The following is a 57671-nucleotide window of genomic DNA, read 5'->3' as shown; positions in this document are numbered from 1 at the left end:
CGTCATCTTCATCAAAATCTCCTCATGCATTCTGCCGAGAAAATTCTACTTCCACATCCCCTTAGTTTCGGGGGGGATTACCCCACCACCAGCGCTACCACGAGAGCCTGAACAACGTCAGGCCGCCTGGAGGTCTACTTCGGGCGTGACAAAGCCATTCCAAAACAAGGGGAAAGGAATGGTCGGGCGCCTGCAGGCCTGCAAATACACTCGATTTTGTGGTTAACCGAACGCGGAGCAAAACGGCTACAAATCCGGCCTCTACCGATGTTCTGCGGACACCAAAGTCTCAATAAACTTGGAAAACAACTCGCCCTGAGATCGTATTTGCAGTTTTGAGTACACGTTTCTTCGATGAATACGCACTGTTCCAGCTGTGATTTCGAGTATGCGCCCAACCGCATCCGCCGAATGTCCCTTCAGGGTAAACTCGACCACTTCACGCTCGCGCGGGGTCAAGACACCACCGCCGACATTGGTGAAGGCCAGCTCAACACTTTGATGGATGCTGGAATTTGTTGCGTTATCTTCATTTACCCCAAATTGTGTCGAGAGATCATGCCAGTGGCGCTGGCAACAGGCTCGCACGATTGGACAAAACTCGCCAATCTGGCGGAACTCCTTGGCTGAAAATGCCTTCTTCGCCCGCATAAGCGAGACCACAACAATTGCCTCACCGGGCATCTCAATGAAGAAACCAATTTCCTCTGCCAATCCGGTACGGGCGTAATAGTTGCGAAAATACTCACCCTGGAAAAAGCGGTCCGGGGCCAGGTCCCGAATCCGATACAGACCCGACTCCACATGATTGCCGCAGGCTAAATAAAAGGGATCCAGCAGGTATGGCCCTTCTTGGTAATCCTCTACAAAAATTTTGCGTTTTCCACGCGGAAAATCATCAAATAGATCCATGGGGCGTGCCGCCCCAAAATACCCAAAAATTACTGTATAGTCGAAGGGAACTATGCCTTTCAGCGCATCAGAGAGCGTCTGCGCAAACTGGTCAGTTCCGATCGTATCAATCAGCGTTCCCGTTGCTTTGATCAAATCCTTCATTCGAGAAACCTCTACACTCAGACTGGCATACCAAAAACGTGGTATATACAACGAAACTGGCTTTTCTTACAGTTTTCTCTAGATGAGTAGTATTCAGAAAATCCGAAAAAGATAGGTTAAAATGGAAATCACGGGGTATATCGGCGATGCTAGCCCGGTCAACAACAAGGTAATTGCTGAACTGCGTGGCGTCTCTAAACGTTTCGGGGATGTGCTGGCTGCAAGCGATCTAGACCTGTCCATTGCCGAGGGTGAATTCCTATCGTTCCTTGGCCCGTCGGGATGCGGAAAGACGACAGCCTTGCGCATGTTGGCAGGGTTTGAGGTTCCCACTGAAGGCGAGGTTTTGCTGGACGGCAAAGTTGTGAATGACCTTGATGCTTACCACCGTCCGGTCAACATGGTGTTCCAGCAATATGCCCTTTTCCCACATATGACTGTGGCGCAAAACATCGGCTATGGACTGCGCCAAGTTCGTCCACGACTGCCCAAAGCCCATATTGCCGAGAAAGTGAGCAAGGCGCTCGACGTTGTGCAGCTTAATGGCTTCGACGATCGGAAAATCTGGGAGATGTCCGGTGGCCAACAGCAACGCGTTGCGCTGGCCAGAGCAATTGTGAATGAACCCAAGCTGCTGTTGCTCGACGAACCGATGGCTGCCCTGGATCGGAAATTGCGCAAGGAAATGCAGATTGAGCTGCAAAACCTGCAACGTAAACTGGGCATTACCTTTGTTCTGGTCACCCATGATCAGGAAGAAGCCCTATCGATGAGTGACCGGATTTGCGTCATGAGGGATGGGCGCATTGTTCAAATCGGCAGTCCACAAGAGCTCTATGATCAGCCGAATTCGCGATATGTTGCGGGTTTTGTCGGAACTTCGAATTTCTTCGAGGGCAAGATCACCGACCAAGACGGGACACTCACCTCGGTTCTGTTGGACAACGGGTTGACCATGCAAGGCAAACCCGTTGGCCAGTTGGTTAAAAGCCAACAGGTTTGTGTCAGTGTCCGGCCAGAACAGATGAAATTGCGCCGCGAAGGCGAGGGCCTGAATGTCGTCGTGCGGAACCGGATCTTTCTTGGGGAGCACACCGAGTATCTGGTGATGCATGACTCTCTTGGCGAATTCCTGGTGCTTTCACCAAGGCAATCAGAACCGGACAACGGCCCGTTTAATGCAGGCGAAGATCTGCTTGTGAGCTGGGAGTCCAGCGCAGCACTCATTCTCGACAATACCTGACAACTTCGCAACCACAGGGAGAAAGACAGTGACCAAAGACAGCGACTATATCTCTAAGAGAAAATTCATGGAAGAACTGGGCCGGTACCGCAAGGGGTCGATCACCCGCCGCCATTTTCTGAATGTTACTGGGTTGGGTGCTGCGACCGCAGTCATGGGGGCAGCGATGCCTGGCCTGCGCCCCAGCCCTGCGTTTGCGGAAGGAAACATCGGTGATCGTGTCATCATTGCAACCTGGCCTAACTACCATGATCCATCCAATTTCGAAGCCTTTACCGAGGCAACCGGCGCCCATGTGCAGGTCAATGTGTTTGGCTCAAACGAAGAGATGCTGGCCAAATTGCAGGCCGGAGCCACCGGTTGGGATGTCTATGTGCCGACCAACTATACAATCTCCACTTATGTCGACGAAGGCCTGATAGAGCCGCTGGATACCTCCAAGCTATCAAACTATGACGCCTCCGCCTTTGATGCACGTTATGCCGAGGCTGGCTCGGTCGATGGTACGCTTTATGCAGTGCCCAAAAATTGGGGTTCAACCGGTATGGCCGTGAACACGGCGCAAAACGGCGGCAAGCCTATCTCATCCTGGAAAGAGTTCTTTGACATCTCGAGGGACAAATTCTCGGGACGTTCGATGGTGCATGACTATCAGCTGACAACAATTGGCAGTGCGCTGAATTATTTTGGGTATTCGTTCAACTCAGTAGACGAAGCTGAACTGGCGGATGCTGAAAAACTGCTGATCGACGTGAAACCGCATCTGTTTGCGATTACATCTGATTATCAGCCGTCGATGCGCAATGGCGATGCCTGGCTGACAATATGCTGGTCCGGCGATGGCAAGCAGCTCAACACCGACATGCCCGAAATTCACTATGTATTGGGCGCTGAGGGTGGCGAGATCTGGAGTGACTACTACGCCATTCCAAAAGGCGCGCCCCATACGGATGCGGCCTATGCGCTGATCAATTTCCTGATGGACCCGACAGTGAACACCAAAGAGGTTCTGGCGCATGGTTATCCGACAGCGGACGCAAAAACATTTGCGCTGCTGCCTGACGAACTGAAGAACGATCCGATCCTGTTCCCGGCTCAGGAACTCCTGAGCCCACTGGAATTTGGTGCGGCTGCAACTTTAACGGATCCAAACCGTGCCGAGTTGATGGCGCGTTTCAAGTCGGCCTGATCAGGATTGGAATGAGAACAACATGACGAAACGCACTCGCAATTGGTTGTTATTGGCACCCGCCGGAACCTGGTTTCTGGTGATGCTGATCATACCTTTATCTGTTGTTCTCATTTTCAGCTTTGGAGAGCGGGCGCCGGCCGGTGGCGTGGTGCCCGCTTTCACATTTGAACAATATGCCAACCTTCCGGCGCGTTGGGCTGCTTTCAAAAACACCATGACTTTGGCGCCAATTGGTACCTTATCGGCTTTGCTGATTGCCTACCCATTGGCCTATTTTCTTGCTGTCAAAGTAGACCCCAAATGGAGAACGATCCTGCTGGTACTGGTGATCGTTCCGTTCTGGACCTCGATCCTGATCCGCAGCTACGCTTGGATTTTCTTGCTGGGTGGCCGCGGCATACCTGCTCTTCTTGGTTGGTTCGGTATCGAAGGAGTGCGCCTGATCAACACCCCTTTTGCCGTCCTGATCGGCATCATCTACGGGTACCTTCCGCTAATGGTGTTTCCGATTTTTGTTAGCTTAGACAAGCTTGATAAACGGCTGCTAGAGGCCTCCTCGGATCTGGGGGCAAAACCCTGGAGAACCTTTCTTCAAATCACTCTGCCGCTATCAATTCCCGGTATCGCAACGGGTTGTATGCTCGTGTTTATTTTGCTGATGGGCGAATATCTGATCCCGGCGATGCTGGGCGGAGGCAAGGTCTTCTTTGTCGGCAACGCGCTGGTCGATCTGTTCCTGCAATCGCGCAACTGGGCCTATGGCTCTGCCGTGGCTGTCACCCTCGTTTTCGTGATGCTTATCACCGTCACGATCTACATGCGGCTCATCAATCGTCTCGGTGCGAACCGGGACGATGTATCGATAATGTGAGGTGATCTGATGAGACTCTATGCCGTTTGCGTTTATCTATTTCTCTATATCCCCATCGGGGTCATCGCGCTGTTCAGCTTTAACGCTGGTCGGCACGCCAGCCAGCTTCAGGGGTTTTCGACCAAATGGTATGGCAAGGTTCTGTCCAATCCGTTTGTCATGGATGCGCTGGAAACAAGCCTGATGGTTGCTTTCACCTCGGCCCTTTTAGCCAGCGTGTTTGGCACGATGGCGGCAGTGGCTTTACAGGGTATCAAAGGGCCGGTTCGCACGGCGTTTGATCTGCTGATCTACGTTGCCGTGATGATCCCCGGCATCGTGATTGGCATCGCGACTTTGATCGGATTGGTTACGGTATTTGACCAATTGAACCCGCTGATGGCGGCAATTTGGCCGGACGGATTTGTAGCGCCTAAACTTCATATGGGGATGGGATCTCTGATCGGGGCTCACACCATGTTCCTGATGGCGCTGGTGGTGATCATCGTACGTGCCAGACTGGCGGGCATGGACCGCGCCCTGACCGAGGCATCCTCGGATCTATACGCAACGCCGATGGGAACATTCAGGCAGGTGACGTTACCGTTGATATTCCCGGCAATTCTTGCCGGCTTTCTGCTCAGCTTCACCTTCAGTTTTGATGACTTCATCATCGCATTTTTTGTGGCAGGGTCTGAAACAACGCTGCCGATCTATGTGTTCTCTTCGATCCGTCGCGGGGTCACGCCGGAAATCAACGCAATTGGGACGATGGTTCTCGTGGTTTCCTTGATCGCGCTTGTCACTGCGCAATTGTTACTGCAACGCGGAGGCAAAAAAGCCAAATGACACTGCCTCAAGCGTCGGCAAGCCAACATGCCTATCCCCTGTTGCTGGGCAAAGTCGCACTGGTCACGGGTGCGGGCTCTGGTATCGGGCGCGCAGGTGCCATGGCAATGGCGCGGCATGGGGCGCAGGTTATTATTACCGACATCGACCCTGAAAAAGCCGCGCAGGTTGTCGCCGATTTGAACGCAGAGGATGTTAAGGCCACATCAGCCGGTCTTGATGTGACTGATGATCAGGCGATCAAAGCTTTGATTGATGAAACTGTTGATACATATGGGCGGCTGGATGTTCTTCATTCCCACGCCGGCTATCAAGTGGAAGGCAATCTGGAGCAAGTTCCGCTCGACGGCATGGAGATGTCGTGGAAGCTAAATGTGCGGGCGCATTTTATAGCGGCCCGCTCGGCAGTTGGACACATGCGAGCCCAAGGCGGTGGCAGCATCATCATCACCTCTTCCAACTCGGGCGTGCAGTATGATCGCGAAATGATTGCCTATGCCACCACCAAACATGCCGTGGTGGCGATGACCCGTCAAATGGCAGCCGATTATGCCCAACACAACATCCGCTGCAACACGCTGTGTCCCGGTTTTATCGATACCCCGTTTAATGCAGGTTTTGAGACGCAAATGGGGGGGCGCGACAAGCTGGAAAGCTATGTGTCCCGGACAATTCCAATGGGCCGCTGGGGGACCACTGATGAAATGGCGGATTCCATTTTGTTCCTGGCCTCGGACATGTCCACATTCATGACCGGCCACGCCCTGGTCATTGATGGTGGCGAATGCATTTGATCTACTCTCGGAGAAGCAATAAATGACCCAAACCACACAAAACTCAAATGGTCGCCTGGCGGGCAAAATTGCTGTCATCGCCGGCGGTGCTACTGGCATAGGTCGCTCGACGGCTCTGGCATTTGCACGTGAGGGCGCCAAAGTCAGCATCTTTGATATTCAGGACGATGAGGGCCAAAAAACAGTGGACATGATCCGCGAGATCGGTGCTGAGGCGGAATTTTTCCATGCGGATGTAACCAAGGTCAACGAAATTGACCGGGCGTTTGACGGCGCGATTGACGCGTTTGGACCTTACAACGTTCTGTTCAATCACGCCGGCACAATCATTGTAAAAGCGCTGCATGAAACAACCGAGGATGAATATGACCGGCTGATGGACATTAATGTCAAATCCGCGTTCCTGGTCTGCCGCCGCGCCGTCAAAGAAATGAGCGACAATGGCGGCGGATCTATTGTCATCACCTCTTCAATTGCGGCTGAGCGGGGCTATGCGCTGGAATCTGTCTACTGCATGTCCAAGGGGGCAGTGCTTCAACTGGCGCGCACCATTTCGACCGAATACCGGGATGCAGGTATTCGTTGCAATGCTGTGTGCCCCGGATTTGTCGAAACGGCTCATGGTCTGAAAGAGATCGCCGAGCTGGACGCCGCAGGGCAGGAATGGGAAGATTCAGGAATGGCCGCAACACAGGGCCGTATCTGTTACCCAGAAGAAGTGGCCGCAGCTGTGGTTTTCTTGGCGTCGGACGAGGCCAGTTTTGTCAACGGAACCGCCACCTATGTCGACAATGGCTGGTACGCCAAGGGCTGATGAACCAGTTGCGCCGTGGGCGAAGCCTGCGCCGCACTCTGCTTGCTCAGCTATGGAGCGCAGTTTTGGAGAAAAGTTGAATCACCACAATTCCAATCAGAATAAGGGTGATGCCAACAGCAGTTGGAAAAATGCACAACAACCTCTTTGATCTCTGGTCCGGCAACGTCAGTCGCGTTTTTCGTAAACGATAAAGGGTGTCTGCTCGGCGACTTGATCGTATAGCATTCGACCTATGTTGTTTGTTTCCTGCGTCAACCAATAGGTGCCCGGAATACCATTGGCTTTTGCTGCGCCGTGCACAGCCCCGATCAACGCGCGGCCTATTCCGCCGCCCCGTCGGCCGGGATCGACAAACAAATCCATCAGGTAACAGGTGTCCTCAATACTCCAGAGCGTCCGGTGAAACAGGAAATGAGCCAGCCCAACAAGTTGACCATCGGTTTCGGCGACAACGCCCTGAAACTCTCCGTTTCCTTTGGAGAGAAGCCGTTCAAACGCGGTCTGGTAGACCTCTTCGTCAACTGTTGTCTCGTAGAATTCCAGGTAGGCAGTCCATAGCCGCCGCCATTCGGGGTGGTCTTCAGCGGTAAGAGCGCGGATCGTCAGGTTGCTGTTAGGGTTGCTGCTCAGCATTTGATCCGCTCCATCTTGGGGTCAAACAATGGCCTGAGAGAGGCGGTTGCCAAATGGCGCTCACCGGCGACCTCCAGTTGCCAATTGCCAGTTCTGACAATCTCTGCCGTCAGTGGCCTATCCAGTTCGACAAAGCCTATCCCGACAGCTCCACCAAGCGTATGGCCATAGCCACCAACCTGCATGTAACCAACCTCCTGGCCGTCCAGATAGATCAGCTCATTGCCATAGAGAAGTGGCTCAGGGTCTTGCAGCAGGAACTGCAGCATCCGGGTGCTGGGCACGCCCTTTTCCTTGATTGCCGCCAAGGCATCGCGGCCGATAAAGCCGCCGGGTTTGTCCAGCTTCACTGCAAAGCCGAGGCCCGCCTCAATTGGGTTGTCAGTATTGTCTACGTCCAGCCCAAAATCGCGGTAAGCCTTCTCCAACCGCAGGCTGTTCAGCGTCTGCATACCCGCATCACGTAGGCCAAATTCCTTGCCTGCCTCTTTGAGCAGGTCATAGATCTGAACAGCTGCATAAGACGGCACCTGAAGCTCCCAGCCCAGTTCGCCGACAAAGGTGACGCGGAACGCCTTGACCATCCAGTAGCCCACGTCGATGTCCTGACAGGTCATAAAGGCGAACGCCTCGTTCGACATATCGGCGCTGGTCACTTTCTCCATTAGCTGTCGCGCCTTGGGACCGTGAATGTTGATCTGAGTGATCGCCGGGGTGAGATCGGTGATCACCACCACCTCAGCCTCCGATATATGCCGCTTCATCCGCATCAACGTGTGGCCGTGGCTGTTCTCACCGACCACGACCATGAAGCGATCATCGGCCAGTCGCGTCACCGTCAGGTCGGCCTCAAAACCGCCCTGTTCATTGACCCAGGCTGTGTAAATCAGACGACCTGCCTCCACATCCACATCGTTACAGCTGAGGCGGCTCATCAAAGCCAGCGCGTCGGGGCCCTCGACCTGAAATTTGGACATGGCGGACATGTCCATGATGATGACATCCTCACGTGCGGCGCGGTGTTCCTCGGCGTGCCAGTCAAACCAGTTCTGGCGATGCCAGCTGTATGTCTCGATCTTTGCCTGCTCAACGCTGGGCGCAAACCAGTCGGGCATTTCCCATCCGTGACCTTCACCGAAGTAAGCCCCCGAGGCCGCCAATCGGTCATGCAGCACCGAGCGTTTCAGGTCGCGCGCCGTCTCAAATCCCTCGTTGTGGTAGTGCTGGCCGAACAGTTTGCCCAGCAGCTCCGGCCCGCGATCCCGGCGGAATGCGCGGGTTGCCTCGTGACGGGTAAAGCGGTTGACGTTAATGCCTGTCACATCAATGGGTGGGTGCCCATCGACAATCCAATGGGCCAGCACATTGCCGGTCCCTGCCCCATTCAAAATGCCCAGACTGTTCATCCCACAAGCCACAAAACACTTGCGCAGCTCTGGCGTCTCACCCACCAGCGGCGCAAGGTCGGGGGTGAAGCTTTCGGGGCCGCAAAACAGCTTGCGCACACCAATATCCAGCGTTGACGGCACGCGGGAGTAGGCTTTTTCCAGATGCGCGCCAACCCGGTCCCAGTCGGGCTCAATCTCCCCAAACGAGAAATCCTCGGGGATACCGTCCAGTTTCCACGGCGCGGCACCGGGTTCAAACAGACCCAGCATCAGCCCGCCCACTTCCTCGCGGTAGTAGGTATAGGTTGAAGGATCTTCCAGCACTGGTAGATCGCGGCTGAGGCCGGGCACGTTTTCGGTGATCAGGTAGTAATGTTCAGCGGCTTGCAGCGGCAGGTTAATCCCAGCCTTGGCCCCCAGTTGGCGCGACCACATGCCGCCGCAGATGACCACATTTTCGGCGGTGATCGTTTGACCATCAGCGGTACGGACTCCCGTAGCGGTGCCGTTCGATGCGATGATTTCGCAGACCGTGACACCTTCAAATATCTTCGCCCCGCCCATCCGCGCGCCCTTGGCCAGCGACATAGTGAGGTCCACCGGATTGGCCCGGCCGTCCTCTGGGATGTAGAAACCTGCCATAACGTCTGACAGATCCCCAATCGGAAACAGGTCAGCGGATTCCTGTGGCGAGACCTCATGGATGTTGATCCCATGGCGACGCATAAACGGCGCCAGCCTGCGCATCTCGTGCACCCGCTCTGCGTTGTTGGCAATCTGCAGGTAACCCACATCACGAAAGCCGGTTGGCACACCGGTTTCCTGTTCCAGACTGGCATAGAGATCGCGTCCATGGGTGTAGATCTCGCATTCTGCCTCGGTCTTCAGAAGCCCCGCCACGATCAGGCCTGCGGCATGCCAGGTGGTGCCGCTGGTCAGCTGGTTGCGCTCAAGCACCACAACATCACTCATGCCCAATTTGGTCAGATGATAGGCGGTGTTACAGCCAATGGAACCGCCGCCAATGATTACGGTCTGCGCATGAGTGGGAAGAGATGTCATCGAAGTCGTCCTTGTATTCGTCTACTGGTCAGCACTTGCCCAGCGCAACGTTTCTTAAATCTTGGTGGTTACATCGCCCAACCGCACGTCGCCATCTTTTACGATGCTGCATAAACAAAGTTCTGACTTGACTCGACTCAGAAAGCAACCCACTCATTGAATGAACATTCAATTGATAGAAGGCCGAATTGCACTCACAACAGTAATCCGGGTGTAAACAAGAAAAGCGGTTTAGACCGTTTTTTTGAAGCTCATGGAGATAACGCCTCGCTTGGAGGTGTGCGACATCAGGGAGACTGCAGAATGGATGTAATTGATCAACTCGGCTCACTCAAAGAAGGTAAATTGAGTCGCCGAAAATTCACCACATCGCTCATGGCGGCAGGCATTGGGGTGATGACCACGCCGCTGGCTACCCGCAAGGCAACGGCGGCGGCAGCCGACCAGGGCACCTTCTTCACCTGGGGGGGCTACGACATACCAGAGTTGTTTGTACCCTATAAGGAAAAGCATGGTGAGTTGCCGAACTTTGCCATCTTTGGTGGCGCCGAAGAGGCGCTGACTAAAATGCTCGGAGGCTACGTCGTTGATGTATCGCACCCCTGCAACGCCGGCATTCCACGCTGGATTGCCTCGGGTCTGTTCCAGCCAATTGATACATCGCGGCTGTCGAACTGGGCTGATGTGATGCCCGAACTATATGATCTCAAGGGCAACATCGTTGACGGAAGACCCTATTTGGCACCGTTTGATTGGGGCCAGACTTCAATTACTTATCGCACCGACATGTTCGAGGTCGAGGGCGAGGAATCCTGGGATATGCTCTGGGATGAACGTTACAAGGGGCGGCTTGGTAGCCTCGCCTCAGGCGGGGATGCCTGGTGGTGTGGCGCGATCAAGGCTGGTGTGCCACTCACGGAAATAGATACGCCAGACGCCTTTGAAAAAATCGCGGCCGTGATGCGCGCCCAGCGCCCGCTGATCCGGCTTTATACCGATGACACCACCACTCTCGAACAGGCGCTTGCCTCGGGTGAACTGATAGCGGCGATGACCTGGAACAGCTCAGCGACCCTGCTGCAAGCCGATGGGGTTCCAGTGCGTTTTGCCAAGCCCAAAGAAGGCGCGCTGACCTGGGTTTGCGGCTTAATGATCCATAAGGATGCGCCCAACCTGGATCTTGCCTACGACATTATCGACTCGTTGCTGAGTGTTGAGTCCGGCAAGTTCATGATCAGCGATTACGGCTATGGCCACTCCAACATCAAAGCATTCGACGCGTTTGACGACGAAACGCTACAGGGCCTTGGCCTCAGTAAGACACCCGCCGATATCCTGGCAGGCGGTCATTTCCAGATCCCACAATCCCAGCAATGGGAAACCAAGATGAATACTCTCTTCGAGGAAATCAAATCAGGTTTCTGATGCTCTTGGTTCCGTGCCTGAAGGGGACAGTTGTGCCGGATGGCGCGGAACATGAGATCAGATCTAAGTTTTGCCGCCAGTCCTGTTTTGCCGCCAGTCCTGTTTTAGAGCCAGTCCTGTTTTGGAGCCCCCTGACATGAGCATAACAAACGGCCCCATGTCGGACGACGCGACAGGCTTGCCGAAAACCAGTCGACTCGGAGCGCTGCTACAGCGGTCTGAGGCAGCGCGTGGGTTCTCTCTGCTGTCGCCGACGCTATTCATCATGACGGTCGGTATTCTGGTGCCAATTGGAATTCTGGTCGTCATGAGTTTCTGGACGCAGGTGGGGTTTGGCTTTGACACCACCGCCACCACCGCGAATTACCAAATGGCAGCAGAGCGCCCGATTTACGGCGCGCTGCTTCGACGCTCTCTGTGGATGTCGGGCATGGCCACCATGGCCACCGTAATTCTCTCTTACCCGATGGCCTACTTTGTCGCGTTCCATGTCCACCGCAACAAGATGATGTGGATCGTGCTGATAACCCTGCCGTTCTGGACCAGCTATCTATTGCGCGTGTTCGCCTGGAAAGTGGTGTTGGGGTACCAGGGTGTGATCAATTCAGCCCTGATGAACCTGGGCCTGATTGAGGCTCCGCTCGAGTTTCTGCTTTACAGCCAGTCAGCCGTTGTCATCACTCTGGCTCATGCCTGGGCAGCCTTCGCCATCTTGCCAATGTACGTGTCGTTGGAAAAAATCGACAAATCGCTGTTGGAGGCTGCAACTGATCTTGGCGATGGCCCTATCGCACGTTTCCTGCGGATTACCCTACCTTTGTCACTGCCAGGGGTCATATCCGCCAGCTTGCTAATTTTCATCCCCACCACCGGAGACTACATCACCCCTACCCTTCTTGGCGGCCCGGACGGAGCGATGATCGGCAACCTGATCCAGAAACAGTTTGGCGCCGTCAACAACTGGCCCATGGGGGCCACCCTGTCGATCATTCTCATGCTATCAATAGGGGCGATTGCACTCAGTTTCATGCTGATTGCCAATTTCGTCAGAAAGCGCATTTCATGAGCGGGCATTCCTATATCAAACGGCCAAACCGACCGCTTCAGTTCTACGCCGCGCTGTTTCTGGTTGTTCTCTATCTGCCGATCCTGTTTTTGCCGCTCTTTAGCTTCAACACTTCGATCTACGTCAAATTCCCGCTGACGGGTTTTACCTTCCGATGGTATGTCGAACTGATGGACCGCGAGCCGGTCTGGGCGGCCTTGATGAACAGTCTTCGGGTTGGCATCACCACCTCGATCATCTCGACCGGATTTGGGGTATTCGCAGCCAAGGCGATCACCCGATACAGATTGCCCGGAAAAGGCCCATTGATCGGGTTCATAATGCTACCGCTGGTGGTGCCTGGTATCATCTTTGGTGTCGCGCTTCTGGTTCTGATCAGCCGCATGGGCATTCAGTTGTCACTTGTCACAGTCACCGTTGGGCATGTAATCGTATGCCTGCCCTTTGCCATCGCCACCATGATCCCGCGCTTCGAAGGGTTTGATCCATCGGTAGAAGAGGCCTCGGCCGATCTGGGGGAAAACGCGTGGTGGACATTCTGGCGCGTCACTTTCCCGATGGTTTTTCCCGGCATTCTGGCCAGTCTGCTGCTGACCTTCACCGTATCCTTTGACGAATTCATCATGGCGTTCTTCCTCAGCGGCACCGATCCAACCTTGCCAATGTATATCTGGAGCCAGTTGCGCTTTCCCAAGGAATTTCCATCCATCCTTGCCCTCGCCTCGATCATCCTGGTCGTGTCCTTTGCCCTGGTGTTCCTCGGGCAGTGGCTCAACCGAGACGCGCAAGCCACAGATTTGAATAGTGAATGACCAGATGATGCAAAACGATGCCTTCATTTCAATCCAAAACGTCAATAAGTACTTTGGCAAGTTTCACGCTATCAATGATGTGTCCATCGACATCAAACATGGCGAGTTTTTCTCGCTGCTGGGATCATCAGGATGTGGCAAGACAACGCTTTTGCGAATGCTGGCAGGGTTCGAAAGCCCAACATCGGGTGAGATCTATATCGACGGCCAGCCCATGTCAGGCGTGCCGCCGCATCATAGGCCCGTTAACATGGTGTTTCAGAACTATGCGATTTTCCCGCATCTAAATGTGCGCGACAACATCGCCTATGGCCTGCGCAAACAAAAACTGCCCCGCGCCCAGCGCGACGCATTGGTTGACGAGATGCTCGATCTGATCAAACTTCCCGATTATGGCGACCGCAAAGCCAACCAACTGTCTGGTGGCCAACGGCAACGGATCGCACTGGCTCGCTCGCTGATCTTGCGGCCAAAGGTTCTGTTACTGGATGAACCGCTTGGTGCGCTCGACAAGCAATTGCGCGAACAGATGCAACTGGAATTGCGCGCCTTGCAGAAAACCGTGGGGATCACTTTTGTGTTCGTCACCCACGATCAGGAAGAGGCGCTGACCCTGTCTGATCGCATGGCCGTAATGTCAAATGGGCGTGACCTGCAGGTGGATACCCCAACACGGCTTTATGAAAGCCCGATCAACCGCGAGGTGGCCAGCTTTATCGGCACCATGAATTTCTTTGACGGCACGGTTAAGGCATTGACCAATGGCGGCGCAGAAATTGAGACCGTTGGACTAGGCAATGTGTACACAACCAACATTCCACCAAGTCTAACACCGGGCCAATCCGTCTGCGCCGCAATCCGACCCGAAAAACTGTCTCTGAGCAGAGAGTCGCAAAGTGGTTTCAATCAGGCCAAAGGCCGGTTGGACAACGCAGCCTACTTGGGCGAACGTAGCCACTATTATGTCAGTATCGAGGGTGTATCAAAGCCCGTTGCCGTCTCAGTTCAGAACCGGCAACGGGCCAATGGCAATGGCGAAAATCAATGCCCGGTTTGGTTATGCTGGGATGACAACGCATTTGTGGTTTTGGAGAACGGATAAATGGGGCATCACAGCTCAAATGCCCTAATTTTCGGTGGAACGATGAGTAGAGAAAAGATCGCACAGAACAATGGCAAGAAACCTCGAACCGCCTCGAAAGAGGTGCGCCGACAGCAATTGATTGATGCGACAATCGACAGTATCGCCAAGCACGGCATCGTCGGGACAACCATGACCACTGTCACACGCACGGCGGGGCTTTCCATCGGCTTGGCCAACTTTCATTTCTCGACCAAGCAGAATCTGTTTGAGGAAACCCTCCGCTTTCTTGCTGAAGAGCATCATCAGCAATGGAAGAAAAGTTATGAAAAGGCCAATCTCGCCCCCGAGGACAAGCTGTTGGCCATTGTCGCCGCGCATTTCCATCCAAAAATATGCAATCGTAAAAAAATCGCTGTCTGGTACAGCTTTTTTGGCGAGGCCGGCGGGCGGGCATCGTACCGCAAACTTGCTGATGATATCGACACCGAACGCCGCGATATATCGACCGAGTTGTGCCGCAAGATTATCGAAGATGGTGGCTATGACACCGTCGACGCAACCGACGTCACCTTAATGCTGGAAAGCATCTATGATGGTTTTTGGTTGAACATCCTGATGTATCCCGGCGAGTTTTCACTTGCTGATGCAAAGCGGCGAATAGAAGGCTACCTCTCTCAGGTTTTCCCTCGGCATTTTCAGCGGCCCGCGCCGCCAGACAGCACAGGATAGGTCGTGGCCCGAGACCCTCGCTATGACATTTTGTTTGAACCCGTTCAAATCGGCCCGGTGACGACCAAGAACAGGTTTTACCAAGTGCCGCATTGCAATGGAATGGGTCATCAGTACCCGTCCAGCTGGGTTGAGATGCGGCGGATCAAGGCCGAGGGTGGCTGGGGTGTCATCAATACCGAAGAAGTCGAAATAAGCCATACGTCAGAATTGAGCCCGACCCCTGAAGGGCGGTTATGGGATGACCGTGACATCCCCCTTTTGGCGCGGATGGCGGATGCGGTACACAACTACGGTGCGCTGGCCGGCATCGAACCTGCACACCTAGGGGGCGGGGCATCAAACAATTACAGCCGAGAGATACCAATGGGAGTGTCGGCCCGTCCGATTGATCTGCTAGAGCCAGTCCAGACGCGGGCGATGGACAAGGCCGACATCAAGGCGTTTCGCAAGATGCATGTGGATGCGGCGCGTCGCTGCAAACAGGCTGGATATGACATCGTCTATCTGTATTGCGGCCATGACATGACGACTTTTGCGCATTTCCTGTCCCGCCGGAATGATCGTACAGACGAATACGGCGGCAGTCTGGAAAACCGCGTGCGCCTGATCCGAGAGGTGTTGCAGGACACCAAAGAGGTCATAGGGGACACCTGCGCCGTCGCCATTCGGTTCGGCGTTGACGAGTTGAAGGGCCCGGCTGGTTTGACCAGTGGTGGTGAAGGCCGGGATGTTGTCGAACTGCTGGCCGACCTGCCCGATCTTTGGGATGTGAATATCAGCGACTGGTCCAAAGACAGCGCTACATCCCGGTTCGAACTCGAAGGGTTTCAAGACAGTTATGTCAAGTTTGTCAAACAGGTAACCCAGAAACCTGTTGTTGGCGTTGGCCGCTATACCTCTCCTGACGCGATGGTATCGCTGATCAAGAGCGGCCAGCTTGACCTGATAGGCGCAGCGCGACCGTCCATTGCCGACCCGTTCCTGCCCAACAAGATCGACGAGGGCCGGGTCGAAGACATCCGCGAATGCATTGGCTGTAATATTTGTGTTACCGGTGATTTTTTGGCGACACCGATGCGCTGCACTCAAAACCCAACGATGGGTGAAGAATGGCGCCGTGGCTGGCACCCCGAACGCATAGCCCCCAAAAAGCGGGACGAAAGCGTTCTGGTCATCGGCGCTGGCCCCTCTGGGCTCGAAGCCAGCCGCGCGCTGGCCCAACGTGGTCTTTCGGTCACCCTGGCGGAAGCAACGACGAAACTAGGCGGGCGGGTGGCCAACGAGAGCCAGTTGCCAGGTCTGTCGCAATGGAAGCGTGTGACTGATTATCGTGAATACCAGATCAGCCAGATGGCAAATGTGCAGGTGTTTTTTGACAGCAAGCTGACCGCTGAGGATGTGATGGAGGTTGGCGCCGATCATGTGGTGATCGCCACCGGATCGACCTGGGCACGCCACGGTATTGGGCGACACAATCACCTTCCAATCCCAGCCACGACAGGCAGCACTGTCTTGACCCCAGACGAGATCATGGCCGGCACGATCCCCGAGGGCCCAGTGATCGTGTTCGACGACGATCATTATTACATGGGCGGCATTCTGGCCGAGAAACTGCGGGGATACGGGTTGGACGTCACTTATGTCACCCCGGTGGCCGACGTGTCGCACTGGACCCATAACACAATGGAACAGGTTAGAATTCAGACTCGGCTCATGCAGCTGGGAGTGAAGATAGTCCCTCTGCACAACCTTGCCAAAATCCACTCCGACCATGTTGATTTGACATGCATCTATACCGAGCAGGTGAAAACCCTGCCCTGCTCCGCTGTTGTCATGGTGACCATGCGGGATGCGAAGGATGATCTTTACCACAGCCTGACTAGGCGGCTCGGCGGGCCTCTGGCATCCGTTACCCGCATCGGGGATTGCTATTCCCCAGGCACCATTGCTGCGGCCATCTATTCTGGCCACCGCTATGCCCGCGAGTTGGGTGAACCGATATGCGACGGCGTGCCGTTCCGGCGCGAACTTCCTGCACTCGCCACTGATTGACCCAAAAACCGGAGACCAAGATGGCCCGAGACCCTCGTTATGACATCCTGTTTGAGCCAGTGAAAATCGGCCCGGTCACCGCGCCAAACCGGTTCTATCAGGTGCCCCACTGCACCGGCATGGGCTGGCAACGCCCTCACACTCTGGCCGAAATGCGGGGTGTAAAGGCCGAGGGCGGTTGGGGTGTGGTTTGCACCGAGTATAACTCGATCCACCCCAGTTCTGATGATCTGCCCCACCCGTCTGCCTCGCTGTGGGATGACAGCGACGTGCGGGCGCATTCAGTGATGACCGACAAGGTCCACGCCCATGGCGCACTCGCCGGGGCCGAGCTGTGGTACGGCGGCATTCGGACTGCGAACATGATGACCCGTGAGGTCGCAATGGAGCTGGACAGCTTCCCCAACAGTGTGGGCCACCCGTTCCAGACCCGTGCAATGGACAAGAGTGACATCAAGACGTTTCGCCACTGGCATCGCCGCGCTGCATTGCGGGCCAAGGAGGCCGAGTTCGACATTGTCTATGTCTACGCAACCCATGGCTATTTGATCTCGAATTTCCTTAATCCACGAATGAATACGCGCGGCGACGAATATGGTGGTTCACTGGTAAACAGAACCCGGCTGGTGCGCGAACTGATAGAGGAGACCAAGGACGCGGTGGGTGACCGCTGTGCCGTCGCCGTGCGGTTTTCCGCAGACGAAGAGATCGGCGAAGACGGGGTCCCAATCTATGGCGAGCGCCGCGAGATGTTCGAAATGCTGTCCGAACTGCCGGACCTCTGGGATATCAATATTGCTGACTACTCTTTGGAAATGGGCGTATCGCGCTTTGTCAAAGAAGCGCCGCTGGAACCCTATATGAGTTTCGTCAAATCTGTGACTTCCAAACCCGTTGTTTCCGTTGGCCGCTTTACTTCGCCCGACACCATGGTCAGTCAGGTGAAACGCGGCATCGTCGATTTGATCGGTGCCGCGCGGCCCTCGATTGCGGATCCGTTTCTGCCCAACAAAATCAAAGAGGGACGCATCGATTCAATCCGTGAATGTATCGGCTGCAACGTCTGTTATTCTGGCGATTCAATTGGTGTGCCAATCCGCTGCACCCAGAACCCGACCATGGGCGAGGAATGGCGCAAGGGGTGGCACCCCGAGAAAATCGCCCCCAAGGAGTCAGACAGCCGGGTTCTGATTGTTGGTGCAGGCCCAACGGGACTGGAGGCCGCCCGCGCGTTGGGTGAACGTGGCTACGATGTGATGCTGGCCGAAGCGCGGCGCCAATTGGGCGGGCGGGTCACAGCTGAAAGCACCCTGCCGGGGATGAGCGAATATGCCCGTGTGCGCAATTACCGCGAGCAGGAACTGCAAGGTTTGCCGAATGTTGAGATCTACCGGGAAAGCCACCTGACGGCCGAAGACGTATTTGCGACCGAGCCGGATCACGTCGCCTTGGCAACGGGTGCCAGCTGGCGCCAAGAGCGTTTCGATGGCGAGACCTATGTGTCGGTTGCGGCACCTGGAACCTCACCTGAAATATTGACCCCAGATGACATCATGGGGGGGGCAATGCCATCGGGGCCGGTGCTGGTTTATGACGAAGACAGCTATTATCTGGGTGGCGTCATCGCCGAGCACTTGAAGTTGGCCGGGCACAAGGTTGCACTGGCCACGCCTGCCGACACCATCTCGGATTGGGCTGGCAAAACCTCTGAGCGCTGGCGGGTGCGTACGCATCTTATGAAACTCGGGGTCGAGACCATCGTCTCGCATAGTTTGGCCAGTTTTGATGGCAAGAAAGCCACCCTGAGATGCGCGTACTCGGGGGTTAAAAAACCGATAGCCGTGGCTTCGGTTGTCATGGTGACACAGCGCCGACCCAATGATGCGCTCTACCACGAGCTGCTTGCAAGCGTCGACGGGCAGATCGAGAAACTGCCGTTCACACTGAAACGTATCGGGGATTGCGAAGCACCCGCTATCATCGCCGCCGCCACCTATGCCGGCCACAAATATGCGCGCGAGTTGGACGCCTCTGTTGATCGCGACCAGCCGCTGAGACATGACCGCATTGATGTTGGTGCACCGTCTGCTTCAACGCCCGTCACAGGTGCAGTTTGAATGGCCGCCGCCCAGTCCGCCCAGTCCTTGTCGTAGCGGCTGGTGCAGTCACGCTGGCCTGCGCGTGGATCTATCTCACAGGGGATCCCAGCTCAGGTCAGCCCGATGTCACAGCAGCACCGGATACTTGCGATTCCTGCACGGCCCGCCACCAATCTTTGACACGCCTGCGCGCAGTGCTAAACGACGACGGGAGCAATGACTGATGACCGCGGCCTACCCCACCCTATTCACGCCTCTGTCCGTTGGACCGGTCGAACTGAAAAACCGGATCATATCAACCGGCCACATGACCGTCATGCTAAAGAACGGCTCCAAGCGACGCCCAGTGCACTGATCTGCGATGTCGTGGCGGGTTTGAAGCCGCTGCAGCACGCATTCGAAAAGCCGGGCTGGACGGGATCGAGGTTGTGACCTCGAACGGCTATCTGATCGCGCAATTCTTTAATCCGCGCGTCAATATCCGCACCGAGCCGACCTTAACTTCAATAGGATAGAATATTCACGGTTCAAAAGAAGTTTCAGGGCCAACAAAACTCAAACAGGCGGGGTCAAAAACGACGACGTGATTCAACTCAGGGCGTGACCGAGAAGAGTACAACATCGCTTGGGCCCCTGCATCTCGGGCAGTATCGGAGAACACCCAAGTCGGCGATCATAATGCATTTGCGCGAATATCTTGCCAAATCACAGATGCCGCTTTGTTGTCGCGTTCATCGACTACACGGTCAGATTTAAGCCACATGGGTACCAGCTTTCGCGCAACTCGATCACCAAGATAGCGCTGCATTGCCACACTTGCTCCCTCCGCACGGAGCGAAACATAGGCCGCGATCTGCCCCGAATGATGGAAACGTCCATCTGGCGCTCTTGCTGGTTTCGCAGGTGTGTCAACAAAGGTTTGGGGGAGAATGCGCCAGACCGGGCCGTCGAATGATCTCAATGATTGCATAATTGCACCCATAGTTATCAAAATACGCTTTGTCCCGCATTGGCGCCGGTGCTCCACGCCCTTCAAAATTCTCCCGCTGTGTGGCTGGGGAAATGATGAACCGTTGGTGAATTTGCGTCAAATGCAGTCATTTCAATTTGGTGTGAAATGGAGTGTGGCACATCATAGAGGCTCTGTTGCACAACTCAGCCTGAAGGCGTGCTGCCCCTTTCCCCGGACGGAGTTATCCTACGGGATGGGTTTGGGGAATGCCAAGCGCGGTGAAGCCGTTGAGCTCGGCGGCCCGAACTTGTAGCTCGGAGACCTGGCGATTGAACTCCCGCGCCATAATGCCCTCGCCCAGCAGTTTGACACAGCGCATTCACTGCCCGGCAGGGTTATGCGAAGCATGATCCCGAGAGGGTTGTCTCGACGAGGCTTCTGCGATGATAGCCACTCCATCTTCGCCAAATGGCCCGCCCGAGGTATTTGGTAGCTCTCAGGATTTCATTGCGCGCTTCCGCTCCTGGCGTTGTCCACTGCCCGCCAGTGGTTTGCTTGCAAACCATGACAGGGGGCTTCCATGGTTTGGCATTGCGGCGGGTGGGAATGACGGCATGGGCATCTCGGCTGGCGATCGCGTTATGACAAGCACGGGTGTCACAGCCCCCTCTCAGCGAATGTAACATTCGCCTGCCGGGCAATGGATATGTACTTTGCGCCACTGGCGCGGCTTGGATGGCCCGTGCTTGCGCGTGTGCCACTCCCCTTCGCCCTCCACTGTCCGGCAGGCGCATCCGCAGGATGCTGCCGAGAGGGGGCCTTAATGCCGGTACTGTCCGCTGCCCGGCAGGCGGCTTTGCCGCCGAAAGGGGATCAGCAGGTGCAACGGCCCTTTAGAGCCGCGATACGGGATCATCACTTTCAGGTCCTTCTGACGTCGGCTAAGCGTGCTGAAATCTGGTACCGGCCAATCCAGATTAGCCAGATTCAACAGGCTTTCAACGAGGCCAATCACCTGCCGAAGCGGCAACCGAAACAGCACCTTCAGCCCCTCTCGGTCATTGTTGCACAATAACCTGTCAGGCAATGGTCAAACAAGTCTGGATCGCGGCATCGCTGAATGTCGGCTGGCGCCCTGGCTTGCCAGTGGGGGTCGCGCGCCAATCCATTCCGGGATCGAACCAACCTCTCACACATGTAAACATGTGTTGCCGGTCAGTGGATCGGCAGCGATCCGCGTCTCTTCAGGGCAGCGTTATAGGATCGCCAGTTTGTGGTTTTGTATTTCTGCGGTAAGGGTTTGCTCATGCAGGATGGGTAACATCCTGGATTCCCGACGTGAATCCATCACGGCTATTTGTGCAACAAAGCCATCCTTGTACCATTATTGTTTTCAATAAGTTACAGCAATTCAGGTAACAAACTGTGTAACAAACGTTTTTGGGTTGCGCCTACCATACCCCCAATATAGACACCCGGTGACCGACAAGTGCGAGTATGGCGGAATCGGTAGACGCGTTGGATTCAAAATCCAATTTCTTAACGGAAGTGCCGGTTCAAGTCCGGCTACTCGTACCATTAAACTTTGTCGGTAGGGTGTTGTTTCACTAACAACCCCTACCCAAAGATCACCACCAAATACTATCTTTGTAGTCGTGAGGGATCAAACCCCCATCTTTTTTGCACTCTACGTCCAAATAAGTGGCGTTCATGTGGATTGAACAGCGACGCCATGTCAGCAGCCGTAAAAGCATGTGTCACGTTGTCAGCATCGATCCAGTCAAATGATGCACCAGAGGCAGAGAGTAGCTTAATTTACGCCAAATTCTGTCCAACTATTGGGAAGTAGCTTACCAGAGACAAAACCCCTTCAACGTACAACATTTTGACAGTTTTTCTGCCGCCCTTGTTGACCTGCCCCTGCCCGCGGTGTTCAACCTTTTGAACCCGGCAACAGGACATCTATTCACATGCTGCGCAGCATCTATAACTGGACCATGGCTCTGGCCGATCACCCACATGCCCTCTGGTGGTTGGCGGCAGTGGCTTTCATTGAGAGTTCGGTGTTCCCGATCCCGCCGGATGTTCTGATGATCCCGATGATTCTGGCCCGCCCCTCACGCGCCTGGCTGATTGCGCTGATCGCCCTTGTCGCCTCGGTTCTGGGCGGATTGCTGGGCTATGGTATCGGCGCTTTCTTCTACGACAGTATTGGTCAGCCAATTCTGGAGGCGATGGGAAAGGGAGACTCGATGGAGGCCTTTAACACCAAGTTCAACGATTTTGGTTTTTGGGCGGTGCTGGGCGCTGGCGTCACCCCGTTCCCCTTCAAGGTGATCACCATCATGTCGGGCTGGACCAGCATGCCACTGGGCACCTTTGTTGCGACGGCGATACTGGCGCGGGCAATGCGTTTTTTCCTTGTTGCTGCACTGCTTTGGAAGTTCGGCACACCAATTCGTGACTTCATTGAAAACCGTTTGGGGCTTGTCTTTACCGTCTTTGTCGTGCTGCTGTTCGGTGGATTTTTTGCACTTAGGTATCTCTGACCCATGCGTCGTATTCTAATTCTTGCCGCTGCCGGCGGCTCTGCAGCCCTGCTTTTGGGCGCCCTTGGTTTTCAATTCATCGGTGACATGCCGCCCTGCAAACTGTGTTACTGGCAACGCTATCCCCATGTCGCCGCCGCCGGTATCGGCGTGCTGGCGCTGCTGATCCCCGGCGCCATATTACCCTATCTGGGGGCGCTGGCAGCGTTGGCGACGGCGGCTATTGGCCTGTACCATTCCGGCGTCGAGCGGAGCTGGTGGGAAGGCCCCACCACCTGCACCTCGGGGCCGATCACAAACCTGTCGCCCGAGCAGCTGATGCAACAGATTATGGGGGCGCCGCTGGTGCGCTGTGACGAGATCCCCTGGGAGATGTTCACCCTGTCGATGGCCTCGTGGAATGCCATCGCGTCTTTGGTACTGGTTGGGTTCTGGATCGCGGCGGCAAAAAGCAGCCGCTGACCATCGCAGACCTGATGCCCCTGTCAAAGCGGCCTCAGGTCTCTTTCTTGGTCGATAGCAGCAGATTGGTTTCGCTGCTGACGATGCCGTCAAAGGTTCGGATTTTGGCCAGTGCGGTGTCCAGCGTTTCCAGCGTTTCGGTGCCCAGTTCAACGATCAGATCCCAGCGGCCATTGGTGGAATGGATCGCCCGCACTTCGGGAATGCCCTGCAATTGACGGGTAATCCGATTGGCCCCGCGCCCCTCGATGCCGATCAGCATCAGCCCGCGCACCGGATCGCGCAGCACATCCTCTTTGACCACCACAGTGAAGCCCAGAATGTCGCCGCGGCTCTGCAGCCGCTCAATCCGCGCCCGCACGGTGGTCCGCGACAGGTTCAGCTGCAACGCCAGATCCGACAGTGACGCCCGCGCATCATGGCGCAGGGCCGACACCAGGCGCTCATCCGTTTTGTCCATAAATCATTCCACTTCGACAATTCATTGGCCCTTATGCACAAAATCACCGCTGGCTTCCACCACAAAACGGAGATTAGTTGGGGCCAATCAAAGACAAAGCCAAGGAGGCCATTGTTGTGACCCCGCAAACCTGTATCCTCATCGGCGCCCCCGTCGACAGCGGCAAACGCCGGGCTGGCTGCCTGATGGGGCCGGATGCCCTGCGCACGGCCGGACTGGCCTCGGCCTTGACCGGACTGGGCCTTCAGGTCGAGGATTACGGCAATCTCTCGCCTGCCCCTTATCAATCAGACACTGCAGACGGCCCGCTGTTTGCCCCCAATGAAACGATCGGCTGGACCCAGAAACTGGCCGAGACCGCCGAACGGGCGATGGATTGTGGCCTACCGATTTTTCTGGGCGGCGATCACTCACTGTCGCTGGGCTCGGTTACCGGGGTGGCCAATTACGCCGCCAGCAAGGGTCGGCCTCAGTTCGTGTTATGGCTGGATGCGCACACCGATTTCCACACCCCCCGCACCACCGACAGCGGCAATCTGCACGGCACCCCGGTGGGGTATTTCACCGGCCGGGCCGATTTTGACGGCTTCCCCCCGGTGGCAAACCCGGTACCGCAGGAGAATGTCTGCATGATCGGGCTGCGCTCGGTGGACAGCCCGGAACGTCTGGCGCTCGAGGCCAGCTCGATCCGCCGCTTTGACATGCGCCAAATTGACGAAGGCGGCATTGCCGGGCCACTGTCCGCGTTTCTCGAGCACGTCGCCCGTCACAATGGCATGTTGCACGTGTCGCTCGACGTTGATTTCCTCGACCCCTCGGTGGCGCCGGCGGTGGGCACCACGGTGCCCGGCGGTGCCACCGTCCGCGAGGCCCATCTGGTTTGCGAAATGTTGCATGATTCCGGCCTGATGACCTCGCTTGATCTGGTTGAGCTGAACCCCTTCCTTGATGAACGCGGTCGCACCGCACATCTGATGGTCGACCTCTGCGCCTCGGCGCTTGGCCGCCGCGTATTTGACCGACCGACCCGGAGCTACCAATGACCCAACACACCCAACCCTCGGCTAAGGCCCTTGTCCCTTTTGTCAGTGTCGACAACATGATGCGGCTCATTCATCATGTTGGGCTCGAGCAGATGCTGCGCGATCTGGCGGGCTATGTCGAAGACGACTTTAAGCGCTGGGAACTGTTCGACAAGACCCCGCGGGTGGCCAGCCACTCGGATGTCGGAGTGATCGAGCTGATGCCTACCTCGGATGGCGAATCTTATGGCTTCAAATATGTCAACGGCCACCCCAAGAACACCTCGGAGGGGCTGCAAACCGTCACCGCCTTTGGTCTGCTGGCGGATGTCTATACCGGCTACCCGGTGCTACTGACCGAAATGACAATCCTGACCGCCCTGCGCACTGCCGCTACCTCGGCTATGGTGGCCAAATATCTGGCCCCCAAAGGGGCCACCACCATGGCAATGATCGGCAATGGCGCGCAGTCTGAATTCCAAAGTCTGGCGATGAAGGCGATCTGTGGCATCACGTCGGTGCGGCTTTACGACAAAGATCCCGCTGCAACCGCCAAATGTGCCGCCAATCTGGCGGGCACCGGTTTGAACGTGGTGATCTGCACCAGCCCGGAACAGGCTATTGAGGGCGCACAGATCCTAACCACCTGCACCGCCGACAAACAAAGCGCCACCATCCTTAGCGACAACATGGTTGGCGCCGGTGTCCACATCAACGCCATCGGCGGCGATTGTCCCGGCAAGACCGAACTGGCTGCCGGCATTCTGTCGCGCTCTGATGTCTTTGTCGAATTCCCGCCCCAGACCCGCGTTGAGGGCGAAATTCAGCAGATGCCCGAGGATTTCCCGGTCACTGAATTGTGGCAGGTGATAACCGGCGCCAAAACCGGCCGCAGCAGCGCCGAGCAGATTACCCTGTTCGACAGCGTTGGGTTTGCAATCGAGGATTTCTCAGCCCTGCGCTACGTCCGCGATCACATCAAGGGCAGCGATTTCTTCTTTGAGCTGGATATGCTGGCCGACCCGGATGACCCGCGCGACCTGTTTGGCATGGTCCAGCGCGCCGCCCGTTAACATGAGCAGCCCGGCGCATCTGTCGCCGGGCTGCCCAATATGATTTAGCTACGGCTGCGTTTTTCAAACCGCGGCAGCATCGCCGAGAAATCCATCCCCTGCCCGTCCTCATCCTCGACAAACTGGGCATAAAGTGCCTGTGCCAGCTGGCCCATCGGTGTATCCGCATCGGCGCTCTCAGCAGCCTGCTGTGACAGCCGCAGGTCCTTCAGCATCAGTTCTGCCGCAAACCCTGGCTGGTAGCCGTTATCCGCCGGCGATTGCGGGCCAACACCCGGCGCCGGACAATAGGCGTTCATGGTCCAGCTATAGCCCGATGAGGTCGAGACCACGTCAAACATTTTCTGCCGGTCCAGCCCCAGTTTATCCGCCAGCGCAAAGGCCTCGCAGGTGGCGACCATGGTGACGCCAAGGATCATGTTGTTGCAGATCTTGGCCGATTGCCCGGCACCAGCCTCGCCGCAATGCACCGCCTTCTGGCCCATCACCTCGAACAGCGGATCAGCCTTGGCAAAGGCCTCGGCGCTGCCACCGGCCATAAAGGTCAGCGTGCCGCCCGCCGCACCGCCAACCCCGCCGGATACCGGCGCATCGACGAACAACAGCCCCTTTTCTGCCGCCTGCCCGGCCACCGCACGGGCTGAATCCACGTCAACCGTGGAGCAATCCACCAGAGCCGCGCCCGCCGCCATCACCGGGATCACCTGATCAGCCACCGCCCGCAGGATCTGGCCGTTGGGCAGCATGGTGATCACCACCTCTGCCCCGGCAGCCGCCTCAGCGCCGGACGCCACCATCGAGACGCCGTCGATCGCCACATCCGCCATATCAAAGCCAGTAACCTGATGGCCTGCCTTGGCCAGATTGGCCGCCATCGGGCCGCCCATATTGCCTAGGCCAATAAATCCGATCTTCATGGGTTAACCCTCCTCAAATGTAAGTGCCTCGCCGCGCAGTGGCATCAGCATCTGGCTGACGGCACTGGCGGGAACGTTCATATCCGCAAATTTCCAACTCGGATTGCGGTCCTTGTCGATGATCAGGGCCCGAATGCCTTCCAGAAAATCCGCATTTTCCATGGCGCGGTGGGTGAACCGGTACTCCATCTCCAAGGCCCGGCGCAGCGTCAGCATAGACCCCCGCAGCCGGTGCAGCATCTCCACCGTACAGGCCATAGACAACGGCGCATTGCGACCCATGGATTTGAGCGTGGCCGTGGCGAAATCGCTATCCTCGCCCCGCAGGCTGGTCAGAATGTCGGCCAGCGTTTCGCCGCCAAAGTGGCGGTTTATGTCGTCCTGCATATCGCGCAGCTTCCCGGGCTCGGGTGTACTGGAGGCCGCCTGCAGGCAGATCGGATCGCCGTCGGTCTCTAACGCGGCGATCAATCCGGGCCATTCGCTCTGCGCTATGTAAAGATCGGCAAACCCCGCCAAAATCGCATCATCAGCGCCCATGCGGCTGTTGGTGACGCCAAGGTATTCGCCCAGCCGCTCCGGTGCCAGCGCCAGCAACAGGGTGCCGCCCACATCCGGCACCAGACCGATCGCCACCTCAGGCATCGAGATCTGGCTGCTCTCGCCGACAATACGTTGGGTGCCGTGGCAGCCGATGCCAACCCCGCCGCCCATGGTAAAGCCTTGCAGAAAACTGACCACCGGCTTGGGGTATTCAAAAATCCTGGCGTTCATCCGGTATTCGTCGCGCCAGAACTTGCGACCAAATTCATAGTCGCCACTGCTGCCGGTGCGATACATTTCGGCAATGTCGCCACCGGCGCAGAACGCCTTGTCACCCTCGGCGTCCAGCACAACCACCTGAACCCGGTCATCGCTGGCCCATGCCACCAGCGCGGCGTCAATCGCCATGCACATATCATAGGTCAGCGCGTTCAGAGCATCAGGTCTGGTCAGGGTAATACGGCCCGCCTTGCCCGAGATGCGGATATTGATGTCACTCATATATTTGGGTCCCTAGTGATTTTCGGCCAGCAGGTGCCGCGCCACGATCACTCGCATGATTTCATTGGTGCCCTCAAGGATCTGATGCACCCGCAGATCACGGACGATTTTCTCGATGCCATAATCCGCCAGATAGCCATAACCGCCGTGCAGCTGCAAACAGCCATTGGCCACCTCAAAGGCCACGTCGGTGACCATCAGCTTGGCCATGGCGCAGAACTTGCTGGCGTCCGGCGCGCCGGTGTCTAGCTTCCAGGCTGCCTGCCGCAAAAAGATCCGCGAGGCCTGCAATTTGGTCTCAAATTCAGCCAGCCGGAACTGCAATCCCTGGAACTGGTCGATGCTTTTGCCAAAGGCCTTGCGTTCGGACATATATTTCAGCGTCAGGTTCAGCGCCTGCTGGGCGCCGCCAAGGGCGCCGGCCGAGATGTTCAACCGACCACCATCCAAGCCAGCCATCGCATAAGAGAATCCCTTGCCCTCAACCCCGATCAGATTGTCGGCAGGGATTTTGCAGTCATCAAATTGCACCTGCGTGGTAGGTTGCGCCTTCCAGCCCATTTTGGCCTCAAGCGCGCCAAACGACAACCCATCGGCGCCGGCCTCGACCATCACGGCCGAGATCCCCTTGGGGCCGTCCTCGCCACTGCGCACCATGCAGAGATAGGCATCGGAATAGCCGCCGCCGGAAATGAACGCCTTGGTTCCGTTCAGGATGTAGCCGGTGCTGGTCTTCTCAGCCCGTGTCCTTAGCGCAGCGGCGTCAGACCCCGATCCCGGTTCGGTCAGACAGTACGAGAACACCTTGGACATCGAGCACAGATCCGGCAACCATTTCTGCTTGGTCTCGTTTGATCCAAACTTGTCGATCATGCCACCGCACATATTGTGGATCGACAAAAACGACCCCACGGCGGGGCAGGCCATCGCCAGCGCCTCAAACACCAGCGTCGCATCCAGCCGCGACAGACCAGATCCGCCATATTCATCAGAAACATAGAGCCCGCCAAACCCCAGCTCGCCGATCTGCGGCCACAGTGCCCGTGGCATGGTCCCCTCGGCTTCCCATTGCTGGGCATGCGGGGCAATCTGCTCTTGTCCAAATGCAAAGGCCATGTCGAAAATGGCGATCTGTTCCTCGGTTGGTGCAAAATCCATCTCGGGACCTCCAGTTGATCTGATTGCAGATATTATAACGCCTGCCGGCGGGAATTGAACAACTGTTTATTTCCTAATCCTTGCAAGAATCTTTCAACGGCGCAGGTCGAACCAGCAGGCTGTTTGTTGTTGTTGCTCTACAGAGATACCAGTGTTGTTCGACAGAGATACCTGCAGTGTCTGACGTCAGCGCCTATGGGTCCAAATAGCGTTATTTGATAAGAGAGTGTTTCTGGCTCATCGTAACCACTGAGGAGTGGAACATGAGACATACAACTGGAACAGGCAAAAGCCCTGGCGAGAAGATCGTCAAAGATATCAAGCGGGCCACCCCTGGACCTGTCACGGTATTGTTCCGCCCCTTTGAGAGCATATTCTGCCCCAAAGGAGATACACCATGGCACCACGACCATCCGAAGAATTCAAACGCGACGCAGTGCGGATCGCACTGACCAGCGGGCTGACCCGCCGACAGGCGTCCTCCGATCTTGGGGTTGGTATGTCCACCCTGTGCAAGTGGATCAGAACCTATCGTGACGCGGACGTTGTTTCGAAAGAGGATCAGGAACTGGCCAATGAGAACGAGCGCCTTCGCCGGGAAAACCGCCTTCTACGTGAGGAGAGGGAGCTGCTAAAAAAAGCAACAATCTTCTTTGCGGACCAAAGCAAATGAGGTTTTCATTTGTTGAAAAGCACCGCAATAGCATTCCCACAGAGCGACTTTGCCGGATTGTGGATGTCACCCCACGTGGCTACCGAGCCTGGCGCAAACGCCCTGCCTGCCAGCGTCAACGTGGGGATATGGTTCTGTTGGCCCACATCCGGGAGCAGCACCGCCTGAGTTTGCAGAGCTACGGCCGACCGAGAATGGTCGAAGAACTGAAAGAGCTTGGTCTGGATATTGGTCACCGCCGTGTCGGCCGATTGATGCGCCAGAACGGCATATCTGTTGTCAGAACCCGTAAGTACAAGGCCACAACGGACAGCAATCACAAGTTCAACATCACGCCAAACCTGCTGAACCGGAACTTCTCAGCAGATCGACCCAATCAAAAATGGGTTGTTGATATCAGCTACATCTGGACCCGCGAGGGCTGGCTCTATCTGGCCGTGGTTCTGGACCTGTACTCCAGGCGCGTGGTCGGTTGGGCTGTCAGCAACCGGATGAAGCGCGATCTGGCCATACGGGCGCTGAACATGGCCATAACCCTGCGCAGGCCGCCCAAAGGATGCATCCATCATTCTGATAGGGGCAGCCAATATTGCTCGCAGGATTACCAGAAAATCCTGCGCCGGTATGGCTTCAAGGTATCCATGAGCGGCAAGGGTAATTGCTATGATAACGCCGCAATGGAAACCTTCTTCAAAACCATCAAAGCGGAATTGATCTGGCGGCACTCTTGGCAAACCCGCAGGGCTGCTGAGATCGCCATCTTCGAGTACATTAATGGGTTCTATAATCCCCGCCGGAGACACTCGGCATTAGGCTGGAAAAGTCCCTTGGCTTTTGAAAAGATCGCCGCCTAAATGAGCACAAGGGGCGGAACGAAAGCGGGACAGGTCCAGCCCGCTCTTGAGCGATGAGAACGAAGAGATTACCGATCTGCTGGTTGGGCTGACGGCCGCACGGAAGACTTGGGGGTTTGGGCCATGTTTCCTGCATCTACGTAACGTGCAAGGTCATTCGTGGAACCACAAAAGGGTTTACCGGATTTACTGCGAACTGGAACTGAACTTGCGGATCAAACCTCGGAAACGGTTAAAGCGGGACAAACCCGATGCGCTGGCAGTGCCGGACGCCCCGAACATGACCTGGTCGATGGACTTCATGGCGGATCGCCTCGGGGATGGTCGGGCGTTTCGGCTCTTGAACGTGCTGGATGATTTTAACCGCGAGGGTTTGGGCATCGAGGTCGATTTTTCTTTGCCAGCCGAACGGGTTATTCGCAGCCTTAATCGGATCATTGAATGGCGTGGGAAACCAGGAACCATTCGGGTCGATAATGGGCCGGAGTACATCAGTGGTAAGCTGCTGGAATGGGCTGAGAAACAAGGTATTATCATCCAGTACATTCAACCCGGAAAGCCGCAGCAGAACGCTTACATCGAGCGCTATAATCGCACCGTCAGGCATGAATGGTTGGACCAACATATCATCGAAAACATAGAGGAGGCACAGGACTTTGCCACACAATGGCTATGGACTTACAATAATGACCGCCCGAATATGGGCCTCGGCGGCATCACACCCGCAATGAAACTGAAAATGGCCGCGTAAATTCTACGACCGCCCCCTGTTAAAAATGGGGGGATTACCCTGGGAGCTGCCGTTAGACGTGATTGGCACGAATGGCCGCTGATGGGCCGTTAACCCCTTACCCGCCTGTTTGCACCTGTTGCACGGTAGCCACGCTTCGAACTGGCTCCGCATGCTTCCACACGCGAAACCTAAACGCAAACAACCCCGCCGAAGCGGGGTGTAACGTGTTGTAATTTGTCTGTGTTATATTGGTTGCGGGAGTAGGATTTGAACCTACGACCTTCAGGTTATGAGCCTGACGAGCTACCGGGCTGCTCCATCCCGCGACAGTTTTGTTTGGGCTACCGCTTACGCTGCTTGAGCCCAGGTCAGTCTCTCTTGCGATGTGCGGCGAGACTGTGGTGCTTCAGGACGATGGTTTGTTCTGAAGGTATTGTTTGTTATCGTTGGGGATTTTTCTAGGTTTGGCGGTGCCCTACTCTCCCACACCTTAAGATGCAGTACCATCGGCGCAACAGTGCTTAACTTCCGGGTTCGGGATGGGACCGGGTGTTTCACTTGCGCTATGACCACCAAACCGAGGAAAATCCCCGCTTTGGAGAGATATACGGCGAGCTTGCAGAGCAAGCGCGCCGAGCAGGAGACAGTGTCTTTGCGAAGCAAAGGCGCGTTCCTGCATCAACTCCGGAGTGTTTGCCGACGGCAAGTCACTCCGTTTTGTCCAAGTCTTGTATAGTCTGATACGTGTCTTGCCGCCAGTTATGGCGACCTTAAGACACGGTTGGAATGTATGCTTTGATTGTCGTTCACAGAGTTTTTGTTATTGCTAACAGTCTGTCTATTACTGGATCAAATCAAGCCTATCGGGCAATTAGTACCAGTCAACTGAACGTGTTACCACGCTTACATCTCTGGCCTATCGACGAGGTGGTCTACCTCGGCCCTCAGGGATACCTTGTTTTGAGGGGGGCTTCCCGCTTAGATGCCTTCAGCGGTTATCCTGTCCGAACATAGCTACCCAGCACTGCCGTTGGCACGACAACTGGTCCACCAGTGGTTCGTTCACCCCGGTCCTCTCGTACTAGGGGCAACTCCTCTCAAGTATCCTACACCCACGGCAGATAGGGACCGAACTGTCTCACGACGTTCTAAACCCAGCTCACGTACCTCTTTAAACGGCGAACAGCCGTACCCTTGGGACCTGCTCCAGCCCCAGGATGAGATGAGCCGACATCGAGGTGCCAAACACTGCCGTCGATATGGACTCTTGGGCAGTATCAGCCTGTTATCCCCGGCGTACCTTTTATCCGTTGAGCGATGGCCCTTCCACTCGGGACCACCGGATCACTATGACCGACTTTCGTCTCTGCTCGACTTGTCAGTCTCGCAGTCAGGCTGGCTTCTGCCATTGCACTCAACGACCGATTTCCGACCGGTCTGAGCCAACCTTCGCGCGCCTCCGTTACGCTTTAGGAGGCGACCGCCCCAGTCAAACTACCCGCCACACAGGGTCCCGGATCCGGATAACGGACCGCGGTTAGACATCAAGCAGAGCAAGGGTGGTATCTCAAGGGAGGCTCCACCAAAACTAGCGTTTTGGTTTCGAAGCCCACCACCTATCCTGCACATGCTCGGCCTAATGCCAATGTGAAGCTGTAGTAAAGGTGCACGGGGTCTTTCCGTCTAACCGCGGGAAGCCTGCATCTTGACAGGCAATTCAATTTCGCTGAGTCTATGTTGGAGACAGCGGGGAAGTCGTTACGCCATTCGTGCAGGTCGGAACTTACCCGACAAGGAATTTCGCTACCTTAGGACCGTTATAGTTACGGCCGCCGTTTACCTGGGCTTCAATTCAGAGCTCTCACCCCTCCTTTTAACCTTCAGGCACCGGGCAGGCGTCAGACCCTATACGTCGTCTTACGACTTCGCAGAGCCCTGTGTTTTTAATAAACAGTCGCCACCCCCTGGTTTGTGCCCCCAGCTTCCACTTGCGTAGAAACCGGGCCTCCTTCTCGCGAACTTACGGAGGTATTTTGCCGAGTTCCTTCAACATAGTTCTCTCAAGCGCCTTGGTATTCTCTACCTATCCACCTGTGTCGGTTTAGGGTACGATCTCATGGAAGGGCTATTTCCAGGGACCTCTCAGCAGCCCATTCAATCCGATAAGGATGAACTACCTCTGAGATCCGTCACCACTTCCTGGCCCAGGAATATTAACCTGGTTCCCATCGACTACGCCTTTCGGCCTCGCCTTAGGGGTCGGCTTACCCTGCTCAGATTAGCTTTAAGCAGGAACCCTTGGATTTTCGGCGAGAGTGTCTCTCACACTCTTTGTCGCTACTCATGTCATCATTCTCACTAGTGATCTCTCCACCGGATGGCTTACGCCCCGGCTTCATCGAAAGATCCGGTCCTCCAAAATGCCCCGAAGGACACTAAAGAGGATAGGATCTATGTCACACTACGCTCTGCTACCATGCACTTACGTGCATCCTCGGCTTCGGCTCATGGCTTGAGCCCCGTTACATCTTCGCCGCAGGACAACTTATTTAGACCAGTGAGCTGTTACGCTATCTTTAAAGGATGGCTGCTTCTAAGCCAACCTCCTGGTTGTTTTGGTCGTCCCACCTGCTTTCCCACTTAGCCATGAATTAGGGGCCTTAGCCGGAGGTCAGGGTTGTTTCCCTCTTCACTACGGACGTTAGCATCCGCAGTGTGTCTGCCATCTAGTACTCCTCGGTATTCGGAGTTTGGTTAGGGTCAGTAAGGCTGTATGCCCCCATTGCCCATCCAGTGCTCTACCCCCGAGGGTATTCGGATGACGCTCTACCTAAATAGATTTCGCAGAGAACCAGCTATCTCCGAGTTTGATTGGCCTTTCACCCCTTGGCACAGCTCATCCCGATCTTTTTCAACAGATGTGGGTTCGGTCCTCCAGTGCATGTTACTGCACCTTCAACCTGGCCATGCCAAGATCACTCGGTTTCGGGTCTGATCCCACAAACTCATGCGCCCTATTAAGACTCGCTTTCGCTGCGCCTACACCTAACGGCTTAAGCTTGCTTGTGAGACCAAGTCGATGACCCATTATACAAAAGGTACGCTGTCAGGCCTCCGGATCCGAAGATCATTGGGGCCCTCCAACTGATTGTAGGCGTTCGGTTTCAGGTACTGTTTCACTCCCCTCGTCGGGGTGCTTTTCACCTTTCCCTCACGGTACTGGTTCACTATCGGTCAGTAAGGAGTACTTAGCCTTCGAAGGTGGTCCTCCGATCTTCAGACAGAATTTCACGTGTTCCGCCCTACTTAATACGTCCATCAGAGCTTAGAATACGGGACTATCACCCGCTATGGTCATGCTTCCCAACATGTTCTTCTCACTCATCTGGCTCGGCTGGTCCCCGTTCGCTCGCCGCTACTAGGGGAGTATCATATTGATTTCCTTTCCTCCGGGTACTTAGATGTTTCAGTTCCCCGGGTTTGCCTTTTTAACCCTATGTATTCAGGTTAAAAATACCTGGTTTACCAACTTATTTTGCCCTACCGCGCGGAGCGCTACTTGAGGGCGAACCCTTTCGTAGTCTCAACAAAGTAGTATAAATAAGAAAGTATCAGGTGGGTTGCCCCATTCAGAAATTCATGGATCAAAGCTTATTCTCAGCTCCCCATGACTTATCGCAGAGTATCACGTCTTTCATCGCCTCTTACTGCCAAGGCATTCACCAAACGCCCTTTTCGCGCTTGATTTGATCCAGAAATAGAAAGACTTGCGTCAATCAGAGAACAGAAGCTGGTAAGAAACTGTTCCCATATATCTCTGATATCAAAAGCATACTTTCCCGCTCGCACCATAGTAATGATGCGAACAATTTGAGCACGTCCCGTATGCAATCACCATCCGTGCGGGAGGTGACTGAAGAACGTACTCGGGTTAGTTTACTTGACTTGGACAACACCGTCGTTTCAGTCCGGCATACCCATAAACATCCGAGGAAACAGATGTCGTACAGGCTTGCATCACGCCCCCGAAGGGAAGATCAGCACCAATCTGAGGTCTCTCCCTTACTCGGGCGACCAACAGTATTGTTGATTATATCTCTCTAAACGATGTCAAGGCTTCTTGCGAAGCCACGTCCGATTGGACGTTCAAACATTCAAAGGAATGCTTGAAGATCTAATCAAAGTAAATTGGTGGAGCCTAGGAGGATCGAACTCCTGACCTCCTGAATGCAAATCAGGCGCTCTCCCAGCTGAGCTAAGGCCCCAGTTAATTTGCGCCGCAAATTGACTGGGCGTGCTGGCAGCCGACTTTCAGGGAAAGTCTGCGAGAAGCACTCAGTCATGTTCTGCGAGGCAGGGTGTAATCCTGAGACCCGCTGTCGGGACAGTCCACTGCGTAGACTACCCTGTCGCTTGTCACCAAGAGGACCTGTTATTCCCACTTGTCCGCGAAGCGGAAAGTGGGGTGGTGGGTCGAGGAGGACTTGAACCTCCGACCTCACGCTTATCAGGCGTGCGCTCTAACCACCTGAGCTACCGACCCGATTTTCATTCTGCATAAGCAAAACAAAACCAGTGTGCGAGCAGCACTCAGTGGTTATGTCACCGAACAGCTGCCGATAACGGCTGCTGCCGCGTGTTTCTGAAGAGATATGAGGACGGCCTGGCTCTGTCTGAGATCTTGCGATCCCAAACTGAGACTTGCGTCTCTATGATCATACACCCATTTCGGGCGCCGCTTCGTGAGAAGCGGAGATCTGCTAAGTGTTTCACGAGATCAGCAAGCTGATCTGGCTAGAAACATCCTTAGAAAGGAGGTGATCCAGCCGCAGGTTCCCCTACGGCTACCTTGTTACGACTTCACCCCAGTCGCTGAACCCACCGTGGTCCGCTGCCTCCTGTTGCCAGGTTGGCGCACGGCCTTCGGGTAGACCCAACTCCCATGGTGTGACGGGCGGTGTGTACAAGGCCCGGGAACGTATTCACCGCGTCATGCTGTTACGCGATTACTAGCGATTCCGACTTCATGGGGTCGAGTTGCAGACCCCAATCCGAACTGAGACAGTTTTTTGGGATTAACCCATTGTCACTGCCATTGTAGCACGTGTGTAGCCCAACCCGTAAGGGCCATGAGGACTTGACGTCATCCACACCTTCCTCCCGCTTATCACGGGCAGTTTCTCTAGAGTGCCCAGCTTAACCTGCTGGCAACTAAAGATGTGGGTTGCGCTCGTTGCCGGACTTAACCGAACATCTCACGACACGAGCTGACGACAGCCATGCAGCACCTGTCACTATGTCCCGAAGGAAGGCTCCATCTCTGGAGTTGTCATAGGATGTCAAGGGTTGGTAAGGTTCTGCGCGTTGCTTCGAATTAAACCACATGCTCCACCGCTTGTGCGGGCCCCCGTCAATTCCTTTGAGTTTTAATCTTGCGACCGTACTCCCCAGGCGGAATGCTTAATCCGTTAGGTGTGTCACCGAATAGCATGCTACCCGACGACTGGCATTCATCGTTTACGGTGTGGACTACCAGGGTATCTAATCCTGTTTGCTCCCCACACTTTCGTACCTCAGCGTCAGTATCGAGCCAGTGAGCCGCCTTCGCCACTGGTGTTCCTCCGAATATCTACGAATTTCACCTCTACACTCGGAATTCCACTCACCTCTCTCGAACTCTAGACCAGGAGTTTATGAGGCAGTTCCAGGGTTGAGCCCTGGGATTTCACCCCATACTTTCTGATCCGCCTACGTACGCTTTACGCCCAGTAATTCCGAACAACGCTAGTCCCCTCCGTATTACCGCGGCTGCTGGCACGGAGTTAGCCGGGACTTCTTTACTAGATACTGTCATTATCATCTCTAGCGAAAGTGCTTTACGACCCTAAGGCCTTCATCACACACGCGGCATGGCTGGATCAGGCTTGCGCCCATTGTCCAAGATTCCCCACTGCTGCCTCCCGTAGGAGTCTGGGCCGTGTCTCAGTCCCAGTGTTGCTGATCATCCTCTAAAACCAGCTAAAGATCGTAGACTTGGTAGGCCATTACCCCACCAACTATCTAATCTTACGCGGGCTGATCCTTCTCCGATAAATCTTTCCCCAAAAGGGCGTATACGGTATTACTCTCAGTTTCCCGAGGCTATTCCGTAGAGAAGGGTACATTCCCACGCGTTACTAACCCGTCCGCCGCTCGATCCCGAAGGATTGCGCTCGACTTGCATGTGTTAGGCCTGCCGCCAGCGTTCGTTCTGAGCCAGGATCAAACTCTCAAGTTGAAACGATCTTGCGATCGTGTCCTTGACGTCGAACCTCTGCACATATCGTCCCATTGTTCAAATGGGACAGTTTAACCGTTTGGTTGTGCTTCAGTTTCAAAAGAAACCGAAACCCTCCAAACAGTGAAGCTGACACTGGTCATCGGTTCGTATGCATATACGACCCTACCAGCGTTGATATATGCACAGGTTGATCCATCGAATGAACCAAACCGCCCACATATCTCTTCAGATATATAAATTTTCAAAGAGCAACAGACCAAAGGTCCTAGGCTCGTAAGCCCCAGAGACCAAAATCAAACCGATGCGCCAATCTCTCAGCACGCCCGCTTCAACCCCAATCTCCATCCCCCGTCTCTCCGAAGCGTCCCCGGTAGCACATCTGCGCCGCCGGTAGGGGGGTTCTAGGGTTATCGCACCCAGCCCGCAACAGCTAAATTACACAAATCGAAAGTTTCCTTAAAGAAAGCGGACAAACCTCGCAAAAACAACACCTTACGCCAAGATAAAGCCGCCCCCTGCCCCATTATCCCAGCACAAAACCAGCAGACCCGCCAAACCACAGCCCCCGGATCAACCATATAGACCTGAATGATGTCAGCGCCCGCAGGTTCGAATAGGGTGCAAAGGTGAGAAAGCGCTGTTGGCGCATCGGAGATGTGCAAATATACCATGGCGCTTCCAGGACCTGTTTGCCCCCTCACGGCGGCATGCTTTGCATGCGTCTGCCGGGCAATGGATGGTGGTCATGGGACACAGGGTCTCGGCAAAGACAGGGTCTCGGGGCAGTCGCCCTTCGGCTGACAGTACAAATACCAGCGTGCCAGGGACAACAGACTGCATTGTCGCCGCGCGCTGGAATTTGGCTGACTTCTTTTGGTGGCCTCAACAGGTGGCCTCAACACTTTACTCATTTTGCAAAGCTTGAGGTTGGTGACCACTGGAGACAGATTAACTTGGTGCCGAACTCAGTGATTTGGCTTTATGATCTACACCACGAGGAACTTATCTGGACACAGGCAACCAGCATAGCTCCAGAGCCTACCGCCAATATCCGCCTTAAAGTAGAGATGCACATTTGGGGGCACATCGACTCTGGTAACCCATATAAATAGGGGGTTTTTGGGTGAAATGGCGGTACTGTCAAACCAAGTCGAACGGACCGTTGCAGGGACAACATGACTGTCCATTATGCCGCGCCAAATTGGCGCCACTCAGCGAGAGCGGTGGTGCTGTTGGAATTGTAGCGTGAATATAGGTGACATTCCAGCCCTCTCAGGTATGTAAACATACCCTGTCGGGCAGCGATTGAAGTGATTGCAGACCGAGGCGTGGACCGAGACGGGTTTCTGCAGATTTCGCAAACGGTGGACGCGCAGCATGGCTCGTTCTCGGCGTCGACCCGGCCCCGTCTCGTGGCTTGCTAACAAACCACTGTCCGGCTGTGGCTGGGAATTCTCAGCCCGATTGTTCAGCCAACACCCGGTTTCTTGTCGGTCAGCAGTGCCGATGACCTTCATCGTGGTGGACCTGTCACGGTATTGTTCCGCCCCTTTGAGAGCATATTCTGCCCCAAAGGAGATACACCATGGCACCACGACCATCCGAAGAATTCAAACGCGACGCAGTGCGGATCGCACTGACCAGCGGGCTGACCCGCCGACAGGCGTCCTCCGATCTTGGGGTTGGTATGTCCACCCTGTGCAAGTGGATCGGAACCTATCGTGACGCGGACGTTGTTTCGAAAGAGGATCAGGAACTGGCCAATGAGAACGAGCGCCTTCGCCGGGAAAACCGCCTTCTACGTGAGGAGAGGGAGCTGCTAAAAAAAGCAACAATCTTCTTTGCGGACCAAAGCAAATGAGGTTTTCATTTGTTGAAAAGCACCGCAATAGCATTCCCACAGAGCGACTTTGCCGGATTGTGGATGTCACCCCACGTGGCTACCGAGCCTGGCGCAAACGCCCTGCCTGCCAGCGTCAACGTGGGGATATGGTTCTGTTGGCCCACATCCGGGAGCAGCACCGCCTGAGTTTGCAGAGCTACGGCCGACCGAGAATGGTCGAAGAACTGAAAGAGCTTGGTCTGGATATTGGTCACCGCCGTGTCGGCCGATTGATGCGCCAGAACGGCATATCTGTTGTCAGAACCCGTAAGTACAAGGCCACAACGGACAGCAATCACAAGTTCAACATCACGCCAAACCTGCTGAACCGGAACTTCTCAGCAGATCGACCCAATCAAAAATGGGTTGTTGATATCAGCCACATCTGGACCCGCGAGGGCTGGCTCTATCTGGCCGTGGTTCTGGACCTGTACTCCAGGCGCGTGGTCGGTTGGGCTGTCAGCAACCGGATGAAGCGCGATCTGGCCATACGGGCGCTGAACATGGCCATAGCCCTGCGCAGGCCGCCCAAAGGATGCATCCATCATTCTGATAGGGGCAGCCATACCGGCGCAGGATTACCAGAAAATCCTGCGCCGGTATGGCTTCAAGGTATCCATGAGCGGCAAGGGTAATTGCTATGATAACGCCGCAATGGAAACCTTCTTCAAAACCATCAAAGCGGAATTGATCTGGCGGCACTCTTGGCAAACCCGCAGGGCTGCTGAGATCGCCATCTTCGAGTACATTAATGGGTTCTATAATCCCCGCCGGAGACACTCGGCATTAGGCTGGAAAAGTCCCTTGGCTTTTGAAAAGATCGCCGCCTAAATGAGCACAAGGGGCGGAACGAAAGCGGGACAGGTCCATGGCGCCGTAAGACCGCAGCAGATCGGTCACGATGAAATGTGGGTTTCACCGTTGATTTTCACCAAAACCTGGTCCAGGTGACATTGCCAGTTGGAATGGGCGCGCATCTTCCGGATACGTTTTCTTCGGATCTCCGCGGCGAACAACGGCCCCAAGCGATTCCACCAGAAACGGCCCGTTTCGTGGCTGAGGTCGATGCCGCGCTCGTGCCGCAGATCCTCCACATTCCGGAGCGACAGTGGCAACCGAACGTACATCATTACCGCAAGCCAGATGATATTGGCACTGGTCTTGAAATATCAAATTGGGCTGTGTTTGGTCATGCCAAGAAGCCAAATCGCCGCCCTGCCCTTCACAACTGAGTTTCCTCTGACAAGACCGTGAAATGAGGTGTCATTTGTCATGGTCGAACGCTACGAAACTGCCCTGCCCGGCTCTAGGAAAACCGCTCTGATACTGCCCGGCAACATGTTCTCCCACACCAACTGACCCTCGATAAGAGGCCCAAACTCATGCCAAGTCGCGCTCAACCCTTAAACGCCATTGCGCAGCATATGCTACCATTTGCAAAGTAGTCTCTGGCGCTTCAATGCTCTTTGATTTTGAGGCTTCGATATCGGACACGAACAACAGCGCTGCCCCAATACTGGTTCCCGTGGAAGACAGGCTCTGAAGAACCGGGCGCCCGGTCGCAGCCTGCAACATAGCAAGGTACTGCGCATTATGGGCAAAGGGTCCTTCAACAATTATCGGCCCGTCCGCTCCTGTTAGTCGCAGGCAGGTGTCTGTCATCAAAGCCAAATAGTAAGAAAGCGCCACGGCACGAAAACCGGACCCTTCCGAGGGGTAAGCCCCATGCCACCGCATCTCCATTCCTTGATACGGGCCAGATAGGGGATCAACCGCAGGCAACAGCATGATCTCCTGATCCAAAACCCACTCAACATCCGCCGGGCTGATCTCAACCGGATGCCCTTTCTGGATCTGCTCAAACTCACGTCCGCCCATAAAGCGGCCTGACGGCACCGCCTCGCCCAGCGCATTCACATTGATCAACGTGTCCCGAGATGGGTCCAAGACGGTCTCGGTTCCGCCCATCGCCATCACCACCACCCATGTCCCTGTCGAAACCACAGAAAACGGCGTTTTCTGGGTCAAGACATGAGAATAGAGCGACGCGTTGGAATCGTGGATGCCGCAGATTACAGGCGTGCCCTTGGGCAGCCCGGTGGCCGTGGCGATTTTAGGCAGAACAGGCCCCAGAATATCTGTCGACTTGCGCACTGGCGCGATCTTGTCTGAGATATCGAGCGTCTCAACCAAATCAGAAAACTCTCCCTGAAGCGGCCGCCACAGGTCGGTATGACACCCCATTGAGGTAACGTCGTTGGCCACAACGCCGGTCAAACGATGGCTCCAGTACTGTGGGTAAGTCAGAATATGAGCCGTGCGGGCGTGCAACTCTGGATCAGCCTGAAACTGCCAATGCAATTGCGCGCCGACGTTCAGGCCATTGGCCAGACGTGGCGACCCTGTCTGCTCAAATGGGGGTCGGATCGCATCGTATTGCGCGGCCGTTTCTGCCAGTCCGTCATGCTCATAATCAAGGATCGGAGCCGCCAGGTCTCCGTTTTCATCCAGCAACACAATGCTGGCGCCGTGCGTCGTCACCGAAATGGCATCAATCCCGTAATCGCGGTGAAACTGCCCCAGGGCATCCAGCAAAAACGCCCAATGGCCTTCCGCATCGAAGTGCGGCCAAGGTGGGCCCGGACGAACTACATTTGGGCGCGTCACAACTGCAATTTCCGACACTGTCGTCAGATCAACCAGCGCCAGCTTGACGTTTGTCTTGCCAATATCAATGACCGCGATGTGGCGAGGAGACTTCATGGCATATGAAACAGGCTGGGCAAAGGCACCGCAACGGGCGCATTATCCGGCCCGACCTCCATCAGGTCGGCCATATGAGCCCACCATTTTTGCATGATCGGGTGATCTGCCAGAGTATCCATCCCATGATCCTTGGTCCGGATCAGCACGCCAATCAGCAACCCGGTTTCTTCGTCCAGGTGAATGCTGTAGTCACTGACACCTGCCTCGCCCAGTAGCCTCACCAGTTCAGGCCAGATCTCGTCATGGCGGCGTTGGTATTCGTCTGCCTTGCCGGGGGTCAGACGCATCCGAAAGACAAAACGGTCACTCATGTTGAGGGCCGCTTGGCTGCAATCATCGTCCAGAGCCGCGGCAGGGCGATCACCCCGATCAGCAGCAAGCCAATGAAGATCGACATCACGATGCCCGGAACGTTGAGCAGGCCCAGGCCAAAGGTGACCAGCCCCATGACAAAGGCAGCGATCACAACTCCAGGGATCGAGCCAGAGCCGCCGAGAATATTAATCCCGCCAAGCACCACCATGGTGACCACATTCAACTCCATACCTGTTGCGATGCTGGGACGGGTTGAGCCAAGGCGCGAGGTCAGGCAAATCGCTGCCACTCCGGACATCAATCCGGTCAGCAGGAACAGAATAAATTTGACCCGTTGCACCCGAATACCGCTGAACAGCGCGCCGGTGGAGTTGTTGCCAATGGCATAGACCGCACGGCCAAAATTGGTTTTGTGCAGTACCACACCATAGATCACGGCAATCACGGCAAATATGCCAATCTCGGCGGTGAACACCCAGTAGATATAGCCCTGCCCAAACCAGGCAAAACTGTCTGGATAGCCACCATACGCGCCATCACCCAGGATGATGTAACTGATGCCGCGAAACAGGCTCATGGTACCGATGGTCACCACAATGGAGGGCAGGCCCAGAACCGTGACAAAGAAGGCATTGAAGGCACCGCAGAGCAAACCGACGGTTAGACCGATCATCACCAGTTCCGGCGTCCCTGCCCCGTATTGCACCGCCAGTCCCATTGCCGTGCTGGCCAGCGCGATTATCGACGCTACGGAAAGATCGATCTCTCCTGAGATGATCAACAATGCCATGGCAAAGGCAATCATCCCCTTTTCAGTAAAGTTATACGTCGCATCGCTGAGGTTCCAGGCATTCAGGAAATAGGGTGACGCAAAACTGTTTAGCACAAAGATCCCAACGGCAACGACCAGCAACAGGGACTCCCAGCTGCGCAGAATGCGAGACGCGCGGCTGTTCAGGCGGTTGGGAACAAAACGCGCTGTCATGGTGGTATCACTCATACTGAACCTTCGGTTGATTTGAGAATGATACGGCCCTTGGTTCGGCCAGCGCGGGCGTTAAAGGCAACGGCAATCAAGATCGCGCTGCCGGAAATCGCCAGTTGCCAGAAGGGTGAAATATTCACCACGGGTAGCGCGTTCTTGACCACGCCCAGAAAGAGGGCCCCCAGCACCGCGCCGCCAACAGACCCGATGCCTCCGGCAATCGAGATGCCGCCAATGACGCAGGCCGCCACCACTTCAAGCTCAAAACCTCTAGCGATATCGACATAGGCAACGGCATAGCGAGCAACCCACAGATAGCCCGTCAGCCCCGCAAGGGCACCTGACAAGACAAAGGCCAGAAACTGCGTCTTGCCCACATTGATGCCAGTATAGACCGCCGCGTGGGGATTGCCGCCGACAGCAAATATTGACCGACCCAGCGCCGTGCGCGCCATCATCACGCCAAACACGATGACAGTCCCGACAGCGAACCAAGACAGCACTGGCAGGCCCAAAACTGATGCGCGAGAGAAACCGGTAAAGGCCGCGCTCATCTCGTGGGCGTTGACCCATTTGCCATCGGAAATCAAAAAGATGATGCCGCGAAAGATCGTCATGGTGCCCAGCGTCACCACGATAGGTGGTATTGCCAGTTTCCAGACCAGCAGTCCGTTGATCGCCCCCATCACTGCGCCGAGAAGGATGGCAATGGCAAGAATGACCGGGATCGGCAGGCCGGGCATGGCCACATTCAGCATGGCCACCACCATGCCGGTTAGCGCCAGATTTGCCGCCATTGAAAGATCAATGCAGCGGGTCAAAATGACCACCATCTGCCCCAGTGCCAAAATGATCAGCGGCGCCGTATCGTTGAACACATTGGCAAGGTTCGCCGGAGCGATGAAGCCAGAAAACCGAGTAGAAACCACCCCCAGCAGCACCAGGATAGCCGCGCCAAGGATCGCCTCACGGATTGGAATGTGTCGCAATACCATAGCCTAGGCCTCTTCCATTCGGGTGGCTGAAATGCCTGCAGCATGACGCACCAGAGTTTCGGGGCTCAACGCGTCGCCCTCCAGCTCGGCTTCAATCCGACCGTCTCGCATCACGATGACACGATCCGACATGCCGATCACCTCGGGAATTTCCGAGCTAACCATGATCACTGACAACCCCTGCGCCGCCAATTCGACCATGAACTCATGCACCGCAGCTTTGGAGCCGATGTCGATACCCTTGGTGGGCTCATCCAGAATGATCACCTGCGGCTGTGTCGCCAACCATTTGGCAATCACCACCTTTTGCTGGTTGCCGCCCGACAGATTGCCCACGTCCTGATCCAAAGAGGCTGCGCGCAGGTCCAGACGCTCGGAATACTCGCGCGCCAGTTTGAACTCTTCAGCCAGTCTCAGAAACCCGGATTTCGAAGTACGTCTCAGTGACGGCAGAGTGATGTTCTGAAAAATTGGAAGACCGATAATAGTCCCCTGCTTACCGCGATCCTCGGGCACATAAACGATGCCGTTGGCCACCGCATCCGCAGGTGAGCGAATGATCTTAATGCGACCATTGATCTTGCAGACGCCCTTGGATGGTTTGGTAATGCCAAACAGTGATTGCATGAACTCCGACCGGCCTGCCCCAACCAAGCCATAAAACCCAAGAATCTCACCGCGTTTGAGGGTGAAATTGATATCCGCGAACTCGGTCGGGTGGGCATAGCCGACCACCTGCAACACGTCCTCGGCCACATTGGGTGTTCGCTCAGGAAAGATGTGATCGATGGTGCGTCCAACCATCAATTTGATCAGTGCGTCCTGGTCCGTGTCAGCAATAGAGCCAGCCCCCACAAAAGCGCCATCTCTAAAGACAGTGTAGCGATCGGCAATGCGGAAAATCTCATCAAACTTGTGGCTGATGAACAGGATCGCCTTGCCCTGCGCTTTTAGCGTCTCAATCAACTCGTAGAGCTCTTCGATCTCTTTATGGGACAGTGCGGCGGTCGGCTCGTCCATAATAACAACGCGCGCATCAACGGACAGAGCACGAGCGATAGCAACCAAATGTTTGTTGGCAATGCCAAGGTCGCGTAGCCGGGTGCTGGGATGAAAAGTTGCGCCGATACTTTGCAGCAATTTGGACGCGCCGCGCTGCATTTCGACCTTGTCGATCAGGCCCCAACGCGTGCGTGGCGCGTGACCAATAAAGATGTTCTCGGAGACCGAGAGTTCGTCAAACAGCACCGTTTCCTGATGGATCGCGGTGATGCCTGCGTCGGCTGCCGCATTTGCGTTTGAGAAGTTGACCGGCTCTCCGTCTATGCGGATGGTGCCGCCGTCGGGGTAATATATCCCAGTCAGAATTTTGACGGTGGTGGATTTTCCAGCGCCGTTCTCTCCGACCAGAGCTGTCACTTGGCCCGCATAAAGATCTAGTTGGACTGCATCCAGTGCTTTGACACCGGGAAATATTTTGGTGATCGCGTCCATCGACACGACGGGCAGTGCGCTCTCGGTCATTTCAGCTCTTTTCGGCTAGGTCGCGGTCTGGGCGAGTAGTTTAGCCCGGCACCTTTACAGCGCCGGGCCAATCCATGATTGGTTTAGAAGATCGACTTGAACGCGTCGATATTACTGGCATCATAGACAAACGGGTCAGCCATTGCGCCTTCACTGTTGTCGTCTAACGCAACTTCGCCCATGCGGCCCATTGGGATGGACTTTCCGGCTTCTGCCGTTGCAGTGCCACTGGCCAGATTGAAGGCGATCATCGTTGCGGCATAGCCCAGATCGATCGGGTTCCAGATCGCGAAGGATTTGGAGGCGCCACTCTCGATGTGACCAGCCATTTCTGACGGCAGAGCCAAACCAGTTACATTGATCTCACCAATCTTACCCGCGTCTGTCACAGCTTGTGCAGCGGCAACGATACCCACGGTTGTAGGTGCAATGATGGCTTTCAGGTTCGGGTAGCTGGCCATAAGGCCTTGCGCTTCGCGGTAAGATTTGTCTGCCAAATCATCACCATAAACCGTCGCCACAACGCTGATGCCCGAATAGTTGCCCGTCACTTTGTTCATTTCGTCGATCCAGATATTCTGGTTCGTCGCAGTGGCCGAGGCGGACAGAACCGCAACATCACCACCATCCGGCAAGTGATCGGCGGCCAGTTTGATGATCATATTGCCAATCAGCGGGTTTGACGATGGGTTCAGGTGCATCTGACGACCCTCAGAGGCTACGCCACTGTCCCAACTGATCACGGTGATGCCTCGGCTCATGGCTTTTTTCAAAGCGGGCACCAGTGCGTCAGTGTCATTTGCTGAAATCGCGATGGCGTCAACGTTCTGAGCAATCAGCGCATTGATCACCTCGATCTGGCCTTCGGCAGTGGTGTCAGTTGGACCAGTATAGATGATCTCGACATTTCCCAACTCAGCTGCGGCCTCTTCGGCACCTTTTGCAGCAGCTTCAAAGAAGCCAATGCCCAATGCCTTGACGACAAGCGCGATGCGCACTTTTTCTTCAGCCATAACGGGGGCTGCGAACATCGTTGCCGCTATCGCCGCTGATGCCATTGCCTTCTTAAATACACTCATGGTTTCCTCCCTGGAGTGGTTGCGATTTTGGGGAACTTAAGACGCCGCCCCTTCTTTTTGTGCAGTGTTTGTCGGTGCAACGATGAGTTTCACATCCGCCGCCTCAAGCATCGCGGCTGTACGGTCGTCGATGCCGTCGTCAGTGATGATGGTCGTGATCCGGCTAAGCGGACACAGGATTAGGCTGGACCGGTTGGCGAACTTAGAGCTATCAACCAGCACCACCAGTTCCTCAGCCTGACCAATTAGCTTTGTCTCAGCTTGGATCAACAGCGGATCCTGCTCCATTAGGCCCAGCGGTCCAATGCCCTGCGCGCCCATGAACATGCGTTTTGCATAGAAATTTCGGGTCACATCGTTGTCAAAGGGCGATAGGATGATGTTCTGCTCGCGGTAGATCACCCCACCAGACAACAGCACCGTATTGCGCGTGTTTTTCAGCAGATGTTCGGCAATCGGGAATGAGTTGGTAAACACCTGCATCTGCAGCGATGCCAGTGGGTGCACCATCTGAAACGTCGTCGTGCCCCCGTTGATGATGATCGGGTCACCATCCGCACACAGCTCGACCGCAGCCTTGGCTATGGCCTGCTTTTCAGCACTATTGATTGACTCATTGTAAGAAAACGGCCGTCCTGCCAACCCAACAAAAGGTGCGGACATCAAAGCCTCAGCTCCACCGCGGACCCGACGCAATTCCCCCTGACTATCCAGCGTTCTGATGTCACGGCGCACAGTCGCCTCCGAGGCCCCGGTCAGCATACACAGATCAGCCACAGTCACGACAGACCTGTCTTGGACCGCTGATAAAATTACTCTGTGTCTGTCTTTCTCGTGCATCGACCAGTCTCCATTTTGGTGGCCTCAAGGTGGAGCGAGTCGCCACCTTGTGTCAATCATTAAATGTCACGTTCAGTCACTCTGCGTCGCAGCATGCTCAATATTGATCGTTTATGATTGACATATCATGGTCTGAGAGCCAGCCTAGCGACAAGAAAGCGCAACAATATTTGCCGTTGATGGAGACGATGATGCCCGACGCCACCCAGAGCCAACCTCTTGAAAACAAGTGGGATGAAGCCCGCGCCGAAGGCATGAGTGAGCCAGAAAAACTTCTCTATCGCTCCAACCTTCTGGGGTCAGACAAGCGAATCACGAACTATGGCGGCGGCAACACCTCGGCCAAAGTGATGCAAGATGATCCGCTGACCGGGGACGCCGTCGAGGTGCTCTGGGTTAAAGGCTCGGGCGGCGATGTGGGCTCCATCAAGATGGAAGGGTTCTCGACATTGTATATGGAGAAACTGAACGCCCTGCGCGGCATCTATCGTGGCGTGGAGTTTGAGGACGAAATGGTGGGATACCTGCCCCATTGCACCTTCAACCTGAACCCACGGACTGCATCCATCGACACGCCACTACACGCTTATGTACCGAAAAAGCATGTCGATCACATGCATCCCGACGCGATCATCGCCATTGCAGCAGCCAAAGACAGCTCGGCGCTAACTCAGCAGATCTTTGGCAACAGCATCGGTTGGTTACCATGGAAAAGGCCGGGCTATGAATTGGGCCGTTGGCTGTCAGATTTCTGTGCGGAAAATCCAGACGCCAAGGGCGTTGTACTGGAAAGCCACGGGTTGTTCACCTGGGACGATGATGCGCGGGTTTGCTATGATCTGACGCTAGAGATCATCCAGACCGCAATGGATTGGTTCGCAGTTCAGACCGAGGGCAAAGATGCCTTTGGCGGGGCCATTCACGCCAGCCTGCCCGCTGATGAACGCCGCGCAACCGCAGCCCGCCTGATGCCAGCCATTCGTGGCATGGTCTCAGGCGTTCAGCATATGGTTGGCCATTTCACCGACAGCGACACGGTTTTGGACTTCGTCAACGCCCAAGACATGAAACGTCTTGCGGCACTTGGCACCTCTTGCCCTGACCATTTTCTCCGCACCAAAATCTGCCCGCTGGTGGTCGATTTTGACCCCGCCAACCCGGACGTGGACGCTACGCTGGCCGGTCTGGGTGATGCCGTCGCCGAATACCGCGAGGGCTACAGGGCATATTACGACCGCTGCAAGAAAGACGACAGCCCCGCCATCCGCGACCCCAACGCCGTGGTCTATCTGATCCCTGGAGTTGGGATGCTCACCTTTGCCAAGGACAAGGCAACCGCGCGGATCTCTGGCGAGTTCTATGTTAATGCGATCAACGTGATGCGCGGTGCCGATGCAGTTTCCGAGTATAAAGGCCTGCCCGAGCAAGAGGCCTTTGATATCGAATACTGGCTGTTGGAAGACGCCAAATTGCAGCAGATGCCCAAGCCCAGATCTCTGGCCGGTCGTGTGGCGCTGATCACCGGCGGCGCCGGTGGCATCGGATCCGCCACCGCCGAGCGTTACCTGCGGGAGGGCGCCTGTGTAATGCTGGCTGACATCGACGATGCTGCTTTGGCGGAAGCCGCCGTCAAACTGATCGAACACTATTCCCCAGACGTGGTGCGCACAGTCAACATGGATGTCACCAGCGAAGACGCTGTCGCAGCGGCCTACGCAGACACCGCAACGGAGTTTGGCGGTGTTGATATTCTAGTCTCAAACGCAGGAATCGCCAGTTCGGCTCCGGTCGAAGAAACCAGCCTTGAGATGTGGAACACCAACATGGCGATCCTCTCCACCGGCTATTTTCTGGTCAGCCGCGAAGCGTTCAAGGTGATGAAAGTTCAGGACATGGGCGGCGCAGTGGTCTTTGTCGCTTCCAAAAACGGTCTTGCCGCCTCGCCCAATGCTTCGGCCTATTGCACAGCCAAGGCCTCCGAAATCCATCTGGCCCGCTGCTTGGCACTGGAAGGCGCACCACAGGGTATCCGTGTCAACGTGGTGAACCCGGACGCGGTACTGAAGGGGTCGAAAATCTGGTCAGGCAACTGGCTGAAGGAACGCGCTTCTACCTATGGTAAGGACAAGGAGGGTCTGGAAGAACACTATCGCCAGCGCTCGCTGCTGAAACGATCAGTCCTGCCCGAGGACATCGCCGAGGCGGCCTATTTCCTGGCCTCTGATCTGTCGGCCAAATCCACTGGTAATATCATCAACGTGGACGCAGGCAACGTCCAGTCCTTTACGCGCTAGGGAGGCGGATCATGATCAACGCGGATATCATCGCACAAGACAACACCCGCGCCGCAGCGGACTTGAGGGCCGACTATGACGCCTTGGGCGAACATCTGGATCGTCGCGGAATCGACATCGCACAGGTCAAGGCCAAGGTCGCCAAATACGGCGTTGCGGTGCCCAGCTGGGGCGTTGGCACCGGCGGCACCCGTTTCGCACGCTTCCCCGGCCCAGGCGAGCCGCGTGGCATCTTTGACAAGCTTGACGACTGTGGCGTGATCCAGCAGCTGACCAAGGCCACGCCCTCGGTTTCGCTGCATATCCCCTGGGACAAGGCCCCCGCCGCCGACCTGAACGCCAAGGCCGAAGAGGTTGGTCTTACATTTGATGCGATGAACTCGAACACCTTTCAGGATCAACCGGACCAGACCCACAGCTACAAATTTGGCTCTCTGTCCAACACAGATGCTGCGACGCGCCAGCAGGCCGTTGATCACAACATCGAATGCATCGAACTAGGCCAGCAGATCGGCTCCAAAGCGCTGACCATCTGGGTTGGCGACGGGTCGAACTTCCCTGGCCAGACCAACTTCACCCGCCAGTTCGAGCGGTATCTGGACGCCACCAAACAGGTCTATAACGCCCTGCCCGACGATTGGACGCTGCTGACCGAACACAAGATGTATGAGCCAGCGTTCTACTCGAGTGTGGTGCAAGACTGGGGCACCAACCTGCTGATCGCTCAGCAGATGGGCGACAAGGCGAAATGTCTGGTCGATCTGGGCCACCATGCGCCCAATGTGAACATCGAAATGATCGTGGCGCGGCTGACTCAATTTGGCAAGTTGGGCGGTTTCCACTTCAACGACAGCAAATACGGCGACGATGATCTGGATACCGGCAGCATTGATCCCTACCGTCTGTTCCTAGTGTTTAACGAGCTGGTCGAAGCCGAAGCTGACCCTGATTTCAACCCGATGCACATGCTGGACCAAAGCCACAACGTGACCGACCCCATTGAAAGCCTGATGGTTTCGGCGATGGAAGTGCAGCGCGCCTATGCGCAGGCCTTGTTGGTGGATCGCGCGGCCCTGGTCGGGTTTCAGGACGACAATGATGCCCTGATGGCAACAACAACGCTGAAACACGGGTTTCGCACCGATGTTGAACCCATTCTTGCCATGGCGCGTTTTGAGGCTGGCGGCGCAATATCCCCTGTGGCGGCCTATCGTGCCTCGCAGTATCGGGAAAAGGTTGCGCAGGATCGGCCAGAAGTTACCGGCGCAGGCGGCGGTATTGTCTAAGTAGGCTTTCACTTCCCATACGCCGAACAAGGGTTTTGAGGCTTACAAAGCAAAGGTCTAGAAACCGACACCGTACCAACTTAGGGAACGTCTGATCAACACGCCCACTTGGCAGTCTTGATCTGATTATAACTTGGTTGGTCGGTTTTACTTCGGTTCAGGCGCCACTGCCGACCTGTTGGTCGTCGGCTCCCATTATTGCCGGACTCCCCCCGTCATGCCGTCATCTTCTTTCGGACCAAATACTGATTACTGCGGGTAAACAGGCTGAACAACTGGGCTCGGTTAGTTTTCCAAGCCACTATCGCGGGTCTTGATGTAGCGGAACTGTCATTTCAACACCCGGAACGGATTCTCGACTCTGGACCTGACTTCGGCGATGACACGGTTGATGTGCTCATCGGTTAGATGCAGTTAGCCTCCCTTGGCTGTCTTGCGCAGATCTCGCCGCATCCCAGAACGTAATTTAAGCGATCAGTGAACGCAGCAATCATAGAGATCGAACGCCAACAGTCCCGCGAATACGGGGTGTAAGATGTTGTTATGTGGTTGTAATTATTGGTTGCGGGAGCCTGCAACCAGCGTTGTCGAACAGAGCTAAAGGGCATTATTTGAGAATTCCACTACTGAAATGAGGCTGCTTTCGCCCGTAAGTGGACTCCGGCGGCTAAATCCTGCGTTCAAATTCCAGCAGCAATGTTTGGCGGAAACGACGTCCGATCCTGTCCACATTCTGTTCAGTGTATTGCACCACGGGTTGACCTTGTCTTCCCAGGTAGGAAGCAAACCGTGCTACTATATCTTTCGCGAAAGCCGGTGAAATCTGAGAGACCGGCGTCCCAAACTGTTCTTCAATATTGCCCAACACAATCGACATCACTTGTTCGAAATTCAAAAAACCCTCATCGATAAAAGATGTGCCAGGCAAAGCATGAAAAGTTGGACCGTTGTTGTTTGATCTAAGCATATCGAGCAGCTGCGTTTTACGGCGGTCATTTTGCCTTTTCCCTGGCAACCTGGCAGTGCTGCATAACTCAGCCTGCAGGCGATTCACATCGTGAATCCATGAGCTTAAAAGGGTGGCATGACGAAGCCCTCACCCGCCCGCTACCGCACGACGAACTGGCCCAGCTAGTGAGTTATTGAAGGCCCATCGGTTCGAGCCCAATGGCGAACGCCGCCCTGAAGAAACGGGGATCATTGCTGATCTGGTTGGACAGGGAGATGACTTGGTTTGCGCCGAATGAGGGTCGCCCTCGCCGTCCGACATTCTTCTCCGATGCCGCAATCCAGTTTTGCCCATTGCCCGGCAGCACGGGCCCGAAACGAGACCCAGACCGACAAGCTACCGAAATCCAAATCCGCATTGCACTGATGAACCGCTTCTCGGCCCTCGGGACGGCCGAGATCAGCCGCGTGGCTTGAACTCAATGGGGAAAGGGGAGATCACGCATCAGGCGTCAGTTCTGCAACAACGCCAGTATGGAACCGCGTTCTATTGTCTTGGTTGACATTCTCGCACCTATTTCCATCTGGTCATGCTGGGCTTCGTCTGGCCTTATTTCTTCATGGTTGATGTCACAGAATGAAACCGGTGACCCGTTCAACAAACCAATAGGCGGCAATGCTGCCAACAAAGTAGATAAATGCGGTGTTCAGCATACCGGCGCTGCGCCGCAGTCTGGCGTCAATAATGGGTGCAAACCGCGTCACCAGAACGGCAAGCAACAGTACAGCCGCAACAAAAGCCAACTGGCCAATTTCAACGCCTAGATTAAATCCAAGCAGCGCCATCAGCAGGTCGCTCTCGGGCAATCCAATCTCGCGCAGGGCTTCAGCGAACCCTAGACCGTGCAGCAGGCCAAAGGAAAACGACACCAGCCAGGGCCACCGCTCGGACAGGCGCAGGCTGCCATCGCGGCGTTTGGCAAGCTCGACCGCCAGAAAAACGATCGACAGGGCAATCACCGCCTCGACCGGAGGGCCGGGAACCACCAGCCATCCCAACGAGGCTGCAGCGAGTGTGATCGAATGAGCCAGCGTAAATGCGGTAATCGCGCCAACCAGACGCCGCCAATCGTGGATCAGTAGCAGCAGCGCAAACACAAACAGCAAGTGGTCAAATCCGGCGAGGATATGGTCGGTGCCCAGTGCAATATAGTCGGCCAGAACCCGAAACGCGCCGGGGTTTTCCGGCAGCGCAAAACCGGGCTGATCGGGGGTCAGGCGGCTGGTGAAGCTGCCGCCCTCTAGATCCTGAAAACGGACCAGAACATCGGTGTTGGTGCTTTCTAACCCGTCGATGGTGATGTGTTGACCGACCAGCCCGCCTTCACACTGCGCAGTCCAGCGCGACACCCAGGCGGTGCCATCAAAGCGCGGCGCTGGTGGGCTGCGTAGGTCACAATTCTCCGGCAGCAGCACATCCATTGCCATCGGTTTGCCTTTGACAGCGGGCTTGCGCCAGAACAGGCTGTGCGCATCGTCAGACAGGGCCTGAATTTCCAGATAGCCGGGCTCCAGTGCGTGGGCCTGAACCTGTGCGGTATTCAGCGTCATCAGTAATATCAGTAAGGCAAGGAGGCGAGCCATCACGAGGCGTCGTCTGCAGTCGGCAGTGTGATTTCATAACCCTGACGCAGAGATTGATAATACTGGTCCAGCACCTCTTGGCGCTTGGAACTTTGCCAGTCCTGAAACACCTTATCAGCGACTTGCTCCAGAGCTGGATGGGTGGTCGGGGATTTTCCGGTCAACCGAACCAGATGCAGGCCATAACCAGACTTTACCGGGCCTGACCACTCGCCAATAGACAGGGATTCCAGTGACGCGGCAAATCCGGTGCCAAAGGCGCTGTCCAGCACCCGCATCGAGGACATCTCAACTCGCTCTGGGAGAAGGCTGGGGTGGCGGAACCGTTCTGGGTCAGTGCCATTCTTTAGCGCCGCCAGCGCGGACGCGACGGTGTTGGCGGCGGCTCTGTCACCCAGATAAAATTGCTCCAGGGCGAACTGCGGAGGGATCTGGTAGTTTTGGGAATTGGCTTGATAAAAGGCCTCTAACTCTCCGTCTTCAGGCTCAACTGCCTCGGCGATAGAGGCGGCAAAGAACTCCATTTTTTGACGCAGCCGCCTGTTGATAACGGTGTCGCCCTGGTCCATTCCCAGATCCAGCGCTGCATTGACCAGAACCCGATCCCGGATCATCTCTTCGATCATGGAGCTGAATTCCTGCGGCTGGGGTTTTCGTTTCCAAACGCTTTCGAACTGGGCAGACAGCGCTGACAGATCAGCCTGGGTGATGACGATCTGTTGGCTGGTTGGCGCGGTCGGTCTGTCATCAAACACCGAATAGGCGGCAAAGATCAGCCCCCCAATCAGTAGAAAATGAACCAGGGGTTCTTTGACGATGCGGGAAATCATGTTTGTGGTGATTCCGTTTTTGATCTTGGGGGTATGCCCCGCGACAACTCGCAGGGCATAAGCGCGTTAGCCTTTGGGGCTGTACCAGATCGGTGTTGTGTAGGCGCGTTCCTGTTGCTCTGTTGGAGCGCCTTCAGGCAGGGCGACGCCGAATTTCACCACATCATAAAGATACCAGGGCGGGGTCGGAATCTCGAGCACCCGTGCGTAGTAAAAGGCGCGCTGGGTGGGATCGAATTCCGGGTCGCTCCAAACGGTGATCAGTTCGGCGGCACCAATGGTGTTGGTCCAGGTGGCCGAACTTACGTCAACAGTACTGCCCACGGCGGGCAGTTTTCCATCTGCGCCAGCCTCGCGATTGTCAGACCAGGCAACGTCATAGACTTTCTCGTGAGTAGTGCCGTCGGCGTCGAGCCAGCCCTTGATGACCTGTACGCGGTCCAGATTGGCGCCAATTGGATCGCGCAGGGCCGCAACCAAAAAGCTGGGGGATTTGCCATCTGTAGGTTCGCCCAGATCAGCCCCCATTGGGACGCCCTTGGCATAACCAACAGCGGCCACATCACGGCGGCGTAGGTCGTTGGTGGAAAAGTCATAGCCGCCAAAAAATCGCACAGTCATGCGTGGGCCAGTGGTGCCATAGACTTCTTTGCGGTCCATCGCGTCGAACAGTGATGCACGGGTGTTGTCCTTAGCCCAAACAGCGGCAAGGCCGGATGACACCATTTGCCATGCGTAAAGCGCTCCGTTTTCGTTCTTCATAAAGGCGTGCTGAAGGCGTTCAGCGTTGGGTTCATAGCCTGAGTGTTTGCCGAAAAAGTTGTCTTCTTCGACTGCGGGTAATGAGTTATGCGCGTCGGTGGCACCGATCTGGCCGAACTTATATGGGTTGGTACCGAATTTTTCTTCCAGCAGCAGGCCGTTCTTTAGTGCCTCACGGGAATATTCGCCGGCCAACATCTCGTCGGTCTTGGCCTCGGACAGGTCAAGGTTACCCTGATCCCATGTGCCGTAATCGGCAAATTCGTCATCCGGCGACAGGAACGGGTGGGCTTCGCCGTCGCCCTTGATCTGGGTGACCTCGTACATGCGCTCCCATTTGGCACGCTGTTCGACATACATCTGGTCAATCTCGCGGCCGGTGTATTGGGCATCAACCGGGAACATGATGCCGTTGGACAGGTTGCCGTTATGAGCAAAGGTCATCGCGGCGCCGTTGGTCTTGGCCTCATAGTTTTCCAGATATTCGTATAGTTTCAGCGGATCGGTGCTGCCGACCGGTTCCTGGGTGGTATAGGGGACCACCTGACGGGCACGATCGCCATTGTCCCTGAAGATCACGTTGCGGTGCATATTGCCGCCCCTAACCAGAGAGGTCCATTCAAAGCCGATGAAGGCGGTGAACGTGCCGGGGTCATTATGTTTCTCAGCGGCGTCGATCACATCGCCCCAGATTGTCGAATAGCGGCGCGAACCGGGAGAGTAATTGGCGAACATTTCCGGGTCCATTTTACCCTGCGAGAATGTGCCGATCAGATCGATTGTGGCGTCCACCGCCGTTTGACCGCCAGCGTTAAAACCTTTGGCCCAACGCGCGCCCTGTTCGTACTGGGTGACAATAGGGGCCGAGGCCAGAACGTCCGTGATCAACCCCAAGCCATCCGAATGGTCGGTGATTGCCAGCCAGTCCAGTGGGCGGGCCAGGCGGACCTCTTGCCCCGAGGAGGCGGTGACTTGTTGACCGCGAGCAAAGCGATAGGCCTCATCCAAACCCAACCGGTTGCCAAAGCCGCCCGCATCCATCGACAGAGCGGTGTGCAGGTGGCTGTCGCCCCACAGCGGGCGCTCGGGGAAGTTTCGATCAGCATATGGGGAATAAGGGGTACCCTCAGGGAACAGCGCATTCAGCTGACCTTCGTCAACCGTCATTTCCTGAGCCAGAAGTGGCAGGGGAAGGACAAACATTAAGGTCGAGATAATAGGCGAAAGGTAGAACTTTTTCATCGTTACACTCCAAATAATTAATTGGTGTTACGTTGCACTGGTGGGGCAGTGTTGGGGCAGTGTTAAGCTGGCATTCTTAAAATCGAATTCTATAGGCTGTATAGTGCCGGAGTTCTGCGGCTCAAACAAGCCTTTGGTCTTTTCAACCTTGAGCTTAACAGGTCTGTCGAGCTGAAATTCTTCAAGTTTGGCTTTTGAGACTGTTACGTTGGAATCGGCGGTGGGTGCAGCCAATGGATAGCCGCGAAAATGAGCAGCCTGTGATAGCAATAACGAATTGCAGCGCAGATATTAGTAGTGAAGGGCCGGTATCCGCTCTTTCCAGTAGTGAAACCGTGAGCCCCTCAGATGCCCCCCAAATGGTTGATTTCGCAAAGTGGGTGGGTTCCTCGCCTGCCCTCAGGTGGCCTGAGTGGGCATTTCTGCCCCCCCTACACGGCCAATCGAGAGACCTCGACCAATCCGCAATCTAAAATAGCCTGGTAGATTTTGGGCTGCGTGTGACGCCATCAAGAGCCCAGACCTATCAGGCGCAATATCGCAAAGGTGGAAGAACCCGGCGCGTGTCCATTGGGCGGCATGGCAAGATTACCGTGGACGAGGCGCGCAAACTCGCCAAGGAAGTCATGGGACAGGTCGCAAAGGGCGAGAACCCTGCCGAGGATAGGATTGGTAAGGCACGAGGAAAGTACCGACTGACGTGAGATCGGCACAAAGGGCGGGAACCGGTCATTCGCTGTAATCTGACGAATAACCGAGTTGCGGGACAAAGCGGACTTCTCCTGCGGCTCAAGGGGTCATCGCAACGATGGAAACCAGCGCGCCGTGTACTAGCTATGAGCGCCAACAGTGCGGCGCAAGCCGATCACTTGAAAACCGCTATCCGATTCCTACAGAATGCTGTCTGGGGAGATCAACTCGACTAAGACCAAATCGACGAAATCGAAG

The 57671-nt window shown here is 55.6% G+C and carries 44 protein-coding genes, 4 tRNA genes, 3 rRNA genes and 7 pseudogenes (2 of these 58 cut by a window edge); 27 read left to right on the top strand and 31 right to left on the bottom strand.

Features of this window, described 5'->3' with window-relative positions:
• Together QPJ95_RS18185 and QPJ95_RS18180 are read right to left on the bottom strand one after the other, a co-directional pair.
• Nucleotides 1–12, bottom strand: a protein-coding gene (locus QPJ95_RS18185) for an IS3 family transposase (RefSeq protein WP_286018130.1); it reaches 1076 nt to the left of the window's first position. Within the gene, nucleotides 1–12 belong to an annotated coding region that runs on past the window's edge; the region does not span the whole gene.
• Between the two features lie 249 nt (nucleotides 13–261).
• Nucleotides 262–1056: a helix-turn-helix transcriptional regulator gene (locus QPJ95_RS18180; protein ID WP_270920682.1), complete on the bottom strand. Its 795-nt coding sequence runs from the start codon at nucleotides 1054–1056 to the stop codon at nucleotides 262–264.
• 121 nt (nucleotides 1057–1177) lie between these two features.
• Between QPJ95_RS18180 and QPJ95_RS18175 the strand changes: the two genes are divergently transcribed.
• The 6 genes from QPJ95_RS18175 to QPJ95_RS18150 are packed head-to-tail and all read left to right on the top strand — an operon-like array spanning nucleotide 1178 to nucleotide 6798.
• The gene (locus tag QPJ95_RS18175) at nucleotides 1178–2299 is read left to right on the top strand and encodes an ABC transporter ATP-binding protein (protein ID WP_270920683.1); all 1122 of its coding nucleotides are present in this window, start codon (nucleotides 1178–1180) and stop codon (nucleotides 2297–2299) included.
• Nucleotides 2300–2327: 28 nt separating this feature from the next.
• Nucleotides 2328–3488: an ABC transporter substrate-binding protein gene (locus QPJ95_RS18170; protein WP_270920684.1), complete on the top strand. Its 1161-nt coding sequence runs from the start codon at nucleotides 2328–2330 to the stop codon at nucleotides 3486–3488.
• Nucleotides 3489–3510: 22 nt separating this feature from the next.
• Nucleotides 3511–4362, top strand: coding sequence for an ABC transporter permease (locus QPJ95_RS18165; RefSeq protein ID WP_270920685.1), 852 nt, complete (start codon nucleotides 3511–3513; stop codon nucleotides 4360–4362).
• A gap of 9 nt (nucleotides 4363–4371) precedes the next feature.
• Nucleotides 4372–5190, top strand: a complete 819-nt coding sequence (locus tag QPJ95_RS18160) for an ABC transporter permease (RefSeq protein WP_270920686.1) — start codon at nucleotides 4372–4374, stop codon at nucleotides 5188–5190.
• The gene (locus tag QPJ95_RS18155; protein WP_270920687.1) at nucleotides 5187–5984 is read left to right on the top strand and encodes an SDR family NAD(P)-dependent oxidoreductase; all 798 of its coding nucleotides are present in this window, start codon (nucleotides 5187–5189) and stop codon (nucleotides 5982–5984) included. The genes QPJ95_RS18160 and QPJ95_RS18155 overlap by 4 nt, the downstream gene beginning before the upstream one ends.
• Nucleotides 5985–6006: 22 nt before the next feature.
• Nucleotides 6007–6798, top strand: coding sequence for an SDR family NAD(P)-dependent oxidoreductase (locus QPJ95_RS18150; protein ID WP_270920688.1), 792 nt, complete (start codon nucleotides 6007–6009; stop codon nucleotides 6796–6798).
• A gap of 168 nt (nucleotides 6799–6966) precedes the next feature.
• Here QPJ95_RS18150 and QPJ95_RS18145 read toward each other — a convergent pair whose 3' ends face one another.
• Nucleotides 6967–7434: a GNAT family N-acetyltransferase gene (locus QPJ95_RS18145; RefSeq protein ID WP_270920689.1), complete on the bottom strand. Its 468-nt coding sequence runs from the start codon at nucleotides 7432–7434 to the stop codon at nucleotides 6967–6969.
• Nucleotides 7428–9884 carry a GcvT family protein gene (locus QPJ95_RS18140; protein ID WP_270920690.1) on the bottom strand — a complete coding sequence of 819 codons (2457 nt, stop codon included), beginning with the start codon at nucleotides 9882–9884 and terminating at the stop codon, nucleotides 7428–7430. The genes QPJ95_RS18145 and QPJ95_RS18140 overlap by 7 nt, the downstream gene beginning before the upstream one ends.
• Nucleotides 9885–10040: 156 nt before the next feature.
• On the opposite strand from QPJ95_RS18140, the gene QPJ95_RS18135 reads away from it, so the two are divergent.
• The 8 genes from QPJ95_RS18135 to QPJ95_RS18100 all read left to right on the top strand — a co-directional run bounded on the left by QPJ95_RS18135 (nucleotide 10041) and on the right by QPJ95_RS18100 (nucleotide 19669).
• Entirely contained in the window at nucleotides 10041–11309 is a 1269-nt protein-coding gene (locus QPJ95_RS18135; RefSeq protein ID WP_270920691.1) for an ABC transporter substrate-binding protein, read from the top strand.
• Nucleotides 11310–11445: 136 nt separating this feature from the next.
• Entirely contained in the window at nucleotides 11446–12375 is a 930-nt protein-coding gene (locus QPJ95_RS18130) for an ABC transporter permease (protein ID WP_270920692.1), read from the top strand.
• Nucleotides 12372–13187 (top strand): ABC transporter permease, encoded by an 816-nt coding sequence (locus QPJ95_RS18125; RefSeq protein ID WP_270920693.1) that lies wholly within the window; start codon nucleotides 12372–12374, stop codon nucleotides 13185–13187. The genes QPJ95_RS18130 and QPJ95_RS18125 overlap by 4 nt, the downstream gene beginning before the upstream one ends.
• 7 nt (nucleotides 13188–13194) lie before the next feature.
• Nucleotides 13195–14289, top strand: a complete 1095-nt coding sequence (locus tag QPJ95_RS18120) for an ABC transporter ATP-binding protein (protein WP_270920694.1) — start codon at nucleotides 13195–13197, stop codon at nucleotides 14287–14289.
• A complete protein-coding gene (locus QPJ95_RS18115) occupies nucleotides 14290–15000 on the top strand; it encodes a TetR/AcrR family transcriptional regulator (RefSeq protein ID WP_270920695.1) in 711 nt (236 codons plus the stop codon).
• Nucleotides 15001–15003: 3 nt separating this feature from the next.
• Nucleotides 15004–17055 carry an oxidoreductase gene (locus QPJ95_RS18110; RefSeq protein WP_270920696.1) on the top strand — a complete coding sequence of 684 codons (2052 nt, stop codon included), beginning with the start codon at nucleotides 15004–15006 and terminating at the stop codon, nucleotides 17053–17055.
• A gap of 20 nt (nucleotides 17056–17075) precedes the next feature.
• Nucleotides 17076–19172 carry an oxidoreductase gene (locus tag QPJ95_RS18105; protein WP_270920697.1) on the top strand — a complete coding sequence of 699 codons (2097 nt, stop codon included), beginning with the start codon at nucleotides 17076–17078 and terminating at the stop codon, nucleotides 19170–19172.
• Between the two features lie 410 nt (nucleotides 19173–19582).
• Nucleotides 19583–19669 (top strand): hypothetical protein, encoded by an 87-nt coding sequence (locus QPJ95_RS18100; RefSeq protein ID WP_286018287.1) that lies wholly within the window; start codon nucleotides 19583–19585, stop codon nucleotides 19667–19669.
• 5 nt (nucleotides 19670–19674) lie between these two features.
• On the opposite strand, the gene QPJ95_RS24335 is transcribed toward QPJ95_RS18100, so the two are convergent.
• From QPJ95_RS24335 to QPJ95_RS18090, 3 genes and pseudogenes are all read right to left on the bottom strand, one after another.
• A complete protein-coding gene (locus QPJ95_RS24335) occupies nucleotides 19675–19776 on the bottom strand; it encodes a hypothetical protein (RefSeq protein ID WP_390922481.1) in 102 nt (33 codons plus the stop codon).
• Nucleotides 19777–19827: 51 nt separating this feature from the next.
• On the bottom strand, nucleotides 19828–20124 hold the full coding sequence (locus tag QPJ95_RS18095) for a hypothetical protein (protein ID WP_270920698.1): 297 nt from the start codon (nucleotides 20122–20124) through the stop codon (nucleotides 19828–19830).
• Nucleotides 20125–20347: 223 nt separating this feature from the next.
• A pseudogene (locus tag QPJ95_RS18090) lies at nucleotides 20348–21414 on the bottom strand (transposase).
• Between the two features lie 183 nt (nucleotides 21415–21597).
• Here QPJ95_RS18090 and QPJ95_RS18085 point away from each other — a divergent pair.
• The 3 genes from QPJ95_RS18085 (at nucleotide 21598) to QPJ95_RS18075 (ending at nucleotide 23117) form a co-directional block, all read left to right on the top strand.
• Nucleotides 21598–21684 (top strand) — tRNA-Leu (locus QPJ95_RS18085).
• 392 nt (nucleotides 21685–22076) lie between these two features.
• On the top strand, nucleotides 22077–22655 hold the full coding sequence (locus tag QPJ95_RS18080) for a YqaA family protein (RefSeq protein WP_270920699.1): 579 nt from the start codon (nucleotides 22077–22079) through the stop codon (nucleotides 22653–22655).
• A 3-nt stretch (nucleotides 22656–22658) separates the two neighbouring features.
• Nucleotides 22659–23117, top strand: coding sequence for a disulfide bond formation protein B (locus QPJ95_RS18075; RefSeq protein WP_270920700.1), 459 nt, complete (start codon nucleotides 22659–22661; stop codon nucleotides 23115–23117).
• Between the two features lie 34 nt (nucleotides 23118–23151).
• On the opposite strand, the gene QPJ95_RS18070 is transcribed toward QPJ95_RS18075, so the two are convergent.
• Nucleotides 23152–23577, bottom strand: coding sequence for an Lrp/AsnC family transcriptional regulator (locus QPJ95_RS18070; protein WP_270920701.1), 426 nt, complete (start codon nucleotides 23575–23577; stop codon nucleotides 23152–23154).
• Between the two features lie 116 nt (nucleotides 23578–23693).
• On the opposite strand from QPJ95_RS18070, the gene rocF reads away from it, so the two are divergent.
• A complete protein-coding gene (gene rocF / locus QPJ95_RS18065) occupies nucleotides 23694–24620 on the top strand; it encodes an arginase (protein ID WP_270920707.1) in 927 nt (308 codons plus the stop codon).
• Nucleotides 24617–25672 carry an ornithine cyclodeaminase gene (locus QPJ95_RS18060; protein WP_270920702.1) on the top strand — a complete coding sequence of 352 codons (1056 nt, stop codon included), beginning with the start codon at nucleotides 24617–24619 and terminating at the stop codon, nucleotides 25670–25672. The genes rocF and QPJ95_RS18060 overlap by 4 nt, the downstream gene beginning before the upstream one ends.
• A 44-nt stretch (nucleotides 25673–25716) precedes the next feature.
• Here QPJ95_RS18060 and mmsB read toward each other — a convergent pair whose 3' ends face one another.
• Genes mmsB through QPJ95_RS18045 form a run of 3 tightly spaced genes read right to left on the bottom strand, consistent with a single transcriptional unit; the run spans nucleotide 25717 to nucleotide 28791 of the window.
• Nucleotides 25717–26589 carry a 3-hydroxyisobutyrate dehydrogenase gene (gene mmsB, locus QPJ95_RS18055; RefSeq protein WP_270920703.1) on the bottom strand — a complete coding sequence of 291 codons (873 nt, stop codon included), beginning with the start codon at nucleotides 26587–26589 and terminating at the stop codon, nucleotides 25717–25719.
• Between the two features lie 3 nt (nucleotides 26590–26592).
• Entirely contained in the window at nucleotides 26593–27633 is a 1041-nt protein-coding gene (locus QPJ95_RS18050) for an enoyl-CoA hydratase/isomerase family protein (protein ID WP_270920704.1), read from the bottom strand.
• 12 nt (nucleotides 27634–27645) lie between these two features.
• Nucleotides 27646–28791, bottom strand: a complete 1146-nt coding sequence (locus QPJ95_RS18045; RefSeq protein WP_270920705.1) for an acyl-CoA dehydrogenase family protein — start codon at nucleotides 28789–28791, stop codon at nucleotides 27646–27648.
• A gap of 397 nt (nucleotides 28792–29188) precedes the next feature.
• Here QPJ95_RS18045 and QPJ95_RS18040 point away from each other — a divergent pair.
• Nucleotides 29189–30318, top strand: a protein-coding gene (locus QPJ95_RS18040) for an IS3 family transposase (RefSeq protein WP_390922366.1) whose coding sequence is annotated in 2 segments (ribosomal slippage) — nucleotides 29189–29432 and nucleotides 29432–30318 — 1131 coding nt in all. Because the reading frame shifts where the segments join, the coding sequence is not laid out codon by codon here.
• 31 nt (nucleotides 30319–30349) lie between these two features.
• Nucleotides 30350–31069, top strand: a pseudogene (locus QPJ95_RS18035) (IS3 family transposase); the annotation flags it as partial.
• Between the two features lie 231 nt (nucleotides 31070–31300).
• Here QPJ95_RS18035 and QPJ95_RS18030 read toward each other — a convergent pair.
• From QPJ95_RS18030 to QPJ95_RS24480, 7 genes and pseudogenes are all read right to left on the bottom strand, one after another.
• Nucleotides 31301–31377 (bottom strand) — tRNA-Met (locus tag QPJ95_RS18030).
• A 136-nt stretch (nucleotides 31378–31513) separates the two neighbouring features.
• Nucleotides 31514–31628: ribosomal RNA gene (gene rrf / locus QPJ95_RS18025) — 5S ribosomal RNA — on the bottom strand.
• A gap of 273 nt (nucleotides 31629–31901) precedes the next feature.
• Nucleotides 31902–34798: ribosomal RNA gene (locus tag QPJ95_RS18020) — 23S ribosomal RNA — on the bottom strand.
• A gap of 442 nt (nucleotides 34799–35240) precedes the next feature.
• Nucleotides 35241–35316: transfer RNA gene (locus tag QPJ95_RS18015), tRNA-Ala, on the bottom strand.
• A gap of 201 nt (nucleotides 35317–35517) precedes the next feature.
• Nucleotides 35518–35594 (bottom strand) — tRNA-Ile (locus QPJ95_RS18010).
• A 267-nt stretch (nucleotides 35595–35861) separates the two neighbouring features.
• Nucleotides 35862–37328, bottom strand: a 16S ribosomal RNA gene (locus QPJ95_RS18005).
• The 16S, 23S and 5S rRNA genes sit together here with 3 tRNA genes alongside, the layout of an rRNA operon.
• 1189 nt (nucleotides 37329–38517) lie before the next feature.
• Nucleotides 38518–38875, bottom strand: a pseudogene (locus tag QPJ95_RS24480) (hypothetical protein); the annotation flags it as partial.
• A gap of 41 nt (nucleotides 38876–38916) precedes the next feature.
• On the opposite strand from QPJ95_RS24480, the pseudogene QPJ95_RS17995 reads away from it, so the two are divergent.
• Nucleotides 38917–40044: pseudogene (locus tag QPJ95_RS17995) on the top strand (IS3 family transposase).
• 77 nt (nucleotides 40045–40121) lie between these two features.
• Here the strand turns inward: QPJ95_RS17995 and QPJ95_RS17990 are convergent.
• The 8 genes and pseudogenes from QPJ95_RS17990 to QPJ95_RS17955 all read right to left on the bottom strand — a co-directional run.
• Nucleotides 40122–40361: pseudogene (locus QPJ95_RS17990) on the bottom strand (IS6 family transposase); the annotation flags it as partial.
• A gap of 232 nt (nucleotides 40362–40593) precedes the next feature.
• Nucleotides 40594–41976: an FGGY-family carbohydrate kinase gene (locus QPJ95_RS17985; protein WP_270920793.1), complete on the bottom strand. Its 1383-nt coding sequence runs from the start codon at nucleotides 41974–41976 to the stop codon at nucleotides 40594–40596.
• On the bottom strand, nucleotides 41973–42290 hold the full coding sequence (locus QPJ95_RS17980; protein ID WP_270920794.1) for an L-rhamnose mutarotase: 318 nt from the start codon (nucleotides 42288–42290) through the stop codon (nucleotides 41973–41975). The genes QPJ95_RS17985 and QPJ95_RS17980 overlap by 4 nt, the downstream gene beginning before the upstream one ends.
• Nucleotides 42287–43294 carry an ABC transporter permease gene (locus tag QPJ95_RS17975; protein WP_270920795.1) on the bottom strand — a complete coding sequence of 336 codons (1008 nt, stop codon included), beginning with the start codon at nucleotides 43292–43294 and terminating at the stop codon, nucleotides 42287–42289. The genes QPJ95_RS17980 and QPJ95_RS17975 overlap by 4 nt, the downstream gene beginning before the upstream one ends.
• Nucleotides 43291–44274 carry an ABC transporter permease gene (locus QPJ95_RS17970; RefSeq protein ID WP_270920796.1) on the bottom strand — a complete coding sequence of 328 codons (984 nt, stop codon included), beginning with the start codon at nucleotides 44272–44274 and terminating at the stop codon, nucleotides 43291–43293. Before QPJ95_RS17970 ends, QPJ95_RS17975 begins: the two co-directional genes overlap by 4 nt.
• A 3-nt stretch (nucleotides 44275–44277) precedes the next feature.
• Nucleotides 44278–45798 (bottom strand): sugar ABC transporter ATP-binding protein, encoded by a 1521-nt coding sequence (locus QPJ95_RS17965; RefSeq protein ID WP_270920797.1) that lies wholly within the window; start codon nucleotides 45796–45798, stop codon nucleotides 44278–44280.
• Nucleotides 45799–45881: 83 nt separating this feature from the next.
• Entirely contained in the window at nucleotides 45882–46877 is a 996-nt protein-coding gene (rhaS, locus tag QPJ95_RS17960) for a rhamnose ABC transporter substrate-binding protein (protein WP_270920798.1), read from the bottom strand.
• Between the two features lie 36 nt (nucleotides 46878–46913).
• Complete coding sequence (locus QPJ95_RS17955; RefSeq protein WP_270920799.1) at nucleotides 46914–47717, bottom strand: DeoR/GlpR family DNA-binding transcription regulator; 804 nt, start codon at nucleotides 47715–47717, stop codon at nucleotides 46914–46916.
• A 191-nt stretch (nucleotides 47718–47908) separates the two neighbouring features.
• Here QPJ95_RS17955 and QPJ95_RS17950 point away from each other — a divergent pair, with 191 nt between their 5' ends.
• The gene (locus QPJ95_RS17950; RefSeq protein WP_270920800.1) at nucleotides 47909–50011 is read left to right on the top strand and encodes a bifunctional rhamnulose-1-phosphate aldolase/short-chain dehydrogenase; all 2103 of its coding nucleotides are present in this window, start codon (nucleotides 47909–47911) and stop codon (nucleotides 50009–50011) included.
• An 11-nt stretch (nucleotides 50012–50022) separates the two neighbouring features.
• Nucleotides 50023–51297: an L-rhamnose catabolism isomerase gene (gene rhaI, locus QPJ95_RS17945; RefSeq protein ID WP_270920801.1), complete on the top strand. Its 1275-nt coding sequence runs from the start codon at nucleotides 50023–50025 to the stop codon at nucleotides 51295–51297.
• 667 nt (nucleotides 51298–51964) lie between these two features.
• Here the strand turns inward: rhaI and QPJ95_RS17940 are convergent.
• Complete coding sequence (locus QPJ95_RS17940; RefSeq protein ID WP_270920802.1) at nucleotides 51965–52351, bottom strand: hypothetical protein; 387 nt, start codon at nucleotides 52349–52351, stop codon at nucleotides 51965–51967.
• A 30-nt stretch (nucleotides 52352–52381) separates the two neighbouring features.
• Here QPJ95_RS17940 and QPJ95_RS17935 point away from each other — a divergent pair.
• Nucleotides 52382–52596: pseudogene (locus tag QPJ95_RS17935) on the top strand (transposase); the annotation flags it as partial.
• 27 nt (nucleotides 52597–52623) lie between these two features.
• A pseudogene (locus tag QPJ95_RS24330) lies at nucleotides 52624–52722 on the top strand (IS5/IS1182 family transposase); the annotation flags it as partial.
• A gap of 153 nt (nucleotides 52723–52875) precedes the next feature.
• Here QPJ95_RS24330 and QPJ95_RS17930 read toward each other — a convergent pair.
• The 3 genes from QPJ95_RS17930 to QPJ95_RS17920 form a co-directional block, all read right to left on the bottom strand.
• Nucleotides 52876–53856, bottom strand: coding sequence for a HupE/UreJ family protein (locus QPJ95_RS17930; RefSeq protein ID WP_270920803.1), 981 nt, complete (start codon nucleotides 53854–53856; stop codon nucleotides 52876–52878).
• Nucleotides 53857–53888: 32 nt separating this feature from the next.
• The gene (locus QPJ95_RS17925; RefSeq protein ID WP_270920804.1) at nucleotides 53889–54719 is read right to left on the bottom strand and encodes a peptidylprolyl isomerase; all 831 of its coding nucleotides are present in this window, start codon (nucleotides 54717–54719) and stop codon (nucleotides 53889–53891) included.
• Nucleotides 54720–54785: 66 nt separating this feature from the next.
• Complete coding sequence (locus QPJ95_RS17920; RefSeq protein ID WP_270920805.1) at nucleotides 54786–56723, bottom strand: DUF3604 domain-containing protein; 1938 nt, start codon at nucleotides 56721–56723, stop codon at nucleotides 54786–54788.
• Between the two features lie 500 nt (nucleotides 56724–57223).
• Between QPJ95_RS17920 and QPJ95_RS17915 the strand changes: the two genes are divergently transcribed.
• Entirely contained in the window at nucleotides 57224–57427 is a 204-nt protein-coding gene (locus QPJ95_RS17915; protein WP_270920806.1) for an Arm DNA-binding domain-containing protein, read from the top strand.
• Between the two features lie 186 nt (nucleotides 57428–57613).
• Here the strand turns inward: QPJ95_RS17915 and QPJ95_RS17910 are convergent, their stop codons facing one another.
• On the bottom strand, nucleotides 57614–57671 hold the final stretch of the coding sequence (locus QPJ95_RS17910; protein ID WP_270920807.1) for a M10 family metallopeptidase C-terminal domain-containing protein. Its footprint extends 3023 nt past the window's final position; 58 of the gene's 3081 nt are visible here — the last part of the coding sequence; its start codon lies beyond the right edge, outside the window; the stop codon is at nucleotides 57614–57616.

The organism is Parasedimentitalea psychrophila (assembly GCF_030285785.1).
Lineage (GTDB): Bacteria > Pseudomonadota > Alphaproteobacteria > Rhodobacterales > Rhodobacteraceae > Parasedimentitalea > Parasedimentitalea psychrophila.
Note: the sequence above shows the minus strand (reverse complement) of the source record. Positions and strands in the feature narration are given on the sequence as shown.

What these genes read in the sequence shown, in the direction of transcription:
- QPJ95_RS18120 (WP_270920694.1), top strand. Translation starts at nt 13,195, where the DNA reads ATGCAAAACGATGCCTTCATTTCAATCCAAAACGTCAATAAGTACTTT.
- rhaS (WP_270920798.1), bottom strand. Translation starts at nt 46,877, where the DNA reads ATGAGTGTATTTAAGAAGGCAATGGCATCAGCGGCGATAGCGGCAACG.
- QPJ95_RS18155 (WP_270920687.1), top strand. Translation starts at nt 5,187, where the DNA reads ATGACACTGCCTCAAGCGTCGGCAAGCCAACATGCCTATCCCCTGTTG.
- QPJ95_RS17975 (WP_270920795.1), bottom strand. Translation starts at nt 43,294, where the DNA reads ATGAGTGATACCACCATGACAGCGCGTTTTGTTCCCAACCGCCTGAAC.
- QPJ95_RS17980 (WP_270920794.1), bottom strand. Translation starts at nt 42,290, where the DNA reads ATGAGTGACCGTTTTGTCTTTCGGATGCGTCTGACCCCCGGCAAGGCA.
- QPJ95_RS17985 (WP_270920793.1), bottom strand. Translation starts at nt 41,976, where the DNA reads ATGAAGTCTCCTCGCCACATCGCGGTCATTGATATTGGCAAGACAAAC.
- QPJ95_RS18145 (WP_270920689.1), bottom strand. Translation starts at nt 7,434, where the DNA reads ATGCTGAGCAGCAACCCTAACAGCAACCTGACGATCCGCGCTCTTACC.
- QPJ95_RS18125 (WP_270920693.1), top strand. Translation starts at nt 12,372, where the DNA reads ATGAGCGGGCATTCCTATATCAAACGGCCAAACCGACCGCTTCAGTTC.
- QPJ95_RS18075 (WP_270920700.1), top strand. Translation starts at nt 22,659, where the DNA reads ATGCGTCGTATTCTAATTCTTGCCGCTGCCGGCGGCTCTGCAGCCCTG.
- mmsB (WP_270920703.1), bottom strand. Translation starts at nt 26,589, where the DNA reads ATGAAGATCGGATTTATTGGCCTAGGCAATATGGGCGGCCCGATGGCG.
- QPJ95_RS18050 (WP_270920704.1), bottom strand. Translation starts at nt 27,633, where the DNA reads ATGAGTGACATCAATATCCGCATCTCGGGCAAGGCGGGCCGTATTACC.
- QPJ95_RS17965 (WP_270920797.1), bottom strand. Translation starts at nt 45,798, where the DNA reads ATGACCGAGAGCGCACTGCCCGTCGTGTCGATGGACGCGATCACCAAA.
- QPJ95_RS18045 (WP_270920705.1), bottom strand. Translation starts at nt 28,791, where the DNA reads ATGGATTTTGCACCAACCGAGGAACAGATCGCCATTTTCGACATGGCC.
- QPJ95_RS18160 (WP_270920686.1), top strand. Translation starts at nt 4,372, where the DNA reads ATGAGACTCTATGCCGTTTGCGTTTATCTATTTCTCTATATCCCCATC.
- QPJ95_RS17950 (WP_270920800.1), top strand. Translation starts at nt 47,909, where the DNA reads ATGCCCGACGCCACCCAGAGCCAACCTCTTGAAAACAAGTGGGATGAA.
- QPJ95_RS24335 (WP_390922481.1), bottom strand. Translation starts at nt 19,776, where the DNA reads ATGTTGTACTCTTCTCGGTCACGCCCTGAGTTGAATCACGTCGTCGTT.
- QPJ95_RS18070 (WP_270920701.1), bottom strand. Translation starts at nt 23,577, where the DNA reads ATGGACAAAACGGATGAGCGCCTGGTGTCGGCCCTGCGCCATGATGCG.
- QPJ95_RS18150 (WP_270920688.1), top strand. Translation starts at nt 6,007, where the DNA reads ATGACCCAAACCACACAAAACTCAAATGGTCGCCTGGCGGGCAAAATT.
- QPJ95_RS17930 (WP_270920803.1), bottom strand. Translation starts at nt 53,856, where the DNA reads ATGACGCTGAATACCGCACAGGTTCAGGCCCACGCACTGGAGCCCGGC.
- QPJ95_RS18115 (WP_270920695.1), top strand. Translation starts at nt 14,290, where the DNA reads ATGGGGCATCACAGCTCAAATGCCCTAATTTTCGGTGGAACGATGAGT.
- QPJ95_RS18175 (WP_270920683.1), top strand. Translation starts at nt 1,178, where the DNA reads ATGGAAATCACGGGGTATATCGGCGATGCTAGCCCGGTCAACAACAAG.
- QPJ95_RS17955 (WP_270920799.1), bottom strand. Translation starts at nt 47,717, where the DNA reads ATGCACGAGAAAGACAGACACAGAGTAATTTTATCAGCGGTCCAAGAC.
- QPJ95_RS18060 (WP_270920702.1), top strand. Translation starts at nt 24,617, where the DNA reads ATGACCCAACACACCCAACCCTCGGCTAAGGCCCTTGTCCCTTTTGTC.
- QPJ95_RS18180 (WP_270920682.1), bottom strand. Translation starts at nt 1,056, where the DNA reads ATGAAGGATTTGATCAAAGCAACGGGAACGCTGATTGATACGATCGGA.
- QPJ95_RS18095 (WP_270920698.1), bottom strand. Translation starts at nt 20,124, where the DNA reads ATGCAATCATTGAGATCATTCGACGGCCCGGTCTGGCGCATTCTCCCC.
- QPJ95_RS18080 (WP_270920699.1), top strand. Translation starts at nt 22,077, where the DNA reads ATGCTGCGCAGCATCTATAACTGGACCATGGCTCTGGCCGATCACCCA.
- QPJ95_RS17920 (WP_270920805.1), bottom strand. Translation starts at nt 56,723, where the DNA reads ATGAAAAAGTTCTACCTTTCGCCTATTATCTCGACCTTAATGTTTGTC.
- QPJ95_RS18130 (WP_270920692.1), top strand. Translation starts at nt 11,446, where the DNA reads ATGAGCATAACAAACGGCCCCATGTCGGACGACGCGACAGGCTTGCCG.
- QPJ95_RS17925 (WP_270920804.1), bottom strand. Translation starts at nt 54,719, where the DNA reads ATGATTTCCCGCATCGTCAAAGAACCCCTGGTTCATTTTCTACTGATT.
- QPJ95_RS18165 (WP_270920685.1), top strand. Translation starts at nt 3,511, where the DNA reads ATGACGAAACGCACTCGCAATTGGTTGTTATTGGCACCCGCCGGAACC.
- QPJ95_RS17970 (WP_270920796.1), bottom strand. Translation starts at nt 44,274, where the DNA reads ATGGTATTGCGACACATTCCAATCCGTGAGGCGATCCTTGGCGCGGCT.
- rhaI (WP_270920801.1), top strand. Translation starts at nt 50,023, where the DNA reads ATGATCAACGCGGATATCATCGCACAAGACAACACCCGCGCCGCAGCG.
- QPJ95_RS18140 (WP_270920690.1), bottom strand. Translation starts at nt 9,884, where the DNA reads ATGACATCTCTTCCCACTCATGCGCAGACCGTAATCATTGGCGGCGGT.
- QPJ95_RS18105 (WP_270920697.1), top strand. Translation starts at nt 17,076, where the DNA reads ATGGCCCGAGACCCTCGTTATGACATCCTGTTTGAGCCAGTGAAAATC.